The sequence below is a fragment of the Undibacterium sp. 14-3-2 genome (genome assembly GCF_016595265.1).
Classification (GTDB): Bacteria; Pseudomonadota; Gammaproteobacteria; order Burkholderiales; family Burkholderiaceae_D; genus Undibacterium; species Undibacterium aquatile.
In genome coordinates this window covers 115,343-172,712 of record NZ_JAENGS010000002.1, presented here as the reverse complement: position 1 = coordinate 172,712, position 57,370 = coordinate 115,343, and the positions used below count along the sequence as shown (strand labels likewise).

Annotated in this window: 54 protein-coding genes and 1 tRNA gene (2 of these 55 cut by a window edge); 30 read left to right on the top strand and 25 right to left on the bottom strand. The window is 51.2% G+C overall.

Translation table 11 applies throughout. The features are described from left to right. Positions 1-2,016, top strand: partial view of a cellulose synthase subunit BcsC-related outer membrane protein gene (locus Undi14_RS05350; protein WP_200178516.1) — the final stretch only. 2,343 nt of this gene lie to the left of the window's left edge; 2,016 of the gene's 4,359 nt are visible here — the last part of the coding sequence; its start codon lies off the left edge, out of view; its stop codon occupies positions 2,014-2,016. A gap of 3 nt (positions 2,017-2,019) precedes the next feature. After that, entirely contained in the window at positions 2,020-2,439 is a 420-nt protein-coding gene (locus Undi14_RS05345) for a tetratricopeptide repeat protein (protein ID WP_190479488.1), read from the top strand. Between the two features lie 100 nt (positions 2,440-2,539). Here the strand turns inward: Undi14_RS05345 and Undi14_RS05340 are convergent, their stop codons facing one another. Further along, entirely contained in the window at positions 2,540-2,677 is a 138-nt protein-coding gene (locus Undi14_RS05340) for a hypothetical protein (protein ID WP_186883193.1), read from the bottom strand. Between the two features lie 68 nt (positions 2,678-2,745). On the opposite strand from Undi14_RS05340, the gene aroG reads away from it, so the two are divergent. Next, positions 2,746-3,813, top strand: coding sequence for a 3-deoxy-7-phosphoheptulonate synthase AroG (gene aroG, locus Undi14_RS05335; protein ID WP_200178515.1), 1,068 nt, complete (start codon positions 2,746-2,748; stop codon positions 3,811-3,813). Positions 3,814-3,843: 30 nt separating this feature from the next. On the opposite strand, the gene Undi14_RS05330 is transcribed toward aroG, so the two are convergent. Together Undi14_RS05330 and Undi14_RS05325 are read right to left on the bottom strand one after the other, a co-directional pair. Continuing rightward, positions 3,844-4,473 carry a TIGR02281 family clan AA aspartic protease gene (locus tag Undi14_RS05330; protein ID WP_200178513.1) on the bottom strand — a complete coding sequence of 210 codons (630 nt, stop codon included), beginning with the start codon at positions 4,471-4,473 and terminating at the stop codon, positions 3,844-3,846. A 96-nt stretch (positions 4,474-4,569) separates the two neighbouring features. Further along, positions 4,570-5,061, bottom strand: coding sequence for a YajQ family cyclic di-GMP-binding protein (locus Undi14_RS05325; protein WP_186896721.1), 492 nt, complete (start codon positions 5,059-5,061; stop codon positions 4,570-4,572). 87 nt (positions 5,062-5,148) lie between these two features. Here Undi14_RS05325 and murB point away from each other — a divergent pair, with 87 nt between their 5' ends. Then, positions 5,149-6,177 carry a UDP-N-acetylmuramate dehydrogenase gene (murB, locus tag Undi14_RS05320; RefSeq protein ID WP_200178511.1) on the top strand — a complete coding sequence of 343 codons (1,029 nt, stop codon included), beginning with the start codon at positions 5,149-5,151 and terminating at the stop codon, positions 6,175-6,177. Positions 6,178-6,517: 340 nt separating this feature from the next. Here the strand turns inward: murB and Undi14_RS05315 are convergent, their stop codons facing one another. Then, a complete protein-coding gene (locus Undi14_RS05315) occupies positions 6,518-7,132 on the bottom strand; it encodes a hypothetical protein (protein WP_200178502.1) in 615 nt (204 codons plus the stop codon). A gap of 70 nt (positions 7,133-7,202) precedes the next feature. Then, a complete protein-coding gene (locus Undi14_RS05310; protein WP_200178500.1) occupies positions 7,203-9,119 on the bottom strand; it encodes an ATP-binding cassette domain-containing protein in 1,917 nt (638 codons plus the stop codon). A gap of 198 nt (positions 9,120-9,317) precedes the next feature. On the opposite strand from Undi14_RS05310, the gene Undi14_RS05305 reads away from it, so the two are divergent. From Undi14_RS05305 to Undi14_RS05290, 4 genes are all read left to right on the top strand, one after another. Beyond that, positions 9,318-9,392 (top strand) — tRNA-Arg (locus tag Undi14_RS05305). Positions 9,393-9,792: 400 nt separating this feature from the next. Beyond that, complete coding sequence (locus Undi14_RS05300; RefSeq protein ID WP_200178498.1) at positions 9,793-11,487, top strand: PAS domain S-box protein; 1,695 nt, start codon at positions 9,793-9,795, stop codon at positions 11,485-11,487. Continuing rightward, positions 11,484-13,037, top strand: a complete 1,554-nt coding sequence (locus Undi14_RS05295) for a chemotaxis protein CheW (protein WP_200178496.1) — start codon at positions 11,484-11,486, stop codon at positions 13,035-13,037. Before Undi14_RS05300 ends, Undi14_RS05295 begins: the two co-directional genes overlap by 4 nt. 361 nt (positions 13,038-13,398) lie before the next feature. Beyond that, positions 13,399-14,292 (top strand): ankyrin repeat domain-containing protein, encoded by an 894-nt coding sequence (locus tag Undi14_RS05290; RefSeq protein ID WP_200178494.1) that lies wholly within the window; start codon positions 13,399-13,401, stop codon positions 14,290-14,292. A 134-nt stretch (positions 14,293-14,426) separates the two neighbouring features. Here Undi14_RS05290 and Undi14_RS05285 read toward each other — a convergent pair whose 3' ends face one another. From Undi14_RS05285 to kynB, 7 genes are all read right to left on the bottom strand, one after another. Further along, entirely contained in the window at positions 14,427-15,014 is a 588-nt protein-coding gene (locus Undi14_RS05285) for a DUF4124 domain-containing protein (protein ID WP_200178492.1), read from the bottom strand. Positions 15,015-15,153: 139 nt separating this feature from the next. Beyond that, positions 15,154-15,762, bottom strand: coding sequence for a fumarylacetoacetate hydrolase family protein (locus tag Undi14_RS05280; protein WP_200178490.1), 609 nt, complete (start codon positions 15,760-15,762; stop codon positions 15,154-15,156). 58 nt (positions 15,763-15,820) lie between these two features. Continuing rightward, complete coding sequence (locus Undi14_RS05275) at positions 15,821-16,447, bottom strand: LysE family translocator (RefSeq protein WP_200178487.1); 627 nt, start codon at positions 16,445-16,447, stop codon at positions 15,821-15,823. Positions 16,448-16,529: 82 nt separating this feature from the next. After that, positions 16,530-16,787 (bottom strand): hypothetical protein, encoded by a 258-nt coding sequence (locus Undi14_RS05270; protein ID WP_200178486.1) that lies wholly within the window; start codon positions 16,785-16,787, stop codon positions 16,530-16,532. Between the two features lie 258 nt (positions 16,788-17,045). Then, positions 17,046-17,900 (bottom strand): tryptophan 2,3-dioxygenase, encoded by an 855-nt coding sequence (gene kynA / locus Undi14_RS05265; RefSeq protein WP_200178485.1) that lies wholly within the window; start codon positions 17,898-17,900, stop codon positions 17,046-17,048. Between the two features lie 88 nt (positions 17,901-17,988). Then, positions 17,989-19,239 carry a kynureninase gene (gene kynU / locus Undi14_RS05260; protein ID WP_200178484.1) on the bottom strand — a complete coding sequence of 417 codons (1,251 nt, stop codon included), beginning with the start codon at positions 19,237-19,239 and terminating at the stop codon, positions 17,989-17,991. An 82-nt stretch (positions 19,240-19,321) separates the two neighbouring features. Continuing rightward, complete coding sequence (gene kynB / locus Undi14_RS05255) at positions 19,322-19,948, bottom strand: arylformamidase (RefSeq protein WP_186883360.1); 627 nt, start codon at positions 19,946-19,948, stop codon at positions 19,322-19,324. Positions 19,949-20,154: 206 nt separating this feature from the next. On the opposite strand from kynB, the gene Undi14_RS05250 reads away from it, so the two are divergent. Continuing rightward, positions 20,155-20,628: an Lrp/AsnC family transcriptional regulator gene (locus Undi14_RS05250; RefSeq protein ID WP_186896709.1), complete on the top strand. Its 474-nt coding sequence runs from the start codon at positions 20,155-20,157 to the stop codon at positions 20,626-20,628. Between the two features lie 111 nt (positions 20,629-20,739). Here Undi14_RS05250 and Undi14_RS05245 read toward each other — a convergent pair whose 3' ends face one another. Further along, entirely contained in the window at positions 20,740-21,828 is a 1,089-nt protein-coding gene (locus tag Undi14_RS05245) for a serine hydrolase (RefSeq protein ID WP_200178483.1), read from the bottom strand. A gap of 102 nt (positions 21,829-21,930) precedes the next feature. Between Undi14_RS05245 and murJ the strand changes: the two genes are divergently transcribed. Next, positions 21,931-23,484 (top strand): murein biosynthesis integral membrane protein MurJ, encoded by a 1,554-nt coding sequence (gene murJ / locus Undi14_RS05240; RefSeq protein WP_200178482.1) that lies wholly within the window; start codon positions 21,931-21,933, stop codon positions 23,482-23,484. A 67-nt stretch (positions 23,485-23,551) separates the two neighbouring features. On the opposite strand, the gene Undi14_RS05235 is transcribed toward murJ, so the two are convergent. The 3 genes from Undi14_RS05235 to argF all read right to left on the bottom strand — a co-directional run bounded on the left by Undi14_RS05235 (position 23,552) and on the right by argF (position 26,136). Then, the gene (locus tag Undi14_RS05235; protein WP_200178481.1) at positions 23,552-23,866 is read right to left on the bottom strand and encodes a pyrimidine/purine nucleoside phosphorylase; all 315 of its coding nucleotides are present in this window, start codon (positions 23,864-23,866) and stop codon (positions 23,552-23,554) included. A gap of 76 nt (positions 23,867-23,942) precedes the next feature. Further along, positions 23,943-25,175: an argininosuccinate synthase gene (locus Undi14_RS05230; RefSeq protein ID WP_200178479.1), complete on the bottom strand. Its 1,233-nt coding sequence runs from the start codon at positions 25,173-25,175 to the stop codon at positions 23,943-23,945. Between the two features lie 46 nt (positions 25,176-25,221). Then, positions 25,222-26,136, bottom strand: a complete 915-nt coding sequence (gene argF / locus Undi14_RS05225; RefSeq protein ID WP_186883211.1) for an ornithine carbamoyltransferase — start codon at positions 26,134-26,136, stop codon at positions 25,222-25,224. Positions 26,137-26,531: 395 nt separating this feature from the next. On the opposite strand from argF, the gene Undi14_RS05220 reads away from it, so the two are divergent. From Undi14_RS05220 to Undi14_RS05205, 4 genes are all read left to right on the top strand, one after another. Next, the gene (locus Undi14_RS05220; RefSeq protein WP_234030430.1) at positions 26,532-27,191 is read left to right on the top strand and encodes an SGNH/GDSL hydrolase family protein; all 660 of its coding nucleotides are present in this window, start codon (positions 26,532-26,534) and stop codon (positions 27,189-27,191) included. 123 nt (positions 27,192-27,314) lie between these two features. Then, a complete protein-coding gene (locus Undi14_RS05215; RefSeq protein ID WP_186883213.1) occupies positions 27,315-27,971 on the top strand; it encodes an alginate O-acetyltransferase AlgF in 657 nt (218 codons plus the stop codon). A 20-nt stretch (positions 27,972-27,991) separates the two neighbouring features. Next, positions 27,992-29,389, top strand: coding sequence for an MBOAT family protein (locus Undi14_RS05210; protein WP_200178477.1), 1,398 nt, complete (start codon positions 27,992-27,994; stop codon positions 29,387-29,389). A 9-nt stretch (positions 29,390-29,398) separates the two neighbouring features. Beyond that, positions 29,399-30,544, top strand: a complete 1,146-nt coding sequence (locus Undi14_RS05205; RefSeq protein WP_200178475.1) for a cell division protein FtsQ — start codon at positions 29,399-29,401, stop codon at positions 30,542-30,544. A 58-nt stretch (positions 30,545-30,602) separates the two neighbouring features. Here Undi14_RS05205 and rsgA read toward each other — a convergent pair whose 3' ends face one another. The 3 genes from rsgA to Undi14_RS05190 are packed head-to-tail and all read right to left on the bottom strand — an operon-like array spanning position 30,603 to position 33,177. Further along, a complete protein-coding gene (gene rsgA / locus Undi14_RS05200) occupies positions 30,603-31,508 on the bottom strand; it encodes a ribosome small subunit-dependent GTPase A (protein ID WP_200178474.1) in 906 nt (301 codons plus the stop codon). After that, positions 31,508-31,858, bottom strand: coding sequence for a 4a-hydroxytetrahydrobiopterin dehydratase (locus Undi14_RS05195; RefSeq protein ID WP_200178472.1), 351 nt, complete (start codon positions 31,856-31,858; stop codon positions 31,508-31,510). Before Undi14_RS05195 ends, rsgA begins: the two co-directional genes overlap by 1 nt. A gap of 50 nt (positions 31,859-31,908) precedes the next feature. Continuing rightward, a complete protein-coding gene (locus Undi14_RS05190) occupies positions 31,909-33,177 on the bottom strand; it encodes a M48 family metallopeptidase (RefSeq protein WP_200178471.1) in 1,269 nt (422 codons plus the stop codon). Positions 33,178-33,216: 39 nt separating this feature from the next. Here Undi14_RS05190 and orn point away from each other — a divergent pair, with 39 nt between their 5' ends. Continuing rightward, a complete protein-coding gene (orn, locus tag Undi14_RS05185) occupies positions 33,217-33,801 on the top strand; it encodes an oligoribonuclease (RefSeq protein ID WP_186896698.1) in 585 nt (194 codons plus the stop codon). Positions 33,802-34,065: 264 nt separating this feature from the next. On the opposite strand, the gene Undi14_RS05180 is transcribed toward orn, so the two are convergent. After that, positions 34,066-34,422, bottom strand: coding sequence for an FKBP-type peptidyl-prolyl cis-trans isomerase (locus Undi14_RS05180; protein WP_186896697.1), 357 nt, complete (start codon positions 34,420-34,422; stop codon positions 34,066-34,068). Positions 34,423-34,662: 240 nt separating this feature from the next. Here Undi14_RS05180 and Undi14_RS05175 point away from each other — a divergent pair, with 240 nt between their 5' ends. Genes Undi14_RS05175 through Undi14_RS05150 form a run of 6 tightly spaced genes read left to right on the top strand, consistent with a single transcriptional unit; the run spans position 34,663 to position 40,403 of the window. Beyond that, positions 34,663-35,637 (top strand): cytochrome D1 domain-containing protein, encoded by a 975-nt coding sequence (locus tag Undi14_RS05175; RefSeq protein ID WP_200178470.1) that lies wholly within the window; start codon positions 34,663-34,665, stop codon positions 35,635-35,637. Between the two features lie 34 nt (positions 35,638-35,671). After that, complete coding sequence (locus Undi14_RS05170; protein WP_234030478.1) at positions 35,672-36,430, top strand: polysaccharide deacetylase family protein; 759 nt, start codon at positions 35,672-35,674, stop codon at positions 36,428-36,430. Beyond that, entirely contained in the window at positions 36,430-37,422 is a 993-nt protein-coding gene (locus Undi14_RS05165) for a sterol desaturase family protein (RefSeq protein WP_200178468.1), read from the top strand. The genes Undi14_RS05170 and Undi14_RS05165 overlap by 1 nt, the downstream gene beginning before the upstream one ends. Then, a complete protein-coding gene (locus tag Undi14_RS05160) occupies positions 37,419-38,240 on the top strand; it encodes an EI24 domain-containing protein (protein WP_234030429.1) in 822 nt (273 codons plus the stop codon). The genes Undi14_RS05165 and Undi14_RS05160 overlap by 4 nt, the downstream gene beginning before the upstream one ends. A 31-nt stretch (positions 38,241-38,271) precedes the next feature. Continuing rightward, positions 38,272-39,075, top strand: coding sequence for a molybdopterin-binding protein (locus Undi14_RS05155; RefSeq protein WP_200178465.1), 804 nt, complete (start codon positions 38,272-38,274; stop codon positions 39,073-39,075). Then, positions 39,075-40,403, top strand: a complete 1,329-nt coding sequence (locus tag Undi14_RS05150) for a TAXI family TRAP transporter solute-binding subunit (protein WP_200178463.1) — start codon at positions 39,075-39,077, stop codon at positions 40,401-40,403. Before Undi14_RS05155 ends, Undi14_RS05150 begins: the two co-directional genes overlap by 1 nt. 18 nt (positions 40,404-40,421) lie before the next feature. On the opposite strand, the gene Undi14_RS05145 is transcribed toward Undi14_RS05150, so the two are convergent. Then, a complete protein-coding gene (locus Undi14_RS05145; RefSeq protein ID WP_200178460.1) occupies positions 40,422-41,531 on the bottom strand; it encodes a beta-eliminating lyase-related protein in 1,110 nt (369 codons plus the stop codon). A gap of 140 nt (positions 41,532-41,671) precedes the next feature. Here Undi14_RS05145 and Undi14_RS05140 point away from each other — a divergent pair, with 140 nt between their 5' ends. The 4 genes from Undi14_RS05140 (at position 41,672) to Undi14_RS05125 (ending at position 46,279) form a co-directional block, all read left to right on the top strand. Continuing rightward, positions 41,672-43,378: a M14 family zinc carboxypeptidase gene (locus Undi14_RS05140; RefSeq protein ID WP_200178458.1), complete on the top strand. Its 1,707-nt coding sequence runs from the start codon at positions 41,672-41,674 to the stop codon at positions 43,376-43,378. A gap of 88 nt (positions 43,379-43,466) precedes the next feature. Further along, positions 43,467-43,682 (top strand): hypothetical protein, encoded by a 216-nt coding sequence (locus Undi14_RS05135; protein WP_186883229.1) that lies wholly within the window; start codon positions 43,467-43,469, stop codon positions 43,680-43,682. A gap of 410 nt (positions 43,683-44,092) precedes the next feature. Continuing rightward, entirely contained in the window at positions 44,093-45,460 is a 1,368-nt protein-coding gene (locus tag Undi14_RS05130; protein WP_200178455.1) for a GGDEF domain-containing protein, read from the top strand. Between the two features lie 6 nt (positions 45,461-45,466). Then, positions 45,467-46,279 carry an SAM-dependent methyltransferase gene (locus Undi14_RS05125; RefSeq protein WP_200178453.1) on the top strand — a complete coding sequence of 271 codons (813 nt, stop codon included), beginning with the start codon at positions 45,467-45,469 and terminating at the stop codon, positions 46,277-46,279. A 164-nt stretch (positions 46,280-46,443) separates the two neighbouring features. On the opposite strand, the gene Undi14_RS05120 is transcribed toward Undi14_RS05125, so the two are convergent. From Undi14_RS05120 to hutC, 4 genes are all read right to left on the bottom strand, one after another. Further along, positions 46,444-46,662, bottom strand: coding sequence for a DUF3820 family protein (locus Undi14_RS05120; protein WP_186896685.1), 219 nt, complete (start codon positions 46,660-46,662; stop codon positions 46,444-46,446). Between the two features lie 19 nt (positions 46,663-46,681). Then, on the bottom strand, positions 46,682-47,329 hold the full coding sequence (locus Undi14_RS05115; RefSeq protein WP_200178451.1) for a DUF2242 domain-containing protein: 648 nt from the start codon (positions 47,327-47,329) through the stop codon (positions 46,682-46,684). 51 nt (positions 47,330-47,380) lie between these two features. Next, positions 47,381-47,578, bottom strand: a complete 198-nt coding sequence (locus Undi14_RS05110) for a hypothetical protein (RefSeq protein ID WP_186883234.1) — start codon at positions 47,576-47,578, stop codon at positions 47,381-47,383. A 149-nt stretch (positions 47,579-47,727) separates the two neighbouring features. Then, positions 47,728-48,438 (bottom strand): histidine utilization repressor, encoded by a 711-nt coding sequence (gene hutC / locus Undi14_RS05105; RefSeq protein WP_200178450.1) that lies wholly within the window; start codon positions 48,436-48,438, stop codon positions 47,728-47,730. Positions 48,439-48,618: 180 nt separating this feature from the next. On the opposite strand from hutC, the gene hutU reads away from it, so the two are divergent. The 5 genes from hutU to Undi14_RS05080 all read left to right on the top strand — a co-directional run. After that, complete coding sequence (hutU, locus tag Undi14_RS05100; RefSeq protein ID WP_200178449.1) at positions 48,619-50,322, top strand: urocanate hydratase; 1,704 nt, start codon at positions 48,619-48,621, stop codon at positions 50,320-50,322. Between the two features lie 123 nt (positions 50,323-50,445). Beyond that, a complete protein-coding gene (hutH, locus tag Undi14_RS05095) occupies positions 50,446-51,987 on the top strand; it encodes a histidine ammonia-lyase (RefSeq protein ID WP_200178448.1) in 1,542 nt (513 codons plus the stop codon). 12 nt (positions 51,988-51,999) lie between these two features. Further along, on the top strand, positions 52,000-52,626 hold the full coding sequence (locus Undi14_RS05090; RefSeq protein WP_200178447.1) for a HutD family protein: 627 nt from the start codon (positions 52,000-52,002) through the stop codon (positions 52,624-52,626). Beyond that, positions 52,626-53,855: an imidazolonepropionase gene (gene hutI / locus Undi14_RS05085; protein WP_200178445.1), complete on the top strand. Its 1,230-nt coding sequence runs from the start codon at positions 52,626-52,628 to the stop codon at positions 53,853-53,855. Before Undi14_RS05090 ends, hutI begins: the two co-directional genes overlap by 1 nt. A gap of 308 nt (positions 53,856-54,163) precedes the next feature. Beyond that, positions 54,164-57,370, top strand: the 5' portion of a protein-coding gene (locus Undi14_RS05080; protein WP_200178442.1) for a DUF748 domain-containing protein. The gene runs 507 nt beyond the window's last position; the window shows 3,207 of its 3,714 coding nt (coding positions 1-3,207); it begins with the start codon at positions 54,164-54,166; the stop codon falls past the right edge of the window.

The window sequence follows — 57,370 nt, the reverse complement described above, 5'->3', positions numbered from 1 at the left end:
TTCAGTGGCGCTGAAAATTACCTTGATAAATTAATGCGCATGCAGCCAGAGAATCCGCGCTTTATTGCGCTGGCGGGGAATGTTGCACGGGCACAGGGGCATAACGGCAAAGCCTTAGGCTATTTCAAAAAAGCACTGGCACTGGAACAGGCACAGCGCCCATTGTCCGGCGCAGGTGTTGATGGTTTGCGTCTGGTCACACCAGGTTCGGTTGCTAACAACCTCAACAATTTCAAAGTCAATCCTTTTGCTGAACGCAAGGCTGATGATGTTCCGGCGGTTGCTCAAGTCGCAGCACCAGCATCAGCGAGTGCGGCAGCAACGTCCACGCCACCGGTATTAAAAGAGGTGCCGCAACTTGCACCGCAATATGCTGCCGCGGCGAAGCCTGCAAGCGCAACATCCGCAGCGGTCGCACCGGTCTCTGCAACACAGACTGTTGCGAATGGAGTTACCCCCGGTTCTACAAGTACATCAGGTACAACAAATACGACAGCTATACCTGCAGCCGTCAGTCACTCAAATGGCGTGGCTGTTGCTGGCAATGCCGGTAGCAAACCAGTGAACGTGCCAGCATTGCTCAGTGTGCCCGCTGCGCCACCAGTATCGCAGGGTTCTGCGGTGATCCGCAGTAATCCTTTACCACTAGCGAAGCCTGTAGCAGGAAACGCAGTCAGCGGAGCCGAGGTAAAAAAAGCCTCACCGCTATCATCTGCCACCGTTCGCAAGGCGGACTCTGCCAAGTCAACGGCACCTGTCAGTGCAGAAGAGGCCGCGCTGATCAAAGAGATTGATGCTCTCAATGAATTAAATCGCTCCGAAGTCACCGCCGGATTTGCTGCCCGCGCACGCAGTGGTCAAAGCGGTTTATCTCAGTTGAAAGATTTGGAAACACCGATAGAAGCGCATATCACTACCTTGGGTTATGGCCAGTTTGGGCTGAAGGTGATTCCGGTCGTGATTGATGCCGGTACCTTGCAACTGAACGATGCGAATATCGCAGGTCAGTTCGGACGCAACACGATACTCAATGAACAGGCCAAATTTGCCAAAGTCGCTTTTTCAACGCAGGCCAGAACGCGCGGTTTATCAGATGCGTCTTCGATAGAGCAGGTGGCGAGAGGAGTTGCGCTGAATCTGAGTTATGAATTAGCCGGCGTGAAGCTCGATGTCGGTTCCAGTCCGTTGAACTTCCCTATCCAGAATGTTGTCGGCGGACTTCGCTGGAGCACGCAGTCGGACGGTCTCAATTTCAGTGCAGAAGTGTCCCGTCGTTCTGTGACGGATAGTTATCTGTCGTATGCGGGAGCAAAAGACAGTTTGTATGGGCTGAACTGGGGTGGCGTCACCAGAAACGGCTTGCGTCTGGATGCGTCCTACGATGGCGAGGATGGCGGTGTTTACGGAGCGCTTGGCCTGTATGGCATCAATGGTAAAAACGTCGTTAAAAACACGATGGTCGATGCGGGTGCCGGTATTTACTGGCGTGCTTACCGGACCAAAGACACCACAGTCACAACGGGGCTGGGGCTGAATTCGAGTTTCTATAAAAAGAATCTGCGTTATTTCACTTACGGCCACGGCGGGTATTTTAGCCCGCAATCTTACGTCGCTCTGAATGTGCCGCTGGAAATTAGCGGACGTTATGGCAAGTTGTCGTATCAGGCCGGGGCTTCGGTAGGTGTCCAGCATTTCCGCGAAGATGCGGCACCGTATTACCCGTTGATCAGTGCAGACCAGACCGAGCTTGAGTTATTTGCGGCGGCGAATCCTGCACTGAATATCGCCAGCAGCTATGCCGGGCAGTCGCATACCGGATTGCAATACAAAATTTCCGGCGCATTAGAGTATTTGCTGTCGCCGCATTTTACTTTGGGTGGCAGGTTGTCTGCGGATAATTCCGGTGACTTTACCGATGCCAGCGGCATGCTGTATATCCGTTATACCTTTGAGCCACGGCGAGGTCAGGTCTCGTTCCCGCCGATTGCACCTAAGCCTTACTATCTGGGAAATTGACCGATGAAAACTATCATGAATACCTTGATCGTCGCGTCGGCAACGCTGCTGTTATCAACCCTGGTAAGCGCTGCGGATTTACAGGCAGAAGGGCGGGTACATCTGGCGGAAGGGGATGCCGCTGCAGCCAGTAAAAAATTTGCTGAAGCGGCGAAAGTAAATCCATTTGATGCATCTGCATTGAATAATCAGGCGGTGTCTCTTGCTGCGCAAGGCGATTATGAAAACGCGCTGAATTTGCTGGAACGCGCCGTCAGACTTAATCCTGAGCGTCGTGATATTGCGACCAATCTGACCAGTATGCGGCAATGGATGGGGCGCAACGTACCGCAAGTGAAATTGAAAGAGCAGAGCAAACCCATCATGAATGTGTATCCTGAAGGCGATATTCCACCTGAGCCACCAGCGCTCTGGAAAAAATAAATACGAATTGGCGGGATTTGGCTTGCCAATTGCTGATTTTTGATGCAATATCAATGCCGAACTTTTTAAGTTTTATCAAAATTTAATATAGCGATTCAAGCTAAACGCCTAATTTATGAAACTTGCGCACTTCTTTTTCTTTTTTTACTTTAGCTATTCCAAGCCACAGGCGGTCGGAAGAAGGTAAGCGCACAAAGAAAAAAAGCTCAACCAGATTTCTGAAAAAACCGCCAGTCATGGCGGTTTTTTTTTGCCACGAATTCAACCATTTGCACTTATTTATACTTGAAAGACACAGGAGAGAACATGCACCGTACCGATGATTTACGCATACGCGAAATGAAAGAACTGGTTCCACCTTCACATTTGATCCGTGAGTTTGCCTGTTCTGTCAAAGCCTCTGAAACCGCTGCGCACGCACGCACCGCCTTGCACAATATTCTGCACGGCAAAGATGATCGCCTGATGGTGGTGATTGGTCCTTGCTCGATTCACGATACCAAAGCTGCGATGGAATACGCACGTCGCCTGGCGGAACAGCGCACGCGTTTTGCCGGTGAGTTAGAAATTGTCATGCGCGTGTATTTCGAGAAACCGCGCACCACCGTCGGCTGGAAGGGCTTGATTAACGATCCGTACATGGATAACAGCTTCCGCATCAATGATGGCTTGCGTATCGCGCGTGAACTGCTGCTCAATATCAATGAACTCGGCTTGCCTGCCGGTACGGAATTTCTCGATGTGATCAGTCCGCAATATATTGCGGACCTGATCAGCTGGGGCGCCATCGGCGCCCGCACCACCGAATCGCAGGTTCACCGTGAACTGGCATCAGGTTTGTCTTGCCCGGTCGGTTTTAAGAATGGCACCGACGGCAATGTCAAAATTGCAGTCGATGCGATCAAGGCATCTTCGCAGTCGCATCATTTTTTATCAGTGACAAAAGGCGGTCATTCAGCGATTGTTTCGACCAATGGTAACGAAGATTGCCACATTATTCTGCGCGGTGGAAAAACGCCGAATTACGATGCAGCGAGTGTCGATGCTGCCTGCAAGGATATTGCGAAAGCCGGTCTGGCTGCGCGCCTGATGATCGATGCATCGCATGCCAACAGCTCGAAAAATCCGGCGAACCAGATTCCGGTCTGTGCGGATATCGGCGCTCAGGTTGCTGCTGGTGACACGCGTATTGTCGGCGTGATGGTTGAGTCACATCTGGTGGCCGGACGTCAGGATCTGGTTCCGGGTCAGGAGCTGGTGTATGGTCAGTCTGTGACCGATGGTTGTATCGACTGGGATTCGAGTGTCAAGGTATTGGAAGGTCTGGCCGCGGCGGTCAGACAGCGTCGCGTCGTTGAGGCGCAACCAGCGTAAGTGCTGCCTTATTGGCGTTTGTGACCCTGATCAGAAACGTTTGCTCAGGGTCATCTGATCGCCTTCGCGACGCATTTCCATGCGGTTCAGAAACGACATGCCCAGCAAAGGCATCGTCAGGCCTGCTTCGATGACGGACGCATCCACCTGATGTAATTCGATGTCACCGATCTTGATCGTATCGAGCTTGATCAGATACGTATTGACGACGCCACCGGCCGTATTGGCGCGGCCCATGCGACCCGCTTTGTAATTCAGACCGATGCGCGTTGCATCGGCGGCTGGCAAGGCGATCAGGCTGGCACCGGTATCAACCATCATATTCACACTGACGCCGTTGATCATGGCGGGGGCCATAAAATGCCCACGGTCTCCGGCTTTCAGAACCACGCTGTTACCGCTGCTGGCGGCCGAGCGGTGCACGGTTTGCCCCATCACCAGCACGTAGCGTTTGCCGTTGCTGAAGATGGTGGCCGATTCGCGATCTGCATCAACCAGTTTGGTATCGCTGCTCAGCGCGCTGCCTACCGCATAAGCCTTGGGCGGCGCGCCATCGACAACCAGTATCGCCTTGCCCGGGAATAAACCAACCACGCCGACGTCCGTAGCGAAGGACGTCAGTGAACACAATAAAAGAGGCAGCAGGGCAAAGCGTTTCATGGTGACTTTCGGTGTGAGGTCGGAAGGCTGAATGACGCGGATATCAAGGAATATCGTGCAACATCGTGCGATATTGCACAATAGCCGCGTCAGAAATCAGTCGCGGAAATTATTAAATTCCAGCGGCAGATCTTTGATTTCTTTGCGCAGTAAAGCCATCGCTGCTTGCAGATCATCGCGCTTCGCGCCCTGAACGCGCACCGCGTCACCTTGTATGCTGGCCTGCACTTTCATTTTGCTGTCTTTCAGCACTTTGACGATTTTCTTTGCGTCTTCGGTCTCAATGCCATTTTTGACTTTGATGACTTGCTTGACCTTGTCGCCGCCGATTTTTTCGACTTTGCCGAAATCCAGGAAACGCACATCGACTTTACGTTTTCCCATGGTTTGCGTCAGCTCAGTAATAATCTGATCCAGATGGAATTCTGTATCGCCAAAAATCACGACTTCGCGCTCTTTATCTTTGAGTTCGATTTTGGCGCTGGTGCCTTTCATGTCGAAGCGATTGGTGATGACTTTGTTCGATTGCGTGACCGCATTCTTCACTTCTTCCATGTTTGCTTCAGAGACGGTATCAAATGAGGGCATAGTGCTTCCTTGGTGAAATAAATAAACGTGCGTCATTTTATCAAATGCGCGGCTGTCACAAAGCGCAGCAGCTATAATTTGCACCCTATGACGACGAATCTTTCTTTTTCCCGCGACGTTTCGCTGCAACCGTACAATACTTTTGGTATTGCGGCGCAAGCGAATTACTTTTTATCCATCACTGACATTGAGCAGTTACGCGCGTTGCGCGACGACCCTGTGCTCGCTGCAATGCCACGTCTGATCTTAGGTGGCGGCAGTAATCTGGTGTTGTCGGATCAGGTTGATGCGCTGGTGCTGAAGATGGATTTACTCGGCAAATCCATCGTCGGTGAAGATGCTGAATTTGTTTATGTGCAGGCGCAGGCCGGTGAAAACTGGCACGCTTTTGTGCAATGGACGCTGGCGCTGGGTCTGGGTGGCCTGGAAAATTTATCCCTGATTCCCGGCACGGTCGGCGCGGCACCGATACAGAATATCGGCGCGTATGGCATGGAAGTGCAGGACGCCTTGTTTCAGCTCGAAGCATTTGATTTTTCCACTGGCGAGATGCTGGTGCTGGATAAGGCTGCGTGCCAGTTTGCCTACCGCGACAGTATTTTCAAACATGCGCTGAAAGACCAGGTGGCGATTACCAGCGTGCAGTTTGCTTTGCCGAAGCAATGGCAGCCTAAAATTGGCTATGCCGATGTCGCCAGATATTTGCAACTGCAAGCGATCAGCGCGCCTTCGCCACGCGCAATCAGCGATGCGATTATTGCGATACGTCAGGCGAAATTGCCCGATCCGCAGGTGATCGGCAATGCCGGCAGTTTTTTCAAAAATCCGCTGGTGAGCGCGGCACAGCGCGATGCGCTATTGCTGAACTATCCCGATCTGGTCAGTTATCCGCAGTCCTCAGGCGATTACAAACTGGCGGCAGGCTGGCTGATTGAGCGTTGCGGCTGGAAAGGAAAAAATCTGGGACGTGCCGGTGTCTATGAAAAACAGGCCTTGGTGCTGGTGAACCGCGGCGGTGCAAGCGGCGCAGAAGTGCGCGCGCTGGCGCAGGCGGTGCAGGCCGATGTTTTGGCGAAGTTTGCGGTGACGCTGGAAATTGAGCCGGTGTTTGTCTGATTTCTGCCTGATGGTTGCAGCGTAAAACGGCGTCATCTCAGATGCAGATGCCGTTCTTTTTTAAACCTGTTTCAGCACACCTTTTAGCGCCCATTTCAACGCTCATTTAAATCAGATCATGCAGGCTGAGAATCTGATGCATTCGCCGTATTTTTGTCGAAATATGGATACTCCCCCTCCTTTTTATCAAAATCGCCTTTATCTCAGCATAAATAAAGGGCTTCAAAATATACTGGGGGGAGTATATTTAAGGCCTTTTGGCGCGTCTTTGGCCGTATTTTGGCACTATCGGGCAAATTCAAAACCATGCTGACCGCAAAGTCTCACGTGCTGACACGGTTCAACGATCGCAACCCATGCTTTTTAAATCCTTGTCGGCGTTGCCCGCGTTGCCTGCCTGACGCAGGCTGACCAGCGCTTCACGCACCTTATCGCACATCGCTTTTTTACGCGCCGCTTCGCCATTGTCAGGCGCACTTGCAGGTGCGGCTTTTTCGTTGGCAGCAGGTGCCGAGGCCGGGGCTGGTGCTGCTGGTTTGGCGGCATTCATTGCACGCTGTTTTTCATCCATGCATTCTTTTTCAACCGCTGCCCGCACATCCGCAGCATTGCCGCGTTGCGCGTAAATTTCATTGATCAGTTTCTTGCGCTCTTCGGTGCCAGCTTCAGACAAAACACGCTCTTGCGTCGCACCGGCTTCACGCATCCAGATAATTTTTTTGGCGTCTTCACCACGCAAGCGGCACGACGCATCGACCACCGGTTTATTCGTATTGTCTGTGATGGCGAGCTTACCTAAGATCTGCTCTTTCTGGCCTTTGTCGCAGGGTTTGTCCTGATATGAATTGCCGCAGCGATACAGGGTTTGCGCCTGCGCACCCGTCGTCATACTGAGAACCAGTAGCAAGCTGCCGAGCACGGTTGAGGCTGAGAATAGTTCGCGTCGTGTCTTCATAGTGACTCCTGTAGTCCAAATGCAGAGAGGTGCCATCCGTGCACCTCTCTTTGCTTTACTGCGGTTGGATTCAGCCCTTGCTTCTGGCTTCGATGGTTTCCCATTTATCCAGCGCTGTCAGCAATTCCTCATCGATCTCAGCAAAACGCGCATTCAATTTATTTGCTTCGTCCGGTCCATTTTTATACAAGTCAGCATCGGCGAGTTGCGCGGTAATCGCGGCTTGCTCTGCTTCCAGTTGCGCGATCAGCTTAGGCAATTCTTCCAGCTCGCGTTGCTCTTTGTAGCTGAGCTTTTTGGCTTTCGCGGCGGCGGGTACATTTGCGGTCGCTGCTGTATTGGCGACATTGGCGGCTGGTTTGCTGTCTGCTTTCACCGCGGATTTGGCGACGGAATTGCTGTAACGTTCCCAGTCGCTGTAACCGCCGATATATTCGCGCCACTGACCTGCGCCTTCAGAGACGATCACCTGTGTGACGACATTGTCGAGGAAAGTCCGGTCATGACTGACCAGGAACACGGTGCCGGTATATTCTTCGAGCAATTCTTCGAGCAATTCCAGCGTGTCGATATCAAGATCATTGGTCGGTTCATCGAGTACCAGCACGTTCGCTGGTTTGGCGAACAGGCGCGCCAGCAACAGGCGATTGCGTTCGCCGCCGGACAAAGATTTGACCGGTGAACGGGCACGCTCCGGTGCAAACAGGAAATCGCCCAGATACGACATCACATGTTTGCGCTGACCGTTGATCTCAACAAAATCACTGCCCGGCGCAATCGTTTCTGCCAGACTCATTTCATCGTTTAACTGCGCGCGCATCTGATCGAAATACGCGATCTGCAATTTGCTGCCTTGCTTGATGGTGCCGCTATCCGGTGTTTCCTGACCGAGTATCAGTTTCAGCAAGGTGGTTTTACCGGCGCCGTTCTGACCGATCAGACCTATCTTGTCGCCACGCATAATGATGCTGGAAAAATCTCTGACGATGACTTTCTCGCCAAACGATTTGCTGACATTTTCCAATTCGGCGACGATCTTGCCGGAACGCTCGCCTGTGGTGACATCGAGCTTGACCTGGCCTTGCAATTCACGTCGCGCACTGCGTGCCAGACGCAATTGTTCCAAGCGTTTGACGCGGCCTTCATCGCGCACGCGGCGGGCTTTCACGCCTTTGCGTATCCAGATTTCTTCCTGTGCTAAAAATTTATCAAACTTGGCATTTTCGACTTCTTCATTTTCCAGCTGCTCTGCTTTGCGGGTCTGATAAGTGGTGAAATTGCCGGGATACGAAGTCAGTTTGCCGCGATCGAGTTCAACGATGCGGGTCGCCACGTTGTCGAGGAAACTACGATCATGCGTGATGAACAGTACGCTGCCTTTGAAATCTTTCAGCAAACCTTCGAGCCATTGAATCGAGGAAAAATCCAGATGATTGGTCGGCTCATCGAGCAGCAACACATCCGGCGCACTGACCAGCGCGCAGGCCAGCGCCACCCGCTTTTTCATCCCGCCTGACAACGTACCCATAATCGCGTCTTTACCGAGATTGAGTTTATCCAGCGTGGTTTCGACTTTATTGCCGAGGCTCCAGGCGTCGGCGGCATCCAGCTTGACCTGAATATCATGCATGCGCTCCATCAGCGCATCATCATTATCGCCACCGAATTGGCCGGTCAGGCTTTCATATTCTTGCAACAGCGCAGGCAATTCACCGAGGCCGGAAGCCACCGCGTCAAACACGCTGATGTTCTGGTCAAATTGCGGTTCCTGTTCCACATACGCGATTTTCAGACCTTGTTGCTGCACCAGCAGGCCATCATCGATTTTTGAAGTGCGGGCGATAATTTTCAGCAAAGAAGATTTGCCAGTGCCGTTACGGCCGATCAGACCGACGCGCTCGCCGGTTTCAAGAGAAAACTCTGCATGATCGAGCAGAGCAACGTGACCGAATGCCAATTGGGCATCGCTTAATGAGATAACTGCCATAAATACCTGTGAGATCAGTACGGCAGATCATGCCGGACTACATTGGAGAAAACCCGTATTGTACGACAGGCAGCGCAGCGCTTAACGATCTTGATTCGTCTTTGACTGAAGCTTGATACGGCCTTGATTGATTGTTAGGGGCTGCTCAGGTAAGATGGCGGGCTTGCTGAACGGCACCTGTCGCTGTTCACACCGTGTCTCGCCGTAGTTCAATGGATAGAACGTATGCCTCCTAAGCGTAAGATACAGGTTCGATTCCTGTCGGCGGGACCAGTCCTGGCACATCTCATTCCTCAACGTAATCAAAGTAATCAAAGTAATCAACGTACTTTTCCCTCTGTTGTTGTGATTAGCGGTCAGCGTTGATCGCAAATGATGCGCGGCTGATTCGTTAAATATTATTTCCTACTGGCAATCAGCCATTGCTGCGGCTGAATATCCTATAGAATCAAGCGATTGCATCCATAAACATAAAAACAATGCAACGCTGATTTTTAATCATCTGTCAAATTTAGCGATGTTATGCCGGTGGCTTTTTTCAGCTTATTTTTAGCTTTTAGCGGCATGCGCACTTTCAGCCACGAGCGTGCCGGCCAGAGCGTTCCTTCACGTCCCCACAGCAGTCGGCAGATTCAGCCATCATCACTGAGTATCAAACATAAAGAGCACCGTCATGAACCAGTCCAGTATCTCTCGCCAGAATGCCTTGATCGAAGCGCTCAACCGTGTGCAGGCGATTATCGAATTTGATCTGCAAGGCAATATCCTGCATGCGAATGAATTATTTCTCTCAACGATGGGCTACACGCTTGACGAAGTGGTCGGCCAGCATCATAAGATTTTTTGCGAGCCGGCTTATGTCAACGGCATAGGATATAGCCAGTTCTGGAGTAAGTTAGCCAAGGGTGAAACTTATTCGGGTGAATTTCATCGCTACGGTAAAGATGGCAAAACAGTCTGGTTGCATGCGTCTTACAACCCCATCATGGGCGATGATGGCAAGCCCGCACGCATCGTCAAATTTGCGACCGACATCACCGCTGAAAAATTACGACGCGCAAACGATGAGGGAAAAATCAATGCGATAGACCGCGCGCAGGCGGTTGTTGACTTTTCTCTTGATGGCAGAGTGTTGGTGGCGAATCAGAATTTTCTGCAGATTTTCGGCTACAACATCGAACAGATAACGGGGCATCATCATCGCCTGTTTTGCACGCAGGACGAAGCGCGTTCTGTCGAATATCTGAATTTCTGGGAACGCCTCGGGCGCGGAGAATTTGATGCCGGTGTGTATCGACGGCTCGATGCGCATGGCAAGGATGTCTGGATACAGGCGTCGTACAACCCGGTGTTTGATCCGGATGGCAAGCCATACAAGATCGTGAAGTTTGCGACCGATATTACAGAGTTGCGTACCAGGCAGGCAGAATCTGAGGGCAAGCAAAATGCGATTTCCCGTTCGCAAGCGGTGATTGAATTCGATTTACAGGGAAATATCCTGACGGCGAATGCTAATTTTTTGCGTACTTTCGGCTTTACCGAACAGGAAATCATCGGCCAGCACCATAAAATTTTTTGTGAAGCCGCACTGGTCAAATCGCTGGAATACCGTCATTTCTGGGCGGACCTGGCGGACGGCCAGTTTAAAAGCGGGCGCTATAAACGGATAGGAAAACACGACGCAGAAGTCTGGATACAGGCAACCTACAATCCTATCCTCGATCTGGAAGGCAAGCCGTATAAGGTCGTAAAATATGCGGTGGATATTACCGAGCAGGTGGATAGAGAAAACCTGATTTCAGAAAAAGTCGAATCGATCACGCGCATACTTGATGAACTGTCGGCATCAATCGACAGTATTTCCAAAAGTTCTGAACACTCGAATGATCTGGCGCAGAAAACGCAGCAACATGCGGCCGACGGCAGCGGCGTGCTGAAGCGTTCGCAAGAAGCGATACAGGCGATACAGAAATCGTCAAATGACATCAACGAAATTATCAACACGATTGCCGATATTGCTAGCCAGACCAATTTGCTGGCGTTTAATGCGGCGATCGAAGCCGCACGCGCTGGCGAGCAAGGGCTGGGCTTTTCCGTGGTGGCTGACGAAGTGCGTAAGTTGGCAGAAAAATCGACGCTGGCAGCACGCGAGATCGCCAAGTTGATCACGCAAACCGTGACGCGGGTGGATGAGGGCGGGCGCTTGTCGGAACAGGTCGGTGATTCGTTTGCGCGGATTCTCGATTCCATGAATAACACCACGCAATCGATCGCCGCTATTTACGGCGCAACCAGCGAGCAGGCGGATGCGACCCGCAACGTGGTCAGGCTGCTCAATGAATTGAATCAGTCGACGGAGCGTCTGTGACCCTTGCTGCAACATCGGTAGCGTTGAACGGCGCGCATCGCAACGACAGCAGCCTGAGCATGACATTCTGCCGGCTTGGAGACTTGCGTTTTGCTGTGCCGCTGAACGACGTCGTGCAGGCGATCCGACAGCCGCAACTGACGCTGTTGCCACGTCGCGATCAGGCGATTGCCGGTGTGTTTGTGTATAGACAGCAGACCATACCATTGCTTGATTTGCGGCGTTGGTTACCGTGGTCGGATGAACGCAGCGAGCTACCCGGACAGATATTATTATTGCGCCAGAATGCGCATCTGGTCGGTGTGGCGATTGATCAGGTTGAAGGTTTGCAGCGCGTCCCTGGCAGTCAGATTCAGCGCGTGGTTCAGCGTGAGGATGACGAAGAATTGTTTCATTCCACCGTCAGTATTGCCGCTGGTGAGCAAGAGTCGCAGGCTCTGGGTTTGCTTGATGTTGATGCGCTGATCCGGCTGTCACAGGTATGGAGTGCGGCGGATGAGGAGTTTGCGGCTTCCATCGCAGCGGCCGATAGCGAATTGGCCGCAACTACTGCCGCTACCGCAGCCTCAGCCAGCACAGTGCCGCATGCATTGTTTGAGCTTGCCGGACAGGTGCTGGCGATTCCCGCTGCCGATGTTGCCGCTGTGATTTCCATGCCTGTCGTTACCACGATATTAGGACGACATCCTGCGTGGCTGGGCATGACCATCTGGCGCGAACGTGATGTGCCGGTCTTGCGCACGATGGCGGCATTAGGCTTACCACCGCAAGCGGCGGACGAATCTGCACACGACACGTCGGCATCAGCGCAAGAAAACTTGCTGGTGATACTGGGCAGTGAGGGGCGTTATGCGGGCTTACCGGTGCAGGTCGCCCGCGCGGTGACGCCACTCGATACCAGCGCAGCGCAAACGGCTGCCAGTGCTGGTTTACCTGCCAACACCGTATTAAGCGGTGTGTTGCATCTGAATGCGGCGGAACGCTTATTGCTGGTCGATGGCGCTGAACTGGTGAATACATGTTCCCTGAGTGCGCTGAGCCAGAAAAACGCGAGTGCCAAACAAGACCAGCAAAACCAGCAACCAGATCAACCGAATCAGGCGGACCTGGATGCTGCGTTACAAGCGCATGTGGTGGTGCAGGGCGGACGCGCCTGGGCGGTCGGCATGCGCTGGCTGGAGGCCATCATTCACTTTCCGGAACAGCTTGATACAAATACAGCGGGAAACCCTGCGCAGCTGGGTAACTTTATCTGGAATCAGCAGACACTGGCCTTGTGGGATTTGCGTATGCTGAGCAATCAGACGCCAACGCCGGATAGCCCGGAACGTCGCGTGCTGATCATGCGTATCGACGGCATGCTGATCGGGCTTGCGGTTGAGCAGTTGCTGATACTGCTACCCGCCAGAAGCGGCAAAATTGCGGCATTTGGGCGGCGCCAAAGTGGCGTTACTCAGATCATCACCGTGCGCGATCAGGATCAGGAAAAAACTTACAGCATTCTGAATCCTGCCGAATATTTACCTTTGCAGCAGGCACTGGCATCCTGAACGCTGACGAAAAATCGCTGCCACGTCGTTTTCCATGCCCCGGCTGACGGCAACTATTTTGCCTCTGCCCTCATCCTTTATTTACTGAAAATAGGGGGAGTATCTGCGATTTCATGCTGATTGTCGGCATGAAATAAAGGGTGTAAAAAATACTCCCCCCAGTATATTTTCATTAAAAAACCTTCATTCAGCGCCCGGTAAGGGCATGCTGATACGGTAATGTGCCATCGCCAGATGGCGAGTCTGAGACAAGGATGGAAATTGTCCCATCATTACGAGTCATCAGAAAATGCCCTCACTAAAAATAAAACTCAGTAAAATAGTCCATATCTATTTTGTAATTTTTCGTGATGGAGTACGAATGAGTGGTAAGGCTTCTCGTGGCATGGTGTGGGCAAGAATCTTCATCGTTTTGATTCTGGTCAGCTTGATGGCATGGTGTACGACCAATAATCGCAGGATGGCGCAATCAGCACCGCTGCGTATGGAGTTGCAATCCATCTTTCTTGAGCAAGGTTTAATCGATAATAACAACGAGCGCAGCAATCTCGCTGATGTCGCCAGAAAAGCGGGAACCGCCCGCATGAACCGGCTCTTATACGATGTGGCAGGCAGCGCTTCACTGGATAGTCTGAAATGGATCGTGGCCAATGGCGCTGAACCGAAAGACATCGGCATCATGCGCGACATGACTTTGCTGCAGTCTGTAGCGATGCGGGCGCAGGGCGACCGGATAGAGTATTTTCTGGGGCTGGGATTAAATCCGGCCGAACGTAGCCGTGACGGTAAAACCCTGATGCATATCGCTGCGCAAGGCGGTATGGATAATAAAGTGCTGGCGCTGTTGGTGGCCAAGGGCCTCAACATGAATGAGCCGGATAATGTCGGGCGTGTTCCCATACATTACGCCAGCGTTAAAGCAATCAGTGTGCTGGCGGGTGCGGGAGCCGATATTGACGCTAAAGATGCGCTGGGAATGACGCCTCTGCATTACGCCGCCAAAGAGGGGAAGAACGATATCGTTGCCGAGTTATTGCGTAATTCGGCCTCGGTTTATCTCACGGATAAAAAGGGCAGAACTGCACTGCATTTTGCGGCGATGACAGCACAGTCAAATAATGTGGTGGATACCTTGCTGGCCGCCGGTGCTCCGGTGACAGTCAGAGATGAAGACGGCAATACGCCGAAAGATCTTGCCATCGAAGCGCGTGACAATTACCGCTATCGCAATGTGAGTGTGATTGACCGTCTGTAAAATCCGACGACGGTGAAAAAAGCTTTATAAAAAAGCTTCATAAAAAAATAGCTTCATACGCGCTCTGGCTGTGTATGAAGCTATTTTTTTGAGGCTCTTTTTTAGGTTGTTTGCAGTAGTAGTATCTGTGACGCTTAATGTTTATTACGTTTCAGAATGACGGGATCGCGCCCGTCAGCAGGAGCCACTTGCAGTTTGTAATCGATGGCTTTTGCGTCTTGCTGGCTGATCTTGTCGTTGAATGTGGATTTCAGAAAATCCCACATATTTCTTTGCAGACCATCACATTCAAGTACATCGCGGCTTTTGCTGGTATAGCGATGGTTGTATTCAAGATCATTTCCTTCTTGTTCTTCACGATAATTTCTTGAACGTGAATTCTCTTTGGCTCGTTCACGCTCGAACTGATGCATCGGGATACTGCAGTTTTCGCGGAAATTCGACATCAGCAAATGCTCAACAGCGACGTTGCATTGTGAATAGCGATGCGACAGTTGCCAACAACTTTTCCCCACATCCTGTTCTTTTATGCGCGAGCTGATTTTCTTTAATGCCGCATCGTCACGGACTTCCTTGACTGATTCGCCTGCTTTGCTGGCACAAGGTTGATCTGTGTAGGTAACCGTACCGGAACTGCTGACACATTTTTTTAAATCAGCGTGTGCCGATAGCGGTGCGAGCAGGATAAGCACAACAGAAAAACAGACAACCGGGTTGAGCATGAATACTCCAGTCAAAAATAAAGGTAATGAATTGTTCCCGCACTTTTTTCTGACCAGCAATTCAGCGGCGGGAGACAAAGATTTTATCGAGGGGTATTGTAAAATATTTGTTACAAAGTGATGGTTTATTTTTTTTTGATTACAACGCAGTCCATTGCTGCTCGACCAGCAGGCGGTCGCCGGAATAAATTCTGCCGGTGAAAATCGCGCCGCGTTGAACTGGTCCCACGCCTTTCGGTGTGCCCGTCATCAGGATGTCGCCATCATTGAGACTCATAAAACTCTGTATCGATGCCAGCAATTGCAGCGGCTTGAACAGCATCAGCGGTGTGCCACCCTGTTGTGCGAGCTCTCCGTTAATCAGCAGTTCCAGTCGTAGCGCTTCCAGATTGCCGTCAAAGGGCACGAAGCGGCTGAACACCGCTGAGCCATCAAAGGCTTTGGCGCGTTCCCACGGCAAGCCTTGTTTTTTCAGGCTGGTCTGCACCGCACGGCGGGTCAGATCGAGGCCGAAGCCGACCGCATCGATCTGCCCATTGTGCAGCTGGAAGCTGATTTCACCTTCGTAATGAATATCGTCACCATCCGAGCGCAGTTCGTCAGACAGAGCCGAATTTGGTTTGACAAAAATTACGGGTTCCGTCGGGACTTCATTGTCGAGCTCGGCAATGTGCTCGACATAATTGCGGCCGGCGCAGACGATTTTGGATGGCACGACGGCCTGATTTTCGCGTATCACGGTATGCATGTTTACTCCTGAATTTCTGTCGTCAAAGCGAGCAGTTTAATTGATGCTAGAAACTTTCTCAGCGTTGCGCCAATGCGAGTTTGGCTGCCAGTAAGGCAAACACAGTCGCCGCGCTGCGATTGAGCCAGCGCTGTGCTTGTGCCGAGCGGCGCAAACGCTGACCAACACTGGCGGCGAACCAGGCGATGCCGCCAAAGGTGATCAGCGTCGCGACGATGAAAATAGCACCAAGCTGAAAAAACTGCGGCGCTATCGCGCCACGTTCCGCCGATACAAACTGCGGCAGCAACGCGAGGAAAAATAATACGACTTTAGGATTCGTCAGATTCATGATGATGCCGCGCAAATACAGTTGCGCCGGACGCATGACCGGTGCGCTGTTGCCTGCCGTATCGCCGACCGGAGCATGAAATGCGCCCCACGCCAGATACGCAAGATAAGCTGCACCGACGAATTTGAGAACAAGAAACGCGGTTGCCGAGGCGGCAAACAGAGCGGCCAGCCCCATCGCAATGGCGCAGGTGTGGACGATGATGCCGGTACTGAGACCGAAGACGACCAGCATGCCTGCTTTGCGTCCCTGCGTTGCCGATTGCATCAGCACGAACAGGTTATCGGGGCCGGGCGTCAGTCCCAGCAAAATTGAAATACCAAAGAAAGTCAGTGCGGTTTGTAAAGTCAGCATGGCATCGTCCGGAAAAAGCACACAGGCAAATCAACATTATCTGCGATTTGCCTTCAACCGGGTATCTGATGTCATGCCGAAATTACAGAGAGTGGCGGCGTCTTTCCGGATGCGTCAGGACACGACCACTGGTGACTGGATCGACATCATTGGCCTGCAGGTATTCCAGTGCGCAACTGGTGCCGTGGCTTTGTTGCAGGCGGATTGCTGTTTCTACATACGCTGCAGTGCGCAGATCGTGGCGCTGAGCGTCGATATTGTCGATACCGGTCAGTGATGTGGCAGACGCGGGGAAATCAGGAATAGCGGTAATACCGTGGCGGTGCATGTCAGACTCCATAATCAATCCAGCCGCGACATCGTTCTTATGCCCTCTTACTGTTACGGACATTCATCATGCAACTGGTGATGGTAATAAGATTGCTGTGACGGGATGGATAATCAATAAGTGGGTATCCGGGAAACACGCTCACATTATAAATCCATCAAGGGCCGAAAGATTGCGCGGCATCAACATCCCGGCAAGCCGCTGGGAGAGAGGTGGCTTGCCAGGATGTTGTGACTTGATTCTTGAGTCAGGTTTGACAGGCACTCATGCTTACAGCGCAGTACGCAGTGCGAACAATTCCGGAAACAGCACCACATCCAGCATTTTGCGCAGATAGCTGACGCCAGCCGTGCCGCCGGTGCCGGTTTTAAAGCCGATAATGCGTTCCACCGTTGTTACATGACGGAAGCGCCAGATGCGGAATGCGGTTTCCATATCGACCAGCTTTTCTGCCAGCTCATATAAAGACCAGTGCTGTTCCGGCGCACGATAGACTTGCAGCCATGCCTCTTTGACGGATTCGTTGGATGTCGTCGATTGCGTCCAGTCGGCTTGCAAGCGCTCAGCATCAATCGCCAGACCTTGCCGCGCCATCAGCATGATCGCTTCATCGTAAATCGATGGCGTGTGCAGCGCATCGCTCAGCGTGGCATGGATCGCTGGTTTGCTTTCATGCACGCTCAGTAAAGCCGCATTCTTATTGCCGAGCAGGTATTCCAGTTCGCGGTACTGATGCGATTGAAAGCCGGATGACGCACCAAGGTAAGGGCGGATCGCCGTGTATTCACTCGGCGTCATCGTTGCCAGTACATCCCAGGCATGTACCAGCTGATCCATGATGCGGGCGACGCGTGACAGCATTTTGAATGCGGGCGGCAAATCATTATTGCGTATCTGTACCCGCACCGCATGCAGCTCGTGCAGCATCAGCTTGATCCAGAGTTCGCTGGTCTGGTGTTGGACGATAAACAGCATTTCATTATGATTCGGCGAGCGCGGATGTTGCGCCGTCAGTATCTGATCCAGCCCCAGATAGTCGCCGTAACTCATGTCATTCGAAAAATCCATTTGTGCTCCATGCCATGACATCGGGCATTTGCCTGCGCTGGTATTGTCGTTACTCATTGTGTTCCTCTTTTTTATCGTTGCTGTTGCCTGGTCTGCTGACTTGTCTGCTCAGTTGTCTGCCCAGTTGTCTTTATCACCGCTGTGATCAGGTCACGGCATGGCGTTTGGCATGCAGATCGTAATCTTCGCGATCAAGGATGTCGCGCAAGCTGGCAACGGCGTCCCACACATCGACATAACGCACGTACAAAGGTGTGAAGCCAAAACGCATGATGCCCGGCTCGCGGTAGTCGCCGATCACACCGCGTTCTATCAAGGCCTGGATAATCGCGTAAGCATGCGGATGATGGAAACTGGCCTGGCTGCCACGCTGCTGATGAGAACGTGGCGTGACCAGTTCCAGCGGATGTGCCGCACACTGGCTTTCAACCAGCGCGATGAATAAATCAGTCAATGCCAGCGATTTTTCGCGTATCGCCTGCATCGTGGTTTTGCCGAAAATATCGAGACCACAGCCGACCAGCGCCAGCGAGACCATAGGCTGCGTACCGCACAGCGCGCGGCGGATACTCGCGGTTGGTTCAAAATGTGGCTGCATCGCGAACGGGTTTGCATGTCCCCACCAGCCTGATAATGGATGTTGAAATGCAGCCTGATGGCGCAGTGGTACCCAGATGAATGCGGGCGCGCCGGGGCCGCCGTTCAGATATTTGTAAGTGCAGCCAACCGCGAAATCGGCCTGAGCTGCATTCAGTTCCACCGGCACCGCACCGGCGGAATGCGCCAGATCCCATAAGGCCAGCGCGCCATGCTGATGTATCAGGGCGGTCACCGCGCGCATGTCGTGCAGATAGCCGGTGCGGTAATTCACATGCGTCAGCATCACCAGTGCAGTATTTTGATTGATCACCGCAGGCAATTCATCGGGGGAATCTATCAGTTGTATCTGATAGCCGCGATCCAGCCAGCGGGTGATGCCCTCGGCCATGTAAATGTCGGTAGGGAAATTGCTGCGCTCGGTGATGATGACTTTGCGTTGTGCGTCGCCTGATTGCATCTGCAACGCCGCACTGATGGCTTTGAACAGATTAATGGAGGTCGAATCGGTGACGACCACTTCGTCTGCCTGCGCGCCGATCAGCGGTGCAAGCTGATTTCCCAGCGTGGACGGCAGATCGAACCAGCCCGCTTTATTCCAGCTTTTGATCAGATCGGTGCCCCATTCTTGCGCGATCACTTCCTGCGCTCTTTGCAGCGATGCTTTCGGGCGCGCGCCGAGAGAATTTCCATCGAGGTAAATAACGCCGTCCGGCAAAAGAAATTCATCGCGTAAAGCGGCCAGCGGATCTTGTCGATCAAGTTGCTCGCAGGCTTCGCGGCTTTGGGTTAGGGTCATATTCATCTCCTGGAAATAATAGTGAGCGTGTTGATGCGTTCGTGTTTTTTGCGTTGCTTATTGCGTCGATTATTGTGTTGATTTATCGCAGCGCCCTGAGTACCGCCCGCACCGGGCTGGCATCGAGTCCCGCGAGTTTTAAGGGCAGGCAGATCAGTTCATAATCGCCTTCCGGCACTTCATCGAGAACAATGCCTTCCAAAATCGCCATCTGATGCTGTTTCATGCGCAGATGCGCATCCAGCGTTTTGGATTCCTGCGGGTCGAAAGACGGGCTGTCGATGCCGATCAGCCTGACGCCATGCTGCGCTAGCAGATCGATGGTTGCCGGGGCAATGCTGGGAAAATCCGCATCCCATTGCATCTGCGGTGCTTGCAGATAGGTGCGGAACAGCACGCGTGGCGGCAGATTGTGCAGATAGTCGCTGACGTGTTCCGGTAAAACCTGCGCCACGCCCAGACTATGAATCACGCGGCAGGCACCGATATAGGTCTCAAGCGCGACCTGATCAATGGATTTACCGTCAACATCGTAATGCGAAGGCGCATCGCAGTGCGCGCCGGTGTGGGTGGACATCGTGATCTTGCTGACTTTGACTGGACAGCCGTCAGCAATTTGCCAGGTGGTTTCAGCGCTGTAAGCACTGTCGCCCGGCCAGACCGGAATGCCCGGTTGTATCGCCGGTGTGATGTCCCATAAGCGGGGCATTTCAGGCAGCTTAGACAGATCAGACATAGCAAACTCCTCAACAGAACAGGCAGAGATTTTATGCCGGATTGCCTGAATAATTGTTGCAAATCACAATATCAAAAACGGTATCGCTAGAATATACTGCGAATAAATAAAGGTTATTTGACGGAAATTGCGAATGTGCGTTTGTGCATCGCGCAAATGCACCAGAAAACAGGAAAACCATGCAACTCGACGCGACCGATCTGAAAATTCTCGATTACCTGCAAACCGATGGCCGTATCAGCAATCAGGAATTGGCGGACAAAGTGTTTCTGTCGCCTTCATCCTGTCTGCGGCGGGTGCGTATGCTGGAAGAGGCCGGCGTCATTCATCATTATTGCGCCGTAATCGACACCGAAAAAGTCGGGCTGGAGGTGGATGCCTTCGTGCAGGTGACGATGCGGCGCGATGTCGAACAATGGCATGAGAGTTTTTCGCAGGCATTGCAACAGTGGCCGGAAGTAACCGGTTCCTACATCATCACCGGCGACGCCAATTACCTGCTGCGCGTGCGCGCCCGCAATCTGAAACACTATTCCAGCTTCGTCCTTGAACGCCTCTACAAAACCACAGGTGTGCTGGATATCCGCTCGAATATCGTCTTGCAGACGCTGAAAGATACCCAGCAGATTGATACTGCTCTGCTCGCAGAATAAGGCGATTTCAGGGGAGTATCTTTGATTTTCGCCTTATTCTCAGCATAAACAAAGGGCTTTTAAATATACTCCCGGGAGTATATTTTTGCCTCAGAAAGCTGTTTTACAGGCTTATTTACTCTGTAACAGCGCTTTCAGTATTCCTGCTGCCGGGCCCTGATTGTTCCAGGTCTGGGTCAGATCAAGGTCGCCGTTGGTGCTGACGAGGATCAGGATATGGCCGTTTTGGATGTCGAGCAGATTCAGGATACGCACACCGGCAATCCAGCCCTGACGTTCGACGATGGTGGTCGGTTTGCGTTCATCGGCACCTTTGAAAGGATAGACCCAGACGCCGAGCGCGCCGCCGGTCGCATTCGGTTTCAGCATGTCAGCGCGGGCGGCGGATGATAGCAGTTTGCCCGCAATGAAGGCGCGGTCAAAGGCGAGCAAGTCTTGCAGCGTGCCATACGACGAACCTGCCGCGCCGTAACTGGCGAAATTCACTTCCGGTTCGGCTTTGCCACCCAAGATGCCGTGCACATGCGCCGGGTTGTCTGGCATCGCGGCGTTGTACATGCCGGAATTTTTCATGCCTGATGGTTGGAATAAACGCTGTTGCAGCAATTGGGCAAATGCTTGTCCGCTGATTTTTTCCAGCAAGGCACCGAGCACAAGATAGTCGCAGTTGTTGTAATCAAACGTGCTGCCGGGCGCACTCTTCATTGGTCCTGCGCAGATGCCGGTAGCGAATGCCTGCATGTTGTCGCCATTATTGGCATTGCGCATGTGAAACGTGGGCTCTGCATTTTCATTGTAAAGGCCGGAATAATGCGTCAACAGTTGCCGAAGCGTGATCTGGCGCGCCTGCGGATTCGGATAATCGGGCCAATACTTTCCCAACGGCTGATCGAGTTGCAAACGTCCGGCATCGACTTCCTGCAGTATCAGAATCGCGGTCATTTGCTTAGTGATCGAGGCGAAACGGAAAGTACGTTGCAGATCGCCGAAGTCGGTGCTGCTTTTTTGCAGCAAGATTTTATCGCCGCGTGCTGCCAGTATCGCACCGCGGAAACCGCTGGCAAACAGCTGGCTGGCGGCGGTTTCCAGAGCATCAGGCTGTTTTGCCGCGACATTCTGGGTGGATAGAGAACTCAACAGACTCAGAACGATGAGGGCGCTGCTGCGCAGGAAGTGACTAAGGTGACAGAGGCGGTACATAGCTCTACTCCGGGAACAGATCAGAATCCGCAGTGTAACAAATCACGGTAAAAACGGAAGATTGTGCAGTGCAGGATAGGTGTCGCGATATAATGCCGCACCATGAATTTACTCAAAACTCTTGCTTCTATCAGCGGCATGACGATGTTGTCGCGTATTACAGGCTTGGCGCGCGACATTCTGATTAACAGCCAGTTCGGTGCGAATGCACTGTCCGATGCATTCAATATCGCGTTCCGTATTCCGAATCTTTTACGCCGTTTATTTGCCGAAGGCGCGTTCGCGCAAGCCTTTGTGCCGATTCTGGCCGAATATAAAGTCAGACAGGGCGAAGAAGCGACGAAGGCGCTGGTCGATCATGTCGCGACCTTGCTGACCTGGGCTTTGCTGCTGACCTGCGCCGCAGGTATCGTCGGTGCGCCGGTGATTTTATATGTGGCGGCGAACGGTTTGCTTGACCGGCCGGACGTATTTAACGCCAGCGTGGTGATGACGCGCATCATGTTCCCTTACATCGGTTTCATGTCGATGGTGGCGCTGGCTGGCGGCATTTTAAATACCTGGCGCGAATTCAAAATACCGGCTTTTACGCCGGTGATTTATAATCTGACCTCGATTGCAGGATCTTTGTGGCTGTCACGTTTTCTTGAGCAACCGATCTATGCGCTGGCGATTGCGGTTTTCGTTGGCGGTGTGTTGCAGATGGCGATACAGGTACCGGCTCTGGTCAAAATCGGCATGTTGCCACGCATAGGCTGGCGGCCGCATACCGCATGGCAGGACGAAGGCGTGCGCCGCATTGTGCGCAATATGCTGCCAGCAATATTGGCCGTCTCGGCGTCGCAGATCAGTATTCTGATCAACACCAGTCTGGCCTCCAAAATGGTCGCGGGCAGCACCAGCTGGCTTGCCAGCGCAGATCGTTTAATGGAATTTCCAACGGCGCTGCTCGGTGTAGCCTTAGGCACTATCTTGTTGCCGGGCTTGTCGAAAGCGAATGCCGATGGCGATACCACTGAGTATTCGGCACTGCTCGATTGGGGCTTACGCCTGACTTTCCTGCTGGCGATGCCTGCCGCCGTGGCGCTGGCGACGATACCCGAGGCGTTGACCGCCACCTTGTTCCATCATGGTAAATTTGACGATCATGCGGTGCAGATGACGTCGCATGCCTTGATTTCTTATGGCATCGGTCTGATCGGTCTGATCGTGGTGAAAATTCTGGCACCGGGATTTTACGCGCGGCAGGATATACGCACACCAGTCAAAATCGCACTGACCGTGATGATTGCGACGCAATTGCTGAATCTGGTGTTTGTGCCTTTGTTTGCGCATGCCGGTCTGGCTTTATCGGTCGGGCTGGGCGCTTGCGTTAATGCCTTGTTGCTGTTTATCGGCTTGCGCCGCCGCGGTATTTTTCATCCCAAAAAAGGCTGGCTGATGTTCCTGATCAAATTGGCTGCCGCATTAATGCTGATGGCCGCGGTGTCGTCATGGATGTCGGATCAGATACACTGGCTGGCAATGAAACATACTCCGCTATTGCGCGCAGGCGCTTTGTTCGTACTGATCCTGGTATCGGCGTCCGCGTATTTCGGTGCGCTGGCGGTGATGGGCTTTCGCCCCAAAGATTTCCGGAAAACAGCGAAGGTCTGACGTTGGTGATCGTAATAAAAAAGGGATGCCGCGGCATCCCTTTTTTATTGATTCAGCGCTGTACCGATCAGATGAAATGGCAAACGTAATCGAGGGTTTCCAGCGTTTCTATTTCAAAGCTGGAATTGGCTGGCACCTGAAATTGCTGGCCGCCTTCATACACTGACCATTCGCTGTCGCCTTTGACGCGGATGCGGCATTTGCCTGCGTTCAGTTCCATGATTTCAGCCGCGCCCGTATTGAATACCAGGCTCGATGGGAAAATCACGCCTATGGTTTTTTTTGTGCCGTCAGCCAGCAATACTGTGTGGGAAACACATTTGCCGTCGAAGTAAATATTCGCTTTTTTTACGACGCTGACCTGGTCGAATTGAGTTGTCATGTTGTTCTGTTCCAAAAAAACAGCCCGCATAAAAAGCGGGCTGAGTTGCATTGATAAAAGCGGGTGTATTTCCTGATTACTGACCGCGTTTTGCGCGGGCATTTGCTGCAATACGCATACGCAATGCGTTGAGCTTGATGAAGCCACCAGCATCCGCCTGGTTGTAAGCGCCGCCGTCTTCATCAAAAGTAGCAATGTTCATGTCGAACAGAGAATCTGTTTTGGAATCACGCGATACGGTGATCACATTGCCTTTGTACAGCTTGACGCGTACCCAGCCGTTGACCGTTTGTTGTGTGTGATCGATCAGGGTTTGCAGTGCGATACGCTCTGGCGCCCACCAGTAGCCGTTGTAAATCATGCTGGCGTAACGTGGCATCAGATCATCTTTCAAATGCGCGACTTCGCGATCCAGTGTGATCGATTCAATTGCACGGTGTGCACGCAGCATGATGGTGCCGCCTGGCGTTTCATAGCAACCACGGGATTTCATACCGACATAACGGTTTTCCACCAGATCGAGGCGGCCTATACCGTGTTTACCACCCAGACGGTTCAATTCAGTCAGCACCGCTGCTGGCGACAAGCGTTTGCCATTCAGGGCGACGATGTCACCGCGTTCAAATTCGATGTCCAGATATTCCGGTGCATCTGGTGCTGCTTCCGGGCTTACTGTCCAGCGCCACATCGATTCTTCGGCTTCAGCACTTGGGTTTTCAAGGTGGCGACCTTCAAAACTGATGTGCAGCAGATTCGCATCCATCGAATACGGCGCGCCACCATTTTTGTGTTTCTGGTCGATTTCTATGCCTGCGTCTTCTGCATATTTCATCAGTTTTTCGCGGGACAATAAATCCCATTCGCGCCATGGTGCAATGATCTTCACGCCCGGCATCAGCGCATAAGCACCGAGTTCGAAACGCACCTGATCATTACCTTTGCCAGTCGCACCGTGCGAGATCGCATCGGCACCGGTTTCTTTAGCGATTTCGATCAGGCGTTTGGCGATCAGCGGACGGGCAATCGATGTGCCAAGCAGGTATTCACCTTCGTAAATCGTGTTGGCACGGAACATAGGGAAAACGAAATCGCGGACGAACTCTTCACGCACGTCATCGATGTAAATATTTTCTGGCTTGATGCCGAATTTAATGGCTTTGGCACGTGCCGGTTCCAGCTCTTCACCCTGGCCCAGATCGGCAGTGAAGGTCACGATTTCGCATTGATAATTGTCTTGCAGCCATTTCAGAATGACTGAGGTATCCAGACCGCCGGAGTAGGCGAGGACGACTTTTTTAATATCGCTCATAGTGTGCTTTCAAAATGTCTATTTAAAACGGTGTGCTTGATCCGGCTTAGCTGATTTCGCCAACAACCAGATATTCTAATAAAGCTTTTTGTACGTGCAGACGGTTTTCTGCTTCATCCCAGACCACAGACTGCGGACCATCGATCACGCCAGCCGAAACTTCTTCGCCGCGATGAGCAGGCAGGCAATGCATAAACAGCGCATCCGCATTGGCGCGCGCCATTTTTTCTTCATCCACAATCCAGCCGTCAAATGCTTGCAGACGTGCCTGATTTTCGGCTTCGTAACCCATGCTGGTCCAGACATCGGTATTCACCAGATCGACCCCGGCACAGGCATCGGATGGATTGTCGAACAAGGTGTACTGCGATGGATCTGCACTGACCAGCGACATATCCATGTCGTAGCCTTTGGGTGTCGAAATGTGCAGATGGAAATTGAAGATCTGGGCGGCCTGCAACCACGAATACAGCATGTTGTTCGCGTCACCTATCCATGCGACTTTTTTGCCCGTGATAGAACCGCGATGTTCGATGTAGGTGAACACGTCGGCCAGTACCTGGCAAGGATGGTGCTGGTTAGTTAAACCGTTGATGACAGGGACGCGCGAATTGGCCGCGAATTTTTCTATCATCTCTTGTTCGAATGTCCGGATCATGATGATGTCGCACATACGGGACATGACCTGACCTGCGTCTTCGACAGGTTCGCCGCGACCAAGCTGACTGTCACGCGTATTCAGATAAATTGCCGCACCGCCGAGCTGATGCATGCCAGCTTCAAATGACAGACGGGTACGGGTGGAATTTTTCTCGAAAACCATCACCAGCGTTCTGTCGAGCAGAGGGTGATAGGTCTGATAAGCTTTGAACCTTTGTTTGATGATGCGCGCGCGTTGCATCACATATTCAAATTCGGTCAGCGTGAAATCGGAAAATTGCAGGAAGTGTTTGATAGCCATAAATAAAACCGGCAGCAAGTGAAGCTTGCCGCCGCCTGTTATAACTTCTTCATTATAAAGGATTAAAGCGGCTTTCCCATATTAAATTCAGAAGATGGCGGGTTTGAAAATTAATTTGTGGGCGCTTTTGACATTTATTTGCGAAAAATCAGCTTTGTTGTTGCGATATTGAAATGTTGTTTGATTGCGTGCGGAATTGTTAATTTTCGTGAATTAGTAAAAAAAAGTAACTCTACTTGATAATCTTATTGTTCTGACATCATTGGTTCTCGGTAAGCTATTTATAATGCCTCTGATTGTAGAATTTGTTTCTTCAGAGAATTCGTCGTTAATCTGACTGGCATTCGAGCTGGCAGATCATTTGTATTGAACAACATTTACCCGGATTAATTATTATGAGTGCACTTTTAGCCGGACTGACCGTCCTGATTATTGGCGATAGCCATATGTCCACACCTGATTATCTGATCACGACTTTGCACGATGATCTGATGAATAAAGGTGCCGTCGTTTATTCTTTCGGTGCCTGCGGCGTCGCGGCTGGTGACTGGATGGTGAAGAGTCAGTCTTCTTGCGGCGGTGCTGTTCGTCTGAAAGATGGTCCGGTCGAAGTGAAAACCGGGCAGGATGCAATGACGCGCCCGTTCAATGAACTGGTCAAAACCTACAAACCAAATCTGGTGGTTGTGGTGAATGGCGATACGATGGCGTCGTATTCTCAGCCAGAACTGCAAAAAAACTGGGTTTGGCAACAGGTTTCCCGTCTGACCAAAGGCGTCAAAAATAACAATGTGAGTTGCGTCTGGGTTGGCCCGGCCTGGGGTACTGAAGGCGGCAAATTCAATAAAACTTATGCCCGTGCCAAAGAAATGTCTGGTTACCTGTCTGAGATCGTGGCGCCATGCACTTATATCGATTCACTCAGCCTGTCTAAACCTGGCGAATGGGGCACGATAGATGGTCAGCATTTCGACGGTGCTGGCTATAAATCCTGGGGCAGTGCGATTGGTAATGCGATCACCACACCTGCGATTCTGAATTCAATCAAACGTTAATATCCAGATTGACCGGCCGTGCGCCACCAGATTTTTATCTGTGGCGCACGGGTGTTTTTGGCTGGCATGATGCCTGTTTGTATTGTCGGCTTTGTCTTTGACCGCATAGACTGATTCATCAAAATGAAAAAAATTATCCTTACTTGCCTGGCTTCCGTCTTGTCTCTGAGCGCTTACGCAGATAATCCTTTGTATGAAACCGGACCTGGTCAGGATTCATCCTTCGTGCGCTTTCTGAATGCCAGCAGCGATAAGGCGCTTGTCGTCAACGGCGCGGCTAAAGTGAGTCTGGATGTTAAAAATGAGAGTCGTGTTTCGCGGTTTTATCCGGTCAAGGCCGGCGATAAACTGAAGGCCAGTGTGCAAGTCGGTGCCGCTAAAACCAATGTGGAAGTTGTGGCGAAGCCGGGTGAATTTATTACTGTCACCATCCTGAATAAAGGAACGGCGCTTGAAAGTATGCTGGTGCGCGAAGCCCCAACGGATTTCAATGCCATGCGTTCTTCTATTTCTCTTATGAATGTTGATAGCAGTTGCGCTGCCGCCTCGCTGACGGGTGGCGCCAAGGCTGCGACGATTTTTGAAGGTGTTAAACCAGCCACAACACAACGCCGTCTGGTGAATCCTGTGGCGCTGACAGTGCAGGCGAATTGTGGCACTGATGCTGCCGGTGCAGCGGTCGATATGTCACAATTGCAAGCAGGGGAACGCTACAGTATTATCGTGATTCCTGCGAAAAAAGGTCGTCAGACTTTTTTTGTACGTGATTCCACTTCCTGATCTGAATCAGGACTTTTCTCATGGTATTCGCTTCTCTTGAGTTTCTGACGCTATTTCTGCCTCTGTTTTTTGCGCTGTATCTGGTCACACCGCAGCAGTATCGCAATCACACATTGTTGTTTGGCAGTTGGCTGTTTTATGCATGGTGGACGCCTAAATTTCTGCTGTTGATTATTGCGCTGACCATCCTTGCATGGGGCGCTGCGATCCTGATTGACCGAACCAATGATGAACGCCTGAAAACACGGCTGATGGCGGCAACCATAGTGTTGAATCTGGCGTCGCTGGTCTGGTACAAATACACCAACATGGTGGTGTCGTCGCTCAACACCATACTCACGGGGCGGCAGATGCCCGTCATACCGTGGGAAAACCTGATGCTGCCGATAGGCTTGTCGTTCACGGTATTACATGCGATTTCGTACATCGTGGATGTGCGTCGCAAGACCGTACCAGCACAGTACAGCTTTATTTCTTTCAGTGCGTATATGGCGATGTTCCCGCATCTGATCGCCGGCCCCATCGTCCGTTATAAAGTGATCGACAAAGAACTGCGCGAACGTGTTTTTTCATTTGAAAAATTCACGCTTGGCGCACGTCGTTTCATGATTGGTTTTTCGATGAAGGTCTTGATTGCCGATACGCTGGCACCGGTGGTGGCACTGGCGTTTGGCTTGAAAAATCCCGGCTTTGGCGATGCCTGGGTTGGCTGTATCGCCTATACGTTTCAACTGTATTTTGATTTCGCCGGTTATAGCGCAATGGCGATTGGCCTTGGGCTGATGCTGGGTTTTCATTTTGAGGAAAATTTCAATAACCCGTATCTTGCGGTGTCGATACAGGATTTCTGGCGGCGCTGGCACATGACCTTGTCGTCATGGTTACGGGATTATCTTTACATCAGCCTCGGCGGTAATCGTCAGGGAAAAATCCGCACCTATGTGAATCTGATGCTGACGATGGCAATCGGTGGTTTATGGCATGGTGGTGATAACTGGAATTATCTGATCTGGGGCATCATTCACGGTAGCGCGCTGTGCTGCGATCGCGCTTTTACTCAACGTGGTTGGTCTATGCCCAATTTCGCTTCGCGCAGCCTGACTTTGTTGGCGGTGATGTTTGCCTGGACGATCTTCCGTGCCGCAGGTTTCGACAACGCGCTCGACATGTGGGCGGGGCAACTTGGTTTAAACGGTATGAGTATCGGAGATGAAATTATTCTGGCTTTGCGCCCCGGTATTTTAATGACCTTCGTGATCGGTCTGATTTGCGTGGTTTATCCTGCGACCCGGATAGCGAAACAGGGCGGTCTCGGTATTATGAGCTGGAGTATGGTCTGGCCAGTACTTACCTTTGCTTATGCAGTAATCGTACTGGCAGGGCAAAAGGCAATTCCATTTTTGTACTTCCAGTTTTAAGAGGAAAACATGAGCGAATCTTTTTCCTTTAATGCAAAAAAAGCCGGAGCGTGGCGCTATGTGCCTGCCTTGTCGTTTGCGGCGATACTTGCTGCTGGCCTGGTTGCGACGGTATCGTCTTTGCAAGAGGTGCCATTGCAGAAATGGCGAGAGATGGGGGACGTGCAGAAGATTGTTCAGGGTGAAGCGACGCGGATGTTTACGACGCAGCTCAATGAACATTTTTCATGGAGTAAAACATTTGCCAAATTTGAGCGGGCGGTTCGATGGAATCTTGCGCGCGATGCTGGCCCGAATGTGCGTGTCGGTTGTGACGGTTGGTTTTTCTTACAGGAAGAGCTGACGACATTTGACGGCGGCGCACAGAATGCAAATGCACGCGCATACATGGTCGGACAGATTGCGCAAACCCTGAAAAAACAGGGCATACAACTGGTGGTGGCGGTCGTCCCCGATAAATCCCGTGTGGAACAGCAGCATCTTTGTGGTCTGCACCGGCCTGCGGGCTTTGCCCAGCGTGGCGATGACTGGATTAAGGCTTTGCGCGCAAAGCAGGTTGAGGTGATCGATCTGTATCCAGCGCTGAACAGTTTCAGTGGCGAGCGTTATTACCGGACCGATTCGCACTGGAGTGAGGCGGGTGCGAATGCGGCGGCAGCAGCGATTGCAAAGCATTTACAAAGTGCTGGCCTGGTTGATAAGTTTAATGCAGAGCTTTCTGCAGGTGCGGTGAAAACCGTGATCGCAGAGCGCATGGGGGATTTATTCCGCGTCGCCAATCTTGATGGATTACCGGCTGCTTTACGTCCCGCAATTGAAAGGACCGCGACCAGTACCGTGGCACCAGTCGCGAATAACAGCGACGATTTGTTTGGTGATGGCGGATTGCCTGCGGTGGCTTTAATCGGCACCTCATTCAGCTTGCGCGGTAATTTTGTGCCGTTTCTGAGTCAGCATCTGGCGGCACCGGTAGCGAATCTGGCCAAAGATGGCGGCGATTTTGATGGTTCCGCCTCAGCCTATCTGCACAGCAAAGCATTGCAGCAGGAACCGCCAAAAGTCGTAGTGTGGGAGATTCCAGAACGCATGTTGCAAAAGCCATTCAAGCCCTCAGAGCGTGCCTGGCTGGAAAGCCTGAAGCAAGGCAAGCTGTAATTCAACGCTGAAAATTCAATGGAAAAGTCAGCGTAAAAAATTCAGCAATCCGTAGCGATCAGTAACCGACCGTTTGTGCCGATTCATGCACGAGTTGTTCAAACAGCTCGTGCCGCATAGCGGCGATGCTGCCATCTTTTACTGCTGCCAGAATCGCGCAGCCAGGCTCGGCGTGATGGTGGCAATTGTAGAATTTGCAGTGCCCCAGATGCGGTAAAAATTCCGGGAACGCTCGTTCCAGCATGCCTTCGCTCAGATGATGTAAGCCAAATTCCTGAAAGCCGGGCGAATCGATCACATACGAATTTTCATCCATCTGATACAGACGGGTGAATGTGGTGGTGTGCTTGCCGGTATCCAGCGCTGCCGAAATTTCACGGGTGGCGATTTCCGCATCGGGAATCAGCAGATTGATCAGCGAGGATTTCCCCATTCCCGACTGGCCTATCAATATCGTGCTTTGGCCGTGCATCAGGTTTTCCATCGTGACCCGCGTGCCTTCAGGATCGGCCTTCGCCGAAACCTCATGCACCGGGTAGCCTAGCTTCGCATACAAGCCGACACGTTCACGCGCTTTCGGTAGTGATTCGGTAACATCCACTTTATTCAGAATCAGATGCGGCTTGATGCCGGAGGATTCTGCCGCAACCAGTGCACGCGAGACCAGATCGTCAGTAAAGCTGGGTTCGGTCGCCACCACAATCAGCAGTTGCGTGAGATTCGCTGCCAGCATTTTTGACTTGTACTGATCTGAGCGGTACAGCAAGGTTTTACGCGGGGTAATGGCTTCTATCACGCCCTGATTTTTTGATGTCAGCGCGAATTCAACCACGTCACCGACAGAGACATCACTTTTCTTGCCACGTGTGACGCAATGCAGTTTTTGTACTTCGCCGTTGATCGTCGCCTGTATCAGGTAATGACGGCCATGCGCAGCGATAACCAGACCTTGTAGATGCGCCATCAGGAAAAACTTTGCTCAAAAATGGCGTCGATTTTAGCGGCGCAGATGAAGTCGTTTTCTGAAATGCCGCCTTTGCCGCCGTTCACCGTATGCGTGTCAAAACGAACCACACAACGGTTATAAGTGACGACCAGTTCCGGATGATGGTCTTCTGCATGAATCACATACGCAATCGCGTTGATGAACGACAGTGTTTCGTAATAATTTTTGAACTGATAGGTTTTAACGATGCGCGCACCGTCGACTGCCCAGCCTGGCGTGGCGGCCAGATAAGCAGATAATTCCGATTCCGGTAATCCGGTGAAGGTTTCTTGCGATTTTTTGGCGAGCAAGTCGGCGGTTTTAATCATGGTTATTCCTGAGGTTATTTCTCACGTTATGTCTGACTTTATTTCTAAAATTACGCGGCTGACGACGCCGCCAGCAATTTGTTAATGCGTACCGTCGCTGGTGGATGCGAATCATAAAAAGCAGAATGCAGCGGATCAGGCGTCAGGGTAGACGCATTGTCTTCATACAGTTTCACCAGCGCTGCCACCAGATCATTGGCATCGGTATGTTTGGCGGCGAAGGCATCAGCCTCAAATTCATGTTTGCGCGAGCTGATTGAGGTCAGCGGCGAGAACAGGAAGGTAAACACAGGCACGCTCAGCATAAATAAAATCAAGGCCATCGCGTCATTTTTTGCCAGCAGCATAGGTTCAACACCAAGCCCCGTATAAAACCAGATCTGTTCTTTCAGATAGCCCAGCAAGCCTAGAAAAACCAGTGACATGCCAAAAATCACGATCATACGTTTGACGATATGTTTTAACTTAAAATGACCGAGTTCGTGCGCCAGTACTGCTTCAATTTCAGCCGGTGCCAGACGCGACAATAAGGTATCAAAAAAGACGATGCGTTTAGATGCGCCAAACCCGGAAAAATACGCATTGCCGTGGGCGCTGCGTTTAGAACCGTCCATCACGAACAGGCCTTTCGATGCAAAACCGACGCGCTCCATCAGACCTTCGATACGCGCACGCAGACCATCATCTTCCAGCGGGGTGAATTTATTAAACAGCGGTGCAATCACGCTGGGGTAAATCAGCATCATCAATAACTGAAAGCCGCTCCAGAATAGCCACGCATACAGCCACCACAACGCACCGGATTTATCCATCAGCGTCAGCACGACCCATATCAGCGGCAGGCCAATCACCGCGCCCAGCAGCGTGCTTTTTATCAGGTCGCCAAAGAACAGGCCCGGCGTCATTTTATTAAAGCCAAACTTCTGTTCGAGCACGAATTGCGAGTAATACGAAAATGGCAGTTCCAGCAAACTGCTGACGACGGCAAATGCGGCGATCAGACTGATCTGATACCACATTCCCGGGCCGGTGATTTTGACCAGTGTGACAGACAGCCACTGCAAGCCGCCAAACAAGGTGAAGCCGATCAGGACAAGCGCGTTAAATATCAGCAGCACCAGTCCGAGTTTGGTCTTGGCAATGGTGTAGTCGGCGGCTTTCTGATGTGCTGCCAGCGGGATTTTTTCGGCAAATTGCGCAGGCACCTGAGAACGGTGTTGCAGTATGTGGCGAATGTGGCGCGAGCCCAGCCAGAACTGCACCAGCAGCGTGACCAGCAGAAAGGAAATGAAGAAAACCGAAAAGGCGACTGAAATCATGGGAAAATGTGACATTCGTAAAAAAGCTAAGGAAGAATTATGTCACAAGCGACCGACATTCAAGCAAACACACCACCTGCACGCCCAAATGAAATGAATCTGATCTGGGTGGACATGGAAATGACCGGCCTTGACCCTGATAATGACCGCATTATCGAAGTGGCTGTGGTAGTCACGGATTCGCAATTGAATGTGCTGGCAGAAGGCCCTGTATTTGCCATCCATCAGTCGGATGAAACGCTGAACAAAATGGACGCCTGGAATAAAGGCACACATGGCCGCTCCGGCCTGATCGATAAAGTCAAAGCATCGACGTTCAGCGAAGCCGATGCTGAAGAAGCATTGATCGCGTTTCTGAAACCGTATGTGCCAGCCGGTAAATCGCCGATGTGCGGTAACTCGATTTGTCAGGATCGCCGTTTCATGGCGCGCGGCATGCCTAAGCTGGAAGCGTTTTTCCACTACCGCAATCTGGATGTGTCCACGCTGAAAGAACTGTGCCGCCGCTGGAAACCGGAATTATCGACAGGATTTAAAAAGCATCAGAAGCACACCGCGCTGGCCGACATCGTTGAATCCATCGAGGAACTCAAGTATTACCGTCAGCATTTCATCAAGGAATAAGTTGAGTGCGATGTTGCCTCTGCGGCGTTGCGGACATAGGAATACAGCAGCAGACATAGGCGGACATAAAAAAAGCGACGGTCAAAATGGCCGTCGCTTTTTTATTCCTGATTTTTCATATACTCCCAGGGAGTATGTATTTTGGCATCGCTAACCTCCTTTTTTTATAAGGAGATATTCGCAATTAAATAAGATACTCCCTGAAAAATGGCAAAAACAGAGCCAAAAAGGTTGTTTTCAGACCATTTTCTGCGCTGCCAGTGCTTAAACGCCCAGCAGTTCTACTTCAAAAATCAAAGTTGCATTCGGTGGAATCACACCGCCGGCGCCGCGTGGGCCGTAGCCGAGGCTGGATGGGATAGTCAGGATGCGGGTGCCGCCGATTTTCATGCCTTGTACGCCTTCATCCCAGCCTTTGATCACGTGACCAGCACCGAGTGGGAAAGAGAAAGGATCATTGCGGTCTTTGCTGGAATCGAATTTCGCGCCAGCGCTGCCATCGGCATTTTGCAACCAGCCTGTGTAATGAACGACAACGTGATTGCCTGCTTGCGCTTCTGCGCCTTCGCCGACGATTTTATCTTCGTATTGCAAACCGCTGACGGTAGTAATTGTGCTCATGGTTTCCCCTTCATTTGTCAAAAAAGTGGCGCAATTGTAGAGCAAAAACAGATTCGGGCGCTGGAATCAGCCCGGATGATGCCCTTTTCTTCGCGGAGCGGTGTTTCCTGAGTGAAAGTTGTCGCCTTGATTTTTCTCAATATCGGCTGAAAAGTAAAAAAACAGCAAGCCTGATCTAAGCCGCTGACGACTATGCACGGTAAAATGCAGACTTAATTCATTTATTGGCGGTCTTCTTTCATGCGTAGTCGTTCTTTGTTGGCATCTCTGTTTTTTGGTTTATTGGTTCCCGCCGTTGTACCGGCAGCACAGTCAAACGTTGTGGTCGTGCTGAATTCGCGTGATGCGACGGTCAGTCTGCTGGATCAGCAGACGTACAAAGAAATCAGTACTTTTCCTATCGGTAAAGAACCACATCACCTGATGGCGACGCCGGATAATAAATCTCTGATTGTGGCGAATGCGATTGGTGACGAGCTGGTGTTTCTTGACCCTAAGAGTGGTCAGATTCAGCGTCGTATCAAGGATATTGCCGATCCGTATCAGATCGGTTTTTCACCGGATCAGAAATGGTTCGTCTCAAATTCGCTGCGCCTTGATCGCGTCGATTTTTATAAATTCGATGGTCAGGATCTGAAGCTGGTGAACCGTGTTCCGCTGGCGAAGTTACCTAGCCACATGGCATTTGATGCCGCCAGCACAACCGTGTTCATTACTCAGCAAGGTAGCGATCAGGTGTCGGCAATTGATCTGGCGACCCAGAAAGTGAAATGGACGATTCCTGTCGGTAAGTTGCCAGCGGGTATCGTGATGACGCCGGATGATAAATATCTGCTGGTCGGCATCATGGGCAAAGATTACGTTGAAGTGATTGACTGGCGTACGCAAAAAACCGTCAAACGGATTAAAGCGGGTGTCGGCACCCATAATTTCCGTGCGCTGGGCGATAAGCGTCATGTGTTTGTCTCTAACCGCACCTCGAATGAAATCAATATCCTCGATCAGCAAACACTGGAAATGGTCGGCAGTATTCCTGTTCCCGGCGGCCCTGATTGCATGGAAGTCAGTGAAGATGGTAAGACTTTGTGGGCGACTCTGCGCTGGATTAAAAAAGTAGCGGTCGTCGATATTCCATCCAGAAAAGTCATCAAGCTTATTCCGGTTGGCCGCTCCCCGCATGGCGTTTTCTTTGCCAATCGTGCCGGCAACATCTAAGCACAATCCTTACCTTGCAGCCGCACTGGCAGCCCTGATTCTGCCGGTGCAGATCAGCGCTGTCGCAGCGACCGCAGCCGCTCACTCTGCCGCATGTAAGGGAACGATTTATCTGACATTTGATACTGGCAGCCAGTCGCAGGCGGAATTGATTGCGGCAACACTGCGTCGCCATCAGATCAAGGCCACCTTTTTTCTGGCGAACGAAAAAACGGTGCGTGACGATTATTCTCTCGATCCATCGTGGGCACCATATTGGAAAACGCTGGCAAATGAAGGCCATGCGTTTGGAGCGCACACTTTCGATCACGTTTACGTGATCGGTGATTTGCCTGATGGCCGGATTGAAGTACGCCCGCAGTTCGGCGCTGATGCAGGAAAAAAACTGACGTGGACGCCGCAACAATATTGCAGCGAATTGCGTCGTGTGAACCAGCGTTTCCTTCAACTGACCGGTAAGCAACTTGATCCCTACTGGCGCGCGCCTGGCGGTAAGCTGACACCGAATTTATTGAAAGCGGGCGAAGCTTGCGGTTACCGTCATGTGGCATGGGCGCCTGCCGGTTTTTCCGGCGATGAATTATCCAGCGAAAAATTCAGTAATGCGTTGCTGTTAAAACGCGCACTCGATCATTTACGTGATGGCGATATTTTCATGGCGCACCTCGGCATCTGGTCGCGCAAGCAGGCCTGGGCACCGGAAAATCTGGACCCCTTGATTACCGGGCTTGAGCAAAAATCCTTTTGTTTTGCTACGCTACGCGAGCATCCTTCCTATACCACTGGCAAATAATGAATTTCATTGCTTACTTCTCAGATTTACTGACCAACCTGCAATCCTGGATTTTTCAAGCCATCGTGCAGCCGACGATGTTTTATGTCGGGCTGGGTGAATATGTGGAAGATTCATTTGAGGGTGTTGAGTGGTTTATCTTCGGCGTATTACAACTGATTATTTTGTTCCTGATCTTGCGCCCGTTGGAGTCCTGGATACCGGTACACAAGATCACCGATCGTTACGCCCGCTGGAATGATTTCATTTATACCGCCTTGCATCGCCTGGGCGCGTTTTCGATGGTGGTGTTTTTTCTGCTGACACCTGTATTTGATTATCTGACAGCGGTCTTGCATTTGCAGGGCGTCAATCCTTTTAATCTTGAAAATCTGTGGTCAGGTTTCTTGCAATATCCGGCCTTGCTATTTATTGCTTATCTGTTTGTGCTGGATTTTTTTGATTACTGGTATCACCGCGCCAGCCATCAGTTCAACTGGTGGTGGGGTTTGCACAGTCTGCACCACAGTCAGCGCAATATGAATCTGTGGAGCGATAACCGTAATCATTTGCTCGACGATTTTTTGCGCGATATTTACATGGGCATGATCGCGATTGTGATAGGCGTGGAGCCGGGTCAGTATGTGATGCTGGTGATGGCCTCGCAAATGTTGCAGAGTCTGCAGCATGCGAATGTGCGTCTGCATTTCGGCCGGTTCGGTGATTATTTACTGGTGTCGCCACGCTATCACCGCATGCATCACGCGATTGGTCTGGGGCATGAAACGCAAGGCAAAGGCACCTTGGGCGGGCATAATTTTGCCGTCCTGTTTCCGCTATGGGATGTGCTGTTTGGCACAGCCTTATTCAGTCAAGAATATGCCGAGACCGGCATTCGTGATCAGTTACCTGCACCGGAAGGATGTTCCCGCGACTATGGTCGTGGATTCTGGGCGCAGCAATGGCTGGGGCTCAAACGCATGACCGGCTTGGAAAAGGAAACGCACTCATGAATATTGCTGCGGTGGGTATCGCATGGGGGAGAGCGGTTGCGGCGCAATTACACTTTCGCATGCTGCTACTGACCTTCATTCCATTTCTGGCTGCGCTGTTGATCTGGAGCGTCGCCATGTGGTTTGGTCTGCAGGCGTTGATCGATTATCTGCAACTATGGTTTGCCGATCACAACAGTTTTCAGACCGCCGGTGACATCCTGAGAATGATAGGCTTGTTCACATTAAAAGCGATGGTGGTGCCGCTGGTGGCGATGTGGCTGTTGCTACCGCTGATGGTGTTTACCGCTTTATTGTGCATAGGCTTGTTTGCGATGCCTGCGATCAGCAAACATGTCGGGTCCCGCCATTATCCGCAACTGGAACAACGGCATGGTGGTTCTTTGCTCGGCAGCATAGGGTATTCACTCAGTTCATTTGTGATTTTTGCGGTTGTCTGGCTGCTGACGTTACCGCTGACTTTATTTCCTCCTGTGAGTCTGGTCTTACAACCCTTGTTATGGGGTTGGCTCACTTATCGCGTGATCGTCTATGACGCGCTGGCTGAACATGCCGATGCGGATGAACGTCGCGCATTGATGAAACAGCATCGCTGGTCTTTATTATTCATGGGAACGATTGCGGGTATATTCGGTGCCGCGCCGGGCTTGTTGTGGCTGGGTGGCGTGATGGCGGTGATGTTCTTGCCGGTGATCGCCGGATTTGCGATCTGGCTGTATGTGCTGGTATTTGTTTTTTCCGGTCTGTGGTTCCAGCACTATTGTCTGGCGGCGCTGGCACAACAGCGGGCAGCAGCGTCGTCTGCTCTTGTACAATAAGCGCATCACGAATTCCAACAAAGGAACGCATATGGCTATCGGTCTGATCATCATCGGTGACGAAATTCTTTCAGGCAAACGCCAGGATAAGCACTTGCCGCAAGTGATCGCCGCATTGAATGCGCGCGGTCTGCAACTGGATTGGGCTGAGTACGTCGGTGATAACCGCGAACGGATTACGGCGACCCTGCAACGCAGTTTTGCCAGTGGTGATATCGTTTTTTCGACTGGCGGCATCGGTGCCACACCGGATGATCACACCCGTCAATGTGCCGCCGCAGCACTGAATCTGCCGCTGGAATTACATACTGAAGCGAAGACACTGATACAGCAACGGGTACTGGAAATGGCTGCTGAGGCCGGTAAGACCGTGGATCTGAACAGCCCCGATCATTTGCAGCGCCTGAAGATGGGCGAGTTTCCGCAAGGTGCGGCGCTGATTCCGAATCCTTACAACAAAATTCCTGGCTTTGCGATACGTCAGCATTATTTCGTTCCGGGCTTTCCGGTGATGGCCTGGCCGATGATAGAGTGGGTGCTGGATACGCATTATTCACATCTGTTTCATCAACAGGCAAGAGCAGAAAAAGCCGTGCTGGTATACGAGGCAATAGAGTCCGTGCTGACACCGTTAATGGAAGCACTCGAAGCGGAATTCCCGCTGATTAAAGTCTTCAGTCTGCCCAGCGTTGGCACAGAGACGCAGCGCCGACATATCGAGCTGGGCGTCAAAGGTGACCCGGAACAGGTAGAGGCCGCATTTAAGAAAATGCTCGCAGGCCTCGATCATTTTCAATCTGAATATGTGCCGGTACCGCTGAGTTCCGACGCCTGATGCAAAAGATCAAGTTCACCCTGTTTTCGCTGCGCGACCTGATCATCGCGTTTGGTCCGGTGACACTGATGGTGCTGATTGTCTGCGGCCTGGGATTCTGGCTGGTGGACCCGGCACCGCCGCGCATTATCGACATTTCCACCGGTCCGGAAAATAGTGCTTACGAACGTTTTGCCAAGTTATATGCTGCGGAGCTGGCAAAAAATCAGATTCAGCTACGGTTTAAAACCTCGCAAGGTTCGCAGGAAAACTTGCAACGCATCAGCGACCCTGATTCGGAAATCGAAGTCGGCTTTGTGCGAAGTGGTTCAACTGACCGCACGGAAGCGGCAGAAAAAGGACTGGTCTCGCTCGGCAGTTTGTTTTACGAACCGATCTGGATTTTTTACCGCGATAAAAAAGAATTCACGACCATCAGCCAGTTCAGAGGGCGACGCATTAATGTCGGCCCTGACGGCACCGGTGTTGGCCGTATTTTCGAGCAGATTTTATCGGTGAATAACATGAGTGCTGATGATGTCAGTTTCCAACATCTCGACGATACGCCTGCGACGGTAGCATTTCTGGCAGGCCAGTTGGATGTACTGGTATTCAGCACCGCCAGTGATGCGCCGCTGGTGCAGATGCTGCTGCAGACTCCTGGTGTGCGCTTATTTGACTTTGTGCAGGCCGAAGCCTATACCCGCCGTTTTCCTTATCTGTCGCAAGTGACTTTACCGCGCGGCATCGTCGATATCGGCTTGGATTTACCAGCCCGCGATTATCACCTGATCTCACCAACAGCAACGCTGGTGGCGCACGAAAGCCTGCATCCTGCATTGACCGGTCTGTTGTTGCAGGCCGCTGCTAAAATTCACAGTCGCGCCGACTGGCTGAGCAAGCAGGGTGAGTTTCCTTCCGATCGCTACACCGAAATTCCGGTGTCGGGTGAAGCTGAAAAATTCTATAAAAGCGGTGCGCCTGTGCTGCAACGTTATCTGACGTTCTGGGTCGCGAATTTTATCGAGCGCATGTGGGTGGTGATCGTTGCGCTGGGTGCTTTGTTTTTGCCCTTATCAAAAATTATTCCCCCTTTATACGTCTGGCGTATCCGCTCCAGAATTTATCGCTGGTATGGTCAGTTACGTACGGTCGAGCAGATCATCGATAACCTGAGCAGTTCAGATAAAAAAGCGACGCTGGAAAAACAATTGAATTATCTTGATGAAATTGAAGACAAGGTAAACCGCATCAGCGTTCCTCTTTCGTATGCAGAGGAATTATATGGTCTGCGCAGTCATATCCAGTTCGTACGAACCCGGGTGCAATCTTTGCTAAAAAGCAGATAAGTCCTGCGCACCATTTCATCACATTGAAAGGACTGGTGCCTGTACGCCTGCTGTCAGTAAATCTAATGCCTGTCGCAATGTGTTGTCGTTGATGTCCAGCATCTGATCGCCGACATACCATTCAAACATGCAATAACCTGGCAGTGCGGTATGGACGGCATTATTGAATAACCAGATACCGTGTTCGGTAGCGATTCGGTTGCGCAACTGTATGGCGGATTCTTTGTCTGTCGGCAAATGCAGATGCAACATATTACAGTGCGGTGTTGCAGGGTTCGCGATGAATGCCGGATAGTCTTTTAATACAGCATAGATTTCCCTGGTGCGCTGAAAATATGCTGGCATCGCCGCAAGACGCTGATCGAATTGCATAGCAGCGGCAATGACATACGGCGTGCGGCGGAAAACGTTACCACCTTGCCTGTGCATCCAGACTCTGGCCTTCGCAATGAAATCGGTACGACCGACAAGCATAGCACCAGCAAATCCGCCTATGCCTTTGTAAAATGAAACGTAGACACTATCAAAACCTGCAGCGATGTCGCTCAACGGTTTGTTGAAACCGCAGGCAGCTTCCCATAACCTTGCGCCATCCATGTGCAGATGAATGTCTTGCTGACGGCAATAGGTTTTTATTGCAATGAGTTCTTCCCAGCCCGGTAATTGCCCGCCGATCTCGCGCATAGGTAATTCGTACTGCGCAGCGGCGATATGTTCGGGCTGTGTTTGCAGGTCTTGCAGCGTCCACGGACGGTGCGGGTTACCGATGTTCAATGCGGTGAAATAATCCATGACCTGAAAGTTACTGCGTTCATGCAAAAGCAGGTGTGAGGTCGGATGCAGCGCAACCAGCGAACTGCCACGTTCTTCACAGGCCAGTTTTAATGCGATCACTTGCGCCATGGTGCCGCTGATACAGAACATCGCGGATTCCATTCCCAGCAGACCGGCAATTTTTTTCTCAAATGACTGCAGAAAATCGCCTTCACCATACACATCATGCTCAATATTATTTGTTTCGCACCAGCTCGCCATCTGTGCAAAACTCTGTGCCGGGGTTAGCGCTTTATGACCGGGCAGGATCGTATGACAGGTGTTTTTCAGGGCAATAATCTCGGCGTTAGTCACAGTCTTCTCCGGTCAGATTCTTTTCTTTGGTAGTGCGGATAAAATCGCAGGCTGAAGTATGCCATCTCTGCCATACGTTTTTGGATAGTCGGAATGTAAGCTAAAATCGAAGCCTTACTCCATTTTGCAGAATCCTGAATATGAGCACGACGCCTACGCTTGGACACCAATTTTTAACTCCCTATGAAACTGGCAATCAGAATCAAACTACCAGCTGGGAAGAGTGCATACAATTCTATCAGCGACTTGCCGCAGCATTTCCCCGGACCTTACAGTTTTTTGAGATAGGCAGATCCGATGCTGGAAGACCTCTTCATGCGGGCGTCGTGACCGCGGATGGCGTGTTTGATCGTGAGCAGCTGCAACGCGAAGGCCGCCCCGTCTTTTTTAATAACAACGGTATTCATCCGGGTGAGCCGGAGGGTATCGACGGGTGTATGGCGCTGGTGCGTGACTTTTGTGTACAGCCAGAACGTTTGGCCGCATTAGGAGGAACCGCGTTTTTGTTTATCCCTGTCTATAACGTTGATGGCTGCGTCAATCGTCAGAATACGTCGCGGGTGAATCAGGATGGTCCTGAAATGTTTGGCTTTCGCGGTAACAGCCTGCATCTTGATCTGAACCGCGATTTCATCAAATGTGACAGTCTGAATGCGCAGGTGTTCAACCGCTTCTTCAGCGCCTGGAGCCCGGATGTCATGGTCGATACGCATACGTCTAACGGTGCTGATTATCAGTACACCATGACGCTGATACAGACCCAGGCAGATAAGCTGGGCAAGGGGCTTGGCGACTATCTGCGCGATACGATGTTACCTGCAATTTATACGCAGATGAATGAACGTGGCTGGCCGACTTGCCCGTATGTGAATCCTGTGAAAGATATTCCGGATCATGGCATCGAAGATTTTCTGGAAACACCGCGTTTTTCCACAGGCTACGCCGCGTTGCATCACACGATAGGTTTTATGCCTGAAACGCACATGCTCAAACCATTCGCTGATCGCTATGCATCCATGTGTGCATTGGTTGAGACCGTGCTGGATTTCACCATTGCGAATGCGGCACAGATACAAACGCTGAGGGCGCAGGCAAGACAGGCTGCCGCAACCAGTACGCACGCCGCCGTAAGCTGGAAGGTAGATCAAAGCCGTCCATCCAGTTTTCTCTTCAAAGGATATCAGGCAGTGTATCGCCCCAGCGTGATCGGTCATTACACACGTTTAGCCTATGACCGTAGTCAGCCTTGGGAAAAGCCGATTCCTTACTTCAATCACTTTGTCAGCGATGTGACTATTACGCAGCCCAAAGCCTACCTGATTCCGCAAGCCTGGCGCGCCGTGATCGAGCGCCTGCAATGGAATGGTGTGCAGATGCAGCGGCTCACAGAAGCACAGGTGATGAATGTGCAGACCTATCGTATTCAGTCTGTGCAATCACGTGAGCACGCATACGAAGGGCATCTGTTCCATGATCAGCTTGTGCTCGACACCCATAATGAAGCGAGACGCGCAGAGGCAGGAGACTACCTGGTTACCTTGAACCAAAAGCAAGCGCGTTATGTACTGGAAACGCTGGAGCCACAGGCGCATGACAGCTTTTTCCGTTGGGGTTTCTTCAATAGTGTGTTGGAAAAAAAGGAAGCGTATTCCGATTATGTCTTCGAGGATACCGCAGCAGAAATCCTACGCGACGAACCGGCTACTCTGGCTTTGTTTGATGCCTGGAAGCAGAGCCATCCCGAGTTGCTGAATAATCAGGAAGCGGTACTCGATTTTATTTTCACGCATTGCGAGCGCTTTAGAGAACCTGAATGGCGTTGTTATCCGGTGTTGCGGATAATCTAATGTCGGTAACTTTTGCTTACATTTAAGATGAAACCGAATAGAATGTTTTCTTGGAAGTAATGTCATCAACTTTTACCTGAGAAACACTATGTCAAAACTGTTGGACTATCTGAATTATCTGGATCAAAACGCTGACGCACGTGAAGCGTTTGCAGCCAACCCTGTCGCTGCAATGGATAGTTTTGGTCTGAGTGAGGAAGAAAAAAATGCGCTGATTTCAGGCGATAAATCGAAGGTGGCCAATTTAATTGGGATTGACGAGGCGGACTTGCCGAAGCTTCAGTCTCTTGAGACCACTCACTGATTTGTTAAGAGCGTGCGCTTAATGACGATAAAGAATCCATGAGGCTTTTATTGTTATGCGCGTTGCTGCTCATCGTTATTCTGCCTCGGGAGGTGGATGCTGCAACAGATGCGAAAAATGATGTACTTTTTCAAAAAGTACGCCAGACTTTAAACACTTCTCCCGATGCATCACTCAAAATACTAGACGAACTGGCGTCGCAGCAGACTACGTTTTCTACTGAACAAAAAAATAAATTTCTGCTTTTGCGTGCATCGGCGCTCGGTTTTCTTGGAAAACACCGCGAGCGTGTGCAATTTGTTCGGTCTGTTATCCAAGATATTTCTGATATCGACTATCGAGCCCGATTTTTATATCAACTATCGGATGGCTACATCAATTTGGGCGAATATGAAAATGCACTGAGTTATATGAATCAGAGCATAGTATTGCTCCCCAGTCTGAAAAACAAAAATGCCAAGATTGATGTTTTGCAATCAGCAATTGCTATTCTGAATTCATTGCGGGCGTATGACGAATCGATGATGTATGCGTTACGCTTGTCAGAACTGGATCGCGAAGAAAGTCCAGGTTTGGCGACCTGTCTAGGAATCGGTGATCAGATTGAAATCAGTTTTTTAAAGGGCAATCGTCAAAAAGCTAATGAACTGTTGAATAGTGCTATCAAGTCTTGTGATGAACAACAGTTTTTTATTATGTCTCTTTTGATTAAAACCATTGCCAATATTGATGTGATTGAGTCAGGTAATTATGCTCTGGGTATCAAAGCCGGAATGCCTTTGCTTGAAGAGTTGAAAAAAAATAGTCAGAGTTCTGATTACTTAATACAGCTGGAAACGGCACTTGCTAAAGCTTACCTAAAAACGGGAGATACGCAGCAGGCTGAGTCATACGGTGTTCAGGCATATACCAGGGCAAAAAAAGAAAATGTCGTTTTGTTATTGGAAAAAGCCAGTGAAATTATGGCGGATATCAAGCGATCGCAGGGGCAGTATTTCTCAGCACTGGAGTATGCCGATACGGCGCTGACTTTAAAAAATAAGCTGCTTGATCAACAGTTGCAGAAAAACCTGGCCTACCAGCGTGTTAAGTTCGAGATTCAGGATAAAGCCAATCAAATGGTTTTACTCGAACAAAAGAACAAAATTCTCGATGTTGAAAAAAAATTAGAGAAGAAGAGCAATCAGAATCTATTGCTGATCATCGCCTTGGTACTGTGTTTTATTTGTGTGCTGGGCGTCTGGTTGTGGAAAGTTATCAGGCAGAAAAATATTTTCCAACGCCATGCAGAACTGGATGGGCTGACGCAGATCAGCAATCGTTCGCACTTCATGAGTTCAGCTGAAACCGGGGTTAAGCATCGTACTGCAGCGGTCAGCCTGATCTTGTTTGATATGGATTTTTTCAAAAATGTGAATGACAGTTTTGGCCACCCAACTGGTGACTGGGTATTGAAAAATGTGAGTCAGGCTGTTGCCGGTGTATTGCGTAAAGGTGATGTTTTTGGGCGTATTGGCGGCGAGGAGTTTGCTATTTTTTTGCCAGCGGCGGAACAGGAAATCGGTTTGCAACTTGCAGAACGTTGTCGGCATGCCATTACTATGATTGATGCCGAATCCCGTGGTATCCGTTGCCCTTTAAGTGCAAGCTTTGGCCTCGCGACAATGACGATGAACACTACCGACATCACTAATTTTCAGGAACTGATGCAGGCGGCTGATAAAGCGCTGTATCAATCCAAAGCAGATGGCCGTAATCGCGTTTCCGTATTTTCATAGAATTCAATGTCAAATAAAAAAGCAGGGAAATTAGTTTGTGTCGGCACTGGTATGCGTATGGCGGGACAATTGACGCCGTTGGCAAAAAGCTATATCGAGTCATTTGACGTGGTGATTGCTGCCGTTCCTAATATGTTCACCCGCAAATGGCTGCAAGGTGTGGCGAAAGAGTATGTCTGTTTATTAGATCATTACGACGATACGAAAGTCGATGGCAAGACCCGGCGGGATACGTATCGTCGTATGGCTGATACGATCCTGCATGAAGTCCGGCAGGGTAAAAGAGTATGCGCGGCATTTTATGGGCATCCCGGTATTTTTGCCTGCATCTCACACATGGCAATTGCTGACGCGCGGCAGGAAGGTTTTGAAGCGCATATGGAGCCGGGGATTTCCGCACTGGATTGTCTGGTCGCCGATCTGGGAATCGACCCGGGTACTTTTGGTATGCAATCGATGGAAGCCACCCAATTCATGATTTATCAGCGCCAGATCGATCCGACTGCATTGTTTGTTTTGTGGCAGATCGGTATTGCAGGTGATCTGACACTCAAGCGTTTTGAGACGGAACCCGCACATTTGCAGATCATTGTGAATAAGCTCATGAAAACATATTCAGCAGATCATGAGGTAATTTTGTATGAGGCTGCGACTCATCCACTGGAGCACACACGGGCGGATAAAATTCGTCTCTGTGAATTGCCGCAGGCGGCGCTGAAGCAAATCACCACTCTGGTGATTCCGGCTGCAAATAAGATGCAAATTGATCAGGATGTCGTTGATCAGTTGCGAGCCTTGTCAGACACCATACTTGCCTGAGCTTTACCTGTATAGGTATTTATTGAATTAAAAAAAGCAGCACAAAGAAATTGCGCTGCTTTTTTGTTCTCCAGTTTTCAGTTTGTCTGCGCAGGCTGGCATGATATGAGTGGAACGGCGTTGACGAATATTGCGGCAACGTGAGCTGATCTGTCCTGAGTTGTTTATTTTGTCGACTGCCGTAAAGGATTCAGCAGTTCCCGCAGATCATTATGGTCAATCTCATACATCAGCTCCAATAATCTGCCTATCTCTCCTTTGGGAAAACCTTCACGCGCAAACCAACCCAGATAATGCCCCGGCAAATCGGCGATGTATCTGCCTTCATATTTGCCGTAAGGCATTTTCAGTGTCAGCAATCGCTGCAAATCATCTGCTTGCATGGGTTTTTCAAATGGAAGCTTAGTTATCGGCATTCGACTTACTTATTTCTTTACCCGCCTGATCCGGCGCGGCTGATTGTTCAGCCGGCGGTGCCTTTACAGAAGCGCTTTCTTTTTTTTCTGCATCGGGATCATTCGGCATTTGTACACTATCGAGATAGCGTTCAACCAGATCAAAAAACTGGTTATAAAACTGCCCGGTTGGTATCGTTTCGCTGGCGACTTTAACGAGCGCATCATCCGTTGTGCCAAATGGCAAGGAGACCGAGCCGATAGCACTGACGCCGATACTGGCAGAGGTGTTGCTCTTTTTCAGTGAGTAACGATCGCGTACCGCATTCGCGAATATGGTGGTGCTGTTGCTGCCCTGGCTGTTGGCGACACAAACGACATTAAACTCGATTTCCGCATGGACTTCGGCATCGTGCTGATATTTGCGGCGACCTTTCAGGATGGAAGGTTTCCAGTCGCTGATAACATATCCCTGGCTCAGCAATGCGCGTCGCGCTGCTTCGCAGGCGGATTGCTCCGTACCGGGAAAACTGCGCGTAAATACACCGCTGGCACCAAATTCCTCATGTTGTTGGGAGGGCGATTTGGTAGTGGAACAGGCACTGACCAGACTCAAAGAAAGTGCGACTGACAAGTACAAAAATAAACGGCGCATTTTTAATCTAAACTTCATGTGAGCAGAGGCTGGTTTTACTATGATCTATCCTCAAGCGAGCGCCTCTTTTGCTGCTTCTTCCGGACTTAAACCATCAAAAAATAAATCGGTGAACCACTCGATTTGTTCTTCTATGTGATCCTGTGCCTGCGCGATGGTCGCCCCGCCAGCAACTAAAAAACCTTCAACTTCTGTGCACCATGCGATCAGCGCTTCGGTTTCCGGATCAAGCTCGTTCTTTTTTGCCATGGTAATTTCCTTAATTCAGACTGCATTTTAACTGCTTGGCAGGATGAACGTTGTTACAAGACTGTTACCAGATCATGTCGTAACGTATTAGTCCGGTTGTTGCAACGTGTCAGCGCGGTTTTTCGATGACGTGCTCAGTTATTTTGTCATTAAAAACTGCCAGCAAACTGGTAGCGTTTTCCCGGGTGCCACATAGTCACAACGGTTGCGATTTTTCCCTTTGAGCGGGTTTTTCTGTGTAATACCAGACAAGTATCCTTAACGGCAATCTGCAGCATTGTGGCGATTTGTTTTGGCGGCATCATTGCTTCTATCCGGTAATCAACGCCTTGCAGCGGTGCTACTGCGACCAGATACTCATTCGGTGTCATAGTGGTGAAATCCTGTTGCAGATAGTCGGGCGTAACACTGGAATTGACCCAGCGGTCTTCTACCTGAATCGCGACATTATCTTCAAAGTGAACGATCACTGAGTGAAACAGACGATGCCCCGGTTTGACCATAAATTCTTGCGAAAGTTGCTCACTTGCAGGATGCTCCGCCAGCAGATGTAATTCACTTCTATGCACATGCCCACGCGAACGAATTTCTTCGGCTATGCTTTTGATTTCCACCAGTGTCGCCTGATATTTTTGTTGTGCAACGTAGGTGCCTGAACCCTGGATTCTATGCAGAATCTGCTCGCTGGTCAGCTCGCGCACTGCGCGATTGACCGTCATGCGCGAGACGTTGAATTGTTCTGCCAGCATCGCTTCAGATGGGATTGCATCGCCTTCTTTCCAGGTGCCGGACTGAATCTCTTTCAGTAAATAATTTTTGATCGTCTGGAAAACGGGGGCATTAACTTGTACTTTTGGCACGGGATTCCTGCTGAAATAGTTGCGCTATTGTCTCACTAAAAATCCGCTTGCAAAAGTTGTATATACAACTTAAACTCCAAAAAAAAAGCTGTTCTGATGGGAACGTCAATATTCAGCGCTACCGGCCATCAAAATGTCCGGCTACATTTTCCTCGTAACACCTGAGATCAGGAGACACGTATGTCCGATATTCTTCAAAACGATCCACGCTGGGATGCCAGCCGTGTTATTCACGCACCGCATGGTGCAGAGAAGGTTTGTAAAACCTGGGTGGCTGAGGCGGCCTATCGCATGATACAAAATAATCTGGACCCGGCCGTTGCTGAAAATCCTAAGCATCTGGTGGTGTATGGCGGTATAGGCCGCGCTGCGCGTAACTGGGAATGCTATGACCAGATTCTGGCTTCGCTCAAGGCGCTGGAAGCCAATGAAACCCTGTTGATACAGTCAGGCAAACCGGTAGGTGTATTCCAGACGCATGAAGATGCACCACGCGTACTGATCGCGAACTCCAATCTGGTCCCAAAATGGGCTAATTGGGAACACTTCAATGAACTCGACCGCAAAGGTTTGTTCATGTATGGCCAGATGACCGCAGGCAGCTGGATTTACATCGGTACCCAGGGCATCGTGCAGGGGACTTATGAAACCTTCGCCGAAGCCGGACGCCAGCATTACAACGGCGACTGGGGTGGACGCTGGATACTGACCGCTGGCCTCGGTGGCATGGGCGGCGCGCAGCCATTGGCAGCCAGCTTTGCCGGTGCGGTGTCGCTGAATATCGAATGTCAGCAAAGCAGTATCGACTTCCGTCTGCGTACCCGCTATGTCGATAAACAAGCGAAAGACCTGGACGATGCGCTGGCGCTGATACAGCATCATTGCGAACGTAAAGAAGCGGTTTCTATCGCCTTGCTCGGCAATGCCGCTGAAATCCTGCCTGAGCTGGTCAAGCGCGCCAAAGCGGGTGGCATGAAACCGGATCTGGTGACTGACCAGACTTCGGCCCATGATCTGATCAATGGCTATCTGCCTATAGGCTGGAGCGTGGAACAATGGAAGGCTGCCCAGCACGATTCGACACAACATGCAAAGCTGACTGCGGATGCAGCTCAGGCTTGTGCGGTGCATGTACAGGCAATGCTGGACTTCCATGCGATGGGCATCCCTACTGTCGACTATGGCAATAATATCCGCCAGGTCGCATTCGATACCGGCGTAAACAATGCCTTCGATTTCCCTGGCTTTGTACCGGCCTATATCCGTCCGCTGTTCTGTGACGGCAAAGGTCCATTCCGCTGGGTGGCTCTGTCGGGTGATCCGGAAGATATCCGCAAGACCGATGCCAAAATCAAGGAATTATTCCCACACAATAAAGGCGTGCACAAATGGCTGGACATGGCGGGTGAACGTATCGCCTTCCAAGGCTTACCGGCACGTATTTGCTGGCTGGGTCTGGGCGAGCGTCATATCGCCGGACTCGCATTCAATGAAATGGTCAAAAACGGTGAACTCAAAGCACCGGTCGTGATCGGTCGCGATCATCTCGATACCGGCTCGGTATCCAGTCCGAATCGCGAAACCGAGGGCATGCGTGATGGCACCGATGCCGTTTCTGACTGGCCTTTGCTGAATGCCTTGCTGAATACCGCCGGTGGAGCCAGCTGGGTTTCTTTGCATCATGGCGGTGGTGTGGGTATGGGTTATTCCCAGCATTCTGGCATGGTGATTGTGGCCGATGGCACTGAAGCTGCTGCTAAGCGTCTGGCGCGCGTACTGGTCAACGATTGCGGTTCCGGTGTGATGCGTCATGCTGATGCTGGCTATGAACAGGCAGTCGCCTGCGCCAAGCGCGAAGGCCTGAACTTGCCGATGATTAAATAAGCAGATTGTCTGAATTGACAAGAAAATGCCCGCGTATTACGGGCTTCCTGGCGCAAAAATGCCTGAAGAGGCGCGCAGGCATTGAGACAATCCATTGCGACACCCTATTGAGAAAGCAAAAAAATGAGTAAGCACCTTGAGATACATCCTGGCGAATTCACGCTGTCAGATTTGCGCCGCATCTGGATCAGTCCGGCACCATTAAAACTGGTCGCGTCTGCTTACCCGGCGATACACGCATCGTCAGAAATGATACAAAAGATCGTTGCCAAAGGTGATGCGGCTTACGGCATCAACACCGGCTTCGGCAAACTCGCGAAAACCCGCATTCCGGATGATCAGCTTGAGCTCTTGCAACGCAATCTGATTTTGTCTCATTCGGTGGGCTCAGGCGAATTCATTGCCGATGAGGTCGTGCGGTTGATACTGGCGATGAAAATTGCCAGCCTGGCGCGCGGCGTGTCGGGTATCCGCGCGGTTGTGATCGACACCATGATCGCGATGGTCAACGCCGGTATTATGCCGACCATACCCGTCAAGGGATCGGTCGGTGCCTCCGGCGATCTGGCGCCGTTATCGCACATGACACTGGCGCTGCTGGGCGAAGGCGATGTGCGCGTCAACGGTACACTGTTATCGGCAAAACAGGCGCTGGCGAATGCTGGTATCACGCCGGTCGTCCTCGCCGCAAAAGAAGGGCTGGCATTGATCAATGGCACTCAGGTATCAACGGCGCTCGCTTTGCATGGTTTATTCATGGCGGAACGTTTGCTGGAAGCCGCCACGATTACCGGCGCTTTGTCCGTCGATGCTGCCAAAGGCAGTGATGCACCGTTTGATCCTCGCATTCATAGCAGCCGTGGTCAGCCAGGTCAGATCGCGACGGCAGAGATTTACCGTTCGCTGCTGGCGGGCAGTGAAATCCGCCTGTCCCATTTGGTTAACGATGAGCGCGTGCAAGACCCATATTGCCTGCGTTGCCAGCCCCAAGTCATGGGTGCCTGTCTGGACATCATCAATAATGCAGCGCGCACTTTGCTGATCGAAGCCAATGCCGTCACCGATAACCCGCTGGTGTTTGTCGACACAGGCGAAGTCATTTCCGGTGGTAACTTCCATGCCGAGCCAGTCGCTTTTGCAGCGGATACGCTGGCGCTGGCGATTGCCGAGATCGGTGCGATTTCCGAGCGTCGTATCGCCTTGTTGATTGATGCTTCTTTATCTGGTTTGCCACCATTTCTGGTGCCATCGTCGGGTCTGAATTCCGGCTTTATGATTGCGCATGTGACAGCGGCGGCGCTGGCTTCCGAAAACAAATCGCATGCCCATCCATCCAGTGTGGATTCGATTCCGACCTCGGCCAATCAGGAAGATCATGTCAGCATGGCGACCTATGGTGCTCGTCGCCTGCATGAAATGGCGCAGAATACCGCGACCATCGTCGGGATTGAATTGCTGGCTGCGGCGCAAGGCGTGGATTTCCATGCACCACTGAAGACCTCGCCTATGCTGACGCAGGTGCATCAGACTTTGCGAAGCAAGGTCGCGTTCTATGACAAAGACCGTTTTTTCGCACCCGACATCGAGGCAGCAAAAGAGCTGGTTGTGTCAGGCCGCATCAGTGCGGAATGCCAGCATCTGTATCAGCATTTGTATCTGGCCTGACGGAGCATGCTGATGCAGCGCTGGTCTGTAAGCAATTATCAGACGATGCCCTGGAAAAATGGCGGCGGCAGCACGACTGAGCTGGCGATTTTTCCGGCCGGTGCCCACCTCGATAATTTCATCTGGCGTCTGAGTACGGCGCAGGTAGCGGTTGATGGGCCGTTTTCCAGTTTCCCCGGCATAGACAGAACGCTTGCCGTGTTGTCTGGCGCAGGTTTGATTTTGCATACGAAGGCAGAGCAGGGAACTACACCATCGGGTGCGGTGCATCTGACGCAAAACAGCCCGCCGTATTGCTTTGCAGGCGAGCTTGCGGTAACGGCTGAATTATCAGAGGGCAGCGTGTCGGATCTGAACATGATGACGCGCCGCGATGTTTGCACCCATACCATGCAAAAGCTATTGGCCGGACAACATCGCATCCATGCGCAAGACGCCCGACAAATGTTGTTGTACTGTGTTGCCGGTGGCGCTCGTCTGACAACGCCAGAAACAGCGGAGGAAGTATTTTGCAGCGGCGATCTTATGCTGTTGAACGAAACCCATCCTGCATCAGGTATAGCACTGGAACTGACTGCCGATGAGGGCGCCATCCTGTTTCTGATCACGCTGGAATTTCTCGATAAAGGGGTGGACTGATGTTGCACTGGGATAGTTTGTGGACCAACATCCACCTCGCGACCATGACAGATGGTTATAGCGAGATTAATGATGCCGCGCTTGCTGTCCGTGACGGCAAGATCGTCTGGCTAGGTGAGCGCAATGCCTTACCCCCGAATTATTCGGTCACAACACAGCACGATGGCGCTGGCTGTTGGGTCACGCCGGGGTTGATCGATTGCCATACGCATCTGGTGTATGCCGGTAACCGCAGCAATGAATTTGAAGCGCGTCTGAATGGCGTCAGCTATGAAACGATTGCCCGCCAAGGCGGCGGTATCCTTTCCACCGTCACGGCGACCAGAGCCGCGACGGAAGATGAGCTATTGCAAGCGACTTTACCACGTCTGCGCGCGTTGCTTAGTGAAGGTGTGACGACGCTGGAAATTAAGTCAGGCTATGGTCTCGATTTGCCCAGCGAAGCGCGGCTGCTGCGTGTTGCGCGGCGCATAGGACGTGAGTTTCCGGTTCGCGTCAAGACGACCTTTCTGGGTGCGCATGCCTTGCCACCTGAATTTGCGGGGCGAGCAGATGATTACATCACGCTGGTGTGCGAGCACATGCTGCCAGCATTGGTGGCGGAAGAATTGGTGGATGCAGTTGACGTCTTTTGCGAAAAAATCGGTTTTACGCCGGCTCAGACCGAGCGGGTATTTCTGACCGCGCAAGCACTTGGTTTGCCGGTGAAGCTGCATGCAGAGCAATTATCCGATCAGGGTGGGGCGGCGTTAACTGCGCGTTATCACGGCTTGTCGGCGGATCATCTGGAATATCTGTCGGACGCAGGGATCGCCGCGATGGCCGCCAGCGGCACGGTGGCTGCGTTATTGCCCGGTGCTTTTTATTTTTTACGCGAGACGCAAATGCCACCGGTGCAGGCCTTACGTGCTGCCGGTGTGAAGATCGCATTGGCGACGGATTGCAATCCCGGCACATCGCCACTGACCTCACTGTTACTGACCATGAACATGGGGTGCACCCTGTTTCGTTTGACGCCGCTGGAAGCCCTGCAGGGCGTAACTTGCCATGCCGCACAGGCATTAGGGACGAGCAGCATCAGCGGAACATTAGAAGTCGGCAAGATGGCCGATTTTAATTTGTGGAAAATACAGCGACCGGCAGATCTGGCCTATCACATCGGTGCAAATCCGCTCTGGAGCAGGGTTTTCGGCGGGCGACCAGAAGACCGGCGCGGTTTTTTCCCATGAAGCGTATGAGCTGGAAACAAAGGCTTGCCGCTGTTGCGCCTGACTGACACTTGTCAACATTAAGCCGTGCCCGGGTCGGCGCTTGTTCACGGTTTGTTTAATCTTTACGCGCTTCCGTTCGAATGCGTATCGATAGCATTTGAACGAACTCTGGTAATCTTTTGACACATTATTTAACCCGCGCAGCCTGGGTTTTCCCCGCTTTGACGTTTAGCGAGACGTATAATGCTGGAAAAATAATATTCAATTGAAAAATGAGGCGCTTCAGCGATTTTTGCTTCATTTTTATCTACACGCAGAGGCTCACAGTGGCATTACCGGTTACTTCTTTTTCGACCCGTTTTCAACGTTGGAGAACGGGGCGCTGGCTTGCCGGTGGACTGGTGCTAGCCGTGCTGCTGATGTTGCTCAGCTATTTATTTCTGCCGGTGTTTGTAAAACGCATGGCGATAGAGCAGGTGCAACAACAAACTGGCCGCAAACTGGACATCGGCGAGGTCAGCTTTTCTCCATTTTCGCTTGCCCTGACGGCGACGAATGTGCGTCTCTATGAAGCCGATCAGAAAACGTCGGCTTTAGCGGTGCAAGAGCTGAGAGTCAATCTGTCAATGACATCCTTGTTTCATCGCGCACTGGTACTCGATGAATTTTATCTGACCGCGCCGGATGTGCGTCTGGTACGTTACAGCTTGGCTCAGCACAGTCGCTATAACGTTAGCGACGTGCTGGATAAAATTGCAGCAGCTCCCAAAAGTGACGCGCCGCTGCGTTTTTCTGTTGCCAACATACAGATCAGCAAAGGCACTATCGTCTTTGATGACCAGGTCTTCGGTAAGAAATTTAAACTGACAGACTTGCAGGTAGGCTTACCTTTCATTTCCAATTTCCCGAAACAGATAGACAGCTTTGTCGAACCCAGATTGTCTGCCCATGTCAACGGTGCGGATTTTTCTTTGCAGGCGCGCGCCAAGCCATTTTCTGAAACTCGTGAAAGCACGCTGGCCATCGATTTCGATCAATTAGATCTGGCGCAACTGATTCCTTATGTACCAGTCGCTTTGCCGGTGCAGGTAACCAGCGCCAGACTGAGCAGCAAGCTCAATCTGACTTTCAGCCAGAAAAAGCAGATGGAAGTTTTTCTGTCCGGTGATGTGCGTTTGCATGATGTTTTCCTTAAAGATAAACAAAGTCAGCCTTTGCTGAAGCTGGAAGGTTTGCAGGCGCAGATTCGTCAGATGAATCTGATGACGGCGGCGACAGAGTTGCAACAATTGAGCCTGAGCGCACCACAGGTATGGCTGGATTTTGATGCGCAGCATGGCCTGAACTGGGCGAATCTGCAAGCTGCCCCCGTTGGTAAATCAGGGGCGGCAACGACTGCTGCAGCCGGAAAAACATCCACAGTCACACCAGTAGCGACGGCAGCAGCGAAAGCAACCACGGCACCTTTGCCACTCGTGCAGGTACACGATCTGCAGGTCGTGAATGGACAGATACACTTTTCTGATGCCGTGCGTGCCAGACCAGAACAAAAACTGGAATTGCAAAACATCAGCCTGCGTGCGCAGCAGTTATCGACCGCGAAAGACGTCAAGCCAGCGCAACTGAAACTGAGTTTGGAAACAAAAGCCGATGAAAAAATCGGGTTTGACGGGCAATTGCAGATTTTTTCCTCTACGCTGAATGGCAAGCTTACCATCAGCGATGTGGCGCTTGCCAATTATCAGGCTTTTCTGAATCCGTTTTTGAAGGCGAATCTGAGTGGCAAACTGGATGCGGAATCCGGCGTCAGTCTGAAGGCTGGCGAATTTCAGCTTATTGATTTATCGCTCAGACTGCGTGATCTGCTGCTGAAAGGGAACGCCAGTGACGGTAGCATTGCGCTCAAATCTTTTTCGCTGAACAAAACATTACTTGACTCCGCGAACCGCGCGATACAAATGGGAACCGCGGAATTTGATGGTTTGCGGGCCGATATCCGGCGCGATAAATCGGCGGCGATGCTGATGCAGAGCTGGTTGCCTGAACAGACGTCGCCTGCAAGTAAAACAGTCATAGCCAGCAAGACTGACCAGACTGTCGCTGCCAGCACAGCAACTGCGCCGTGGAAAATCAGCCTGAATCAATTTGATCTGAAAAATAGTGAAATCGATTTTCTCGATCAGTCGGTCACACCGGAAGTGAAATTAAACCTGAACAGCATCAGCCTGAATCTGGGGCAACTGAGCAGCGATTTTTCTAAAGACGTCAGCTTCCGTCTGCAATCGAAACTGAACCGGCGTTCCAAGCTGAATCTGGATGGCAGTAGTTCCGCCGGTATGAAAAAAGTAAACGTGAATGTGGATACAGAAAGTTTGCCGATTGCGCGACTATCTTCGTATTTTTCACAATTTCTGAATGTGCAGATTGTTAAAGGTGGCGGCACTGCCAAGGGCAAGCTGGCACTGACAAATATCCTGGAAGCCGACCGTCAGTTTGATTACGACGGCATGCTGAGTCTGAATAATTTTCAGATATTTGAAAATGGCACAGAGGAGGATTTTCTGGACTGGAAAGCGATATCGGCCGAAGGCATTCACGCGAACATAGGAAAATCCAAACAACTGATTGATGTTAAAAAACTGAGCCTGAATGATTTTTTTGCGCGTCTGGTCTTGTCTGACAAGGCGCGCTTGAATTTACAGAATATCCTGGTGAGCCAAACCGCGAAGGATGTACCTGCGAACGCAGTGCCGACGTCGAAAGAGATGACGCCGAAAACCACTGCAGGCCTTGCCGGTAGCACCACCGTAACGCAGAAAGTGCCGGTCACCGGTACGCCATCCTCCGTCGTCATGCGCATAGGACAAACCGTTATCACTGGTGGCAACGTTAACTTTACGGATAATTTCATACAGCCGAATTACCATGCAAACCTGACTGGCATCAGCGGTCGCATAGGCATGATTTCATCCGACAACCCACAAGTGGCGACGGTGGAACTGAATGGTAAAGTGGATGATGACGCACCGCTGCTAATTTCAGGCAGCATGAATCCATTATCCACACCGGTGTTTCTGGATATTAAAGGCAGTGCGAACGGGATCGAGCTGACCAAGCTGACGCCGTATGCGGCCAAATATGCGGGTTACGTGATTGAAAAAGGCAAATTGTCGGCTCAGGCAAGTTACAAAATAGAGAACCAGCAATTGACGGCGGAGAACGAGGTCAGGCTGGATCAACTGACATTCGGTGAAAAAGTGGATAGCCCGAGTGCAACCAAATTGCCGGTGATGCTGGCGGTGGCGCTGCTGCGTGATAATCAAGGCAGGATAACGATTAATTTGCCGGTCTCAGGTTCTTTATCTGACCCGCAGTTTTCTGTGAGCAGTATTATTTTAAAAGTGTTTGCGAACATTATTACAAAAGCGGTGACTTCTCCGTTTGCCTTATTGGGTTCCTTATTTGATGGTGGTGGCGAAGAGCTTGCCTATCTGGAGTTTCATCCGGGGAGTACCACCCTGACGCCGGAAGCA

Excerpts from the sequence above, each read along its gene's own strand:
- Undi14_RS05310 (WP_200178500.1), bottom strand. The coding sequence starts at position 9,119 with ATGGCAGTTATCTCATTAAGCGATGCCCAATTGGCATTCGGTCACGTT.
- Undi14_RS05345 (WP_190479488.1), top strand. The coding sequence starts at position 2,020 with ATGAAAACTATCATGAATACCTTGATCGTCGCGTCGGCAACGCTGCTG.
- Undi14_RS05175 (WP_200178470.1), top strand. The coding sequence starts at position 34,663 with ATGCGTAGTCGTTCTTTGTTGGCATCTCTGTTTTTTGGTTTATTGGTT.
- Undi14_RS05285 (WP_200178492.1), bottom strand. The coding sequence starts at position 15,014 with ATGCTCAACCCGGTTGTCTGTTTTTCTGTTGTGCTTATCCTGCTCGCA.
- murB (WP_200178511.1), top strand. The coding sequence starts at position 5,149 with ATGACGACGAATCTTTCTTTTTCCCGCGACGTTTCGCTGCAACCGTAC.
- murJ (WP_200178482.1), top strand. The coding sequence starts at position 21,931 with ATGAATTTACTCAAAACTCTTGCTTCTATCAGCGGCATGACGATGTTG.
- Undi14_RS05195 (WP_200178472.1), bottom strand. The coding sequence starts at position 31,858 with ATGATTAAAACCGCCGACTTGCTCGCCAAAAAATCGCAAGAAACCTTC.
- Undi14_RS05205 (WP_200178475.1), top strand. The coding sequence starts at position 29,399 with ATGAGCGAATCTTTTTCCTTTAATGCAAAAAAAGCCGGAGCGTGGCGC.
- Undi14_RS05250 (WP_186896709.1), top strand. The coding sequence starts at position 20,155 with ATGCAACTCGACGCGACCGATCTGAAAATTCTCGATTACCTGCAAACC.
- Undi14_RS05125 (WP_200178453.1), top strand. The coding sequence starts at position 45,467 with ATGTCAAATAAAAAAGCAGGGAAATTAGTTTGTGTCGGCACTGGTATG.
- Undi14_RS05270 (WP_200178486.1), bottom strand. The coding sequence starts at position 16,787 with ATGGAGTCTGACATGCACCGCCACGGTATTACCGCTATTCCTGATTTC.
- Undi14_RS05130 (WP_200178455.1), top strand. The coding sequence starts at position 44,093 with ATGAATCAGAGCATAGTATTGCTCCCCAGTCTGAAAAACAAAAATGCC.
- Undi14_RS05135 (WP_186883229.1), top strand. The coding sequence starts at position 43,467 with ATGTCAAAACTGTTGGACTATCTGAATTATCTGGATCAAAACGCTGAC.
- kynU (WP_200178484.1), bottom strand. The coding sequence starts at position 19,239 with ATGACCCTAACCCAAAGCCGCGAAGCCTGCGAGCAACTTGATCGACAA.
- Undi14_RS05165 (WP_200178468.1), top strand. The coding sequence starts at position 36,430 with ATGAATTTCATTGCTTACTTCTCAGATTTACTGACCAACCTGCAATCC.
- kynB (WP_186883360.1), bottom strand. The coding sequence starts at position 19,948 with ATGCCCCGCTTATGGGACATCACACCGGCGATACAACCGGGCATTCCG.
- Undi14_RS05235 (WP_200178481.1), bottom strand. The coding sequence starts at position 23,866 with ATGACAACTCAATTCGACCAGGTCAGCGTCGTAAAAAAAGCGAATATT.
- hutU (WP_200178449.1), top strand. The coding sequence starts at position 48,619 with ATGTCCGATATTCTTCAAAACGATCCACGCTGGGATGCCAGCCGTGTT.
- Undi14_RS05290 (WP_200178494.1), top strand. The coding sequence starts at position 13,399 with ATGAGTGGTAAGGCTTCTCGTGGCATGGTGTGGGCAAGAATCTTCATC.
- Undi14_RS05210 (WP_200178477.1), top strand. The coding sequence starts at position 27,992 with ATGGTATTCGCTTCTCTTGAGTTTCTGACGCTATTTCTGCCTCTGTTT.
- Undi14_RS05160 (WP_234030429.1), top strand. The coding sequence starts at position 37,419 with ATGAATATTGCTGCGGTGGGTATCGCATGGGGGAGAGCGGTTGCGGCG.
- Undi14_RS05110 (WP_186883234.1), bottom strand. The coding sequence starts at position 47,578 with ATGGCAAAAAAGAACGAGCTTGATCCGGAAACCGAAGCGCTGATCGCA.
- Undi14_RS05300 (WP_200178498.1), top strand. The coding sequence starts at position 9,793 with ATGAACCAGTCCAGTATCTCTCGCCAGAATGCCTTGATCGAAGCGCTC.
- aroG (WP_200178515.1), top strand. The coding sequence starts at position 2,746 with ATGCACCGTACCGATGATTTACGCATACGCGAAATGAAAGAACTGGTT.
- Undi14_RS05245 (WP_200178483.1), bottom strand. The coding sequence starts at position 21,828 with ATGTACCGCCTCTGTCACCTTAGTCACTTCCTGCGCAGCAGCGCCCTC.
- Undi14_RS05325 (WP_186896721.1), bottom strand. The coding sequence starts at position 5,061 with ATGCCCTCATTTGATACCGTCTCTGAAGCAAACATGGAAGAAGTGAAG.
- Undi14_RS05090 (WP_200178447.1), top strand. The coding sequence starts at position 52,000 with ATGCAGCGCTGGTCTGTAAGCAATTATCAGACGATGCCCTGGAAAAAT.
- Undi14_RS05180 (WP_186896697.1), bottom strand. The coding sequence starts at position 34,422 with ATGAGCACAATTACTACCGTCAGCGGTTTGCAATACGAAGATAAAATC.
- Undi14_RS05275 (WP_200178487.1), bottom strand. The coding sequence starts at position 16,447 with ATGCTGACTTTACAAACCGCACTGACTTTCTTTGGTATTTCAATTTTG.
- kynA (WP_200178485.1), bottom strand. The coding sequence starts at position 17,900 with ATGAGTAACGACAATACCAGCGCAGGCAAATGCCCGATGTCATGGCAT.
- Undi14_RS05155 (WP_200178465.1), top strand. The coding sequence starts at position 38,272 with ATGGCTATCGGTCTGATCATCATCGGTGACGAAATTCTTTCAGGCAAA.
- rsgA (WP_200178474.1), bottom strand. The coding sequence starts at position 31,508 with ATGGCGCATCTACAAGGTCTGGTTATCGCTGCGCATGGCCGTCATTAC.
- hutH (WP_200178448.1), top strand. The coding sequence starts at position 50,446 with ATGAGTAAGCACCTTGAGATACATCCTGGCGAATTCACGCTGTCAGAT.
- Undi14_RS05220 (WP_234030430.1), top strand. The coding sequence starts at position 26,532 with ATGAGTGCACTTTTAGCCGGACTGACCGTCCTGATTATTGGCGATAGC.
- Undi14_RS05150 (WP_200178463.1), top strand. The coding sequence starts at position 39,075 with ATGCAAAAGATCAAGTTCACCCTGTTTTCGCTGCGCGACCTGATCATC.
- Undi14_RS05140 (WP_200178458.1), top strand. The coding sequence starts at position 41,672 with ATGAGCACGACGCCTACGCTTGGACACCAATTTTTAACTCCCTATGAA.
- Undi14_RS05340 (WP_186883193.1), bottom strand. The coding sequence starts at position 2,677 with ATGACTGGCGGTTTTTTCAGAAATCTGGTTGAGCTTTTTTTCTTTGTG.
- hutI (WP_200178445.1), top strand. The coding sequence starts at position 52,626 with ATGTTGCACTGGGATAGTTTGTGGACCAACATCCACCTCGCGACCATG.
- Undi14_RS05190 (WP_200178471.1), bottom strand. The coding sequence starts at position 33,177 with ATGATTTCAGTCGCCTTTTCGGTTTTCTTCATTTCCTTTCTGCTGGTC.
- Undi14_RS05215 (WP_186883213.1), top strand. The coding sequence starts at position 27,315 with ATGAAAAAAATTATCCTTACTTGCCTGGCTTCCGTCTTGTCTCTGAGC.
- Undi14_RS05315 (WP_200178502.1), bottom strand. The coding sequence starts at position 7,132 with ATGAAGACACGACGCGAACTATTCTCAGCCTCAACCGTGCTCGGCAGC.
- Undi14_RS05280 (WP_200178490.1), bottom strand. The coding sequence starts at position 15,762 with ATGCATACCGTGATACGCGAAAATCAGGCCGTCGTGCCATCCAAAATC.
- Undi14_RS05230 (WP_200178479.1), bottom strand. The coding sequence starts at position 25,175 with ATGAGCGATATTAAAAAAGTCGTCCTCGCCTACTCCGGCGGTCTGGAT.
- Undi14_RS05120 (WP_186896685.1), bottom strand. The coding sequence starts at position 46,662 with ATGCAAGCAGATGATTTGCAGCGATTGCTGACACTGAAAATGCCTTAC.
- orn (WP_186896698.1), top strand. The coding sequence starts at position 33,217 with ATGTCACAAGCGACCGACATTCAAGCAAACACACCACCTGCACGCCCA.
- Undi14_RS05115 (WP_200178451.1), bottom strand. The coding sequence starts at position 47,329 with ATGCGCCGTTTATTTTTGTACTTGTCAGTCGCACTTTCTTTGAGTCTG.
- argF (WP_186883211.1), bottom strand. The coding sequence starts at position 26,136 with ATGGCTATCAAACACTTCCTGCAATTTTCCGATTTCACGCTGACCGAA.
- Undi14_RS05330 (WP_200178513.1), bottom strand. The coding sequence starts at position 4,473 with ATGAAACGCTTTGCCCTGCTGCCTCTTTTATTGTGTTCACTGACGTCC.